We start from the raw sequence: 57,671 nt of genomic DNA, 5'->3' as shown, positions 1-57,671 counted from the left end.
CAGCTGCCGCGCGGTGGCCAGCACCCGATCGGCCTCGGCATCGGCCTCGGCGGACCGGGGGACGGGGCCCGCTTCGCTGTCCATCGTCTTCCTCCGCCCCGAAGGGGGCGCGGGGAACTGCGCGACCAGCCCTCACGCACCCGCACCCGGACTCGAACCCTTCGGCTCTTCAGCTCTTCATCGTGAAATGCAACGTGTCCTTCAGATAGGGGATCACCAGCCACGGCTTCGGCTGTGCCATCAGCGCCAGCAGCACGATGGCCAGCCCCAGCACCCCGTACGTGACGATGTCGGTGAACCGCGACCGGACCGCCAGCATCCCGACGCTCGGCAGTATCCAGCGCAGCACCGCCCCGGCGAGCAGCGCCGCCCCGATCAGCAGCGCGCCGACCCGGAACTGGTCCAGCGAGGTCAGCAGCAGCCCGACCCCGACGGCCGCCAGCACCACCAGCAGCGGCCACTGCCGGGCCGGCGCCGGCAGGTCCCCCGACGCGGCCCTGCCGCCCCCCTCGGGGCGTGCCGTGTCCCGGGTGAACAGCGGGAAGCGCCGGGTGGTCCGGCGTCCCGCACCCTGCTCGTGACTGCGGTCAGCCGACACTGCGCTCCGCCGCCTCGACCACGTTGACGAGCAGCTGCGCCCTGGTCATCGGCCCGACACCACCGGGGTTCGGGGAGATCCAGCCGGCCACCTCGGCGACCCCGGGGTGCACGTCGCCGACGATCTTGCCTTCGGCGTTGCGGGAGACACCGACGTCGAGGACGGCGGCGCCCGGCTTGATGTCCTCGGGACGGATCAGGTGCGGGGAGCCGGCGGCGGCGACGACGATGTCGGCGCGCTTGAGGTGGGCGGAGAGGTCACGGGTGCCGGTGTGGCACTGCGTGACCGTCGCGTTCTCGCTGCGCCGGGTGAGCAGCAGCGGCATCGGGCGCCCGATGGTCACGCCACGGCCGACGACCACGACCTCGGCGCCCTTGATCTCGACACCGTGGCGGCGCAGCAGGGTGAGCACTCCGTTGGGGGTGCAGGGCAGCGGCGCCGGCTCGCCGAGCACCAGCCGGCCGAGGTTCATGGGGTGCAGTCCGTCCGCGTCCTTGTGCGGGTCCATCAGCTCCAGGATGCGGTTCTCGTCGATGCCCTTGGGCAGCGGGAGCTGGACGATGTAACCGGTACAGGCGGGGTCGTCGTTGAGCTCGCGGACTACTGCCTCGATCTCCTCCTGGGTCGCGGTGGCCGGGAGTTCGCGCTGGATGGAGGCGATGCCGACCTGTGCGCAGTCGCGGTGCTTGCCGGCGACGTACTTCTGGCTGCCGGGGTCGTCCCCGACGAGGATCGTGCCGAGGCCGGGCGTGACGCCCTTCTCCTTCAGCACCGCCACGCGGGCGGTCAGATCGGACTTGATCGCGGCTGCGGTGGCCTTGCCATCGAGAATCTGGGCGGTCATGGCTCCATCCTCGCGGATGCCGGCCTCCCGGTTCCAGTCGGGTGTGCGGTCATGATCAATGATGTTGCACTTGCACAACACCTCGCTAATCGGACTGGACAACAACTCACCCGTCCTCAACGATGAGCGCGCAGTACCGCGGTCCGGTGGGGGGCAAAACCGCTCAGATCTTGACGTACCTCCGTCCTTGTCCGCGTCGTCCCCGCAGGTCAAACGGAGGAACCCGTCATGAGTTTCGGCTCGCCCAACAACCCCTACGGTCAGCCGCAGGACCCGCAGCAGGGTCAGCCCGGCTACGGCTACCCGCAGCAGCCCGGCTACCCGCAGGCCCCGCAGGGCGTGCCGCAGCAGGGCTACGGCTACCCCCAGCAGCCTGGCTACCCGCAGCAGGGCGGCTACGGCGGCTACCCACCCCAGCAGGGCTACGGCGCGACGCCGCCGTACGCGAACTGGGGCTGGCGTTTCCTGAGCAGGCTGATCGACTCGCTGCTGTACGGCATTCCGTACATCCTCGTGATCGTGGGCGCCGGCAACAAGACCCCCGCGCTGACGATCATCGGCTTCCTCGGCCTGATCGGCCTGTTCGTCTACCAGATCATCCTGGAGGGGCGTACCGGCCAGAGCCTGGGCAAGAAGGCGGTCGGCACCCGCACCCTCAAGGAGGACACCGGCCAGCCGATCGGCGCGGGCATGGCGTTCGTGCGCCAGCTGGCCCACATCCTGGACGGTCTGCCCTGCTACCTCGGCTACCTGTGGCCGGCGTGGGACTCCAAGCGCCAGACGTTCGCGGACAAGGTCTGCGGCACGATCGTGATCCGCAGCAGCTGAGCGGTCGTACCGGTACTCCAAGGGCCGTGTCCCCGCGCGGGGACACGGCCCTGGTGTGCGCTCCGAGTGCCGGGCTACCGGTGACTCAGTGGAAGAAGTGCCGCGTGCCGGTGAAGTACATCGTGACACCCGCCTTCTTCGCGGCCTCCACGACGAGTTCGTCACGCATCGAACCGCCCGGCTGGGCCACCGCCCTGATGCCGGCCGCGGTGAGGATCTCCAGACCGTCGGGGAAGGGGAAGAAGGCGTCGGACGCGGCGTAGGAGCCGCGCGCCCGCTCCTGACCCGCCCGCTCGACGGCGAGCTTCGCGGAGTCGACGCGGTTGACCTGGCCCATGCCGACGCCGACCGAGGCACCGTCCTTGGCGAGCAGGATGGCGTTGGACTTCACGGCCCGGCAGGCCTTCCAGGCGAAGGCGAGGTCGGCCAGCTCCGCCGCGCTCAGCGCCTCGCCGGTCGCGAGGGTCCAGTTGGCCGGGTCGTCGCCGTCGGCCTGGAGGCGGTCGGTGACCTGGAGCAGCACACCGCCGTCGACGGGCTTGACCTCGACCGGGTTGGCCGGGGCGCCCGGCGCCTTCAGGACGCGGATGTTCTTCTTCCTGGCGAGGGCTTCGAGCGCCCCCTCCTCGTAGTCGGGCGCGACGATGACCTCGGTGAAGATCTCGGCGACCTGCTCCGCCAGCTCCTTGCTCACCGGCCGGTTGACGGCGATGACCCCGCCGAACGCCGACAGCGGGTCACAGGCGTGCGCCTTGCGGTGCGCCTCGGCGACGTCCGAGCCGATCGCGATGCCACAGGGGTTGGCGTGCTTGATGATCGCGACGCACGGCTCGTCGTGGTCGTACGCGGCACGGCGCGCGGCGTCCGTGTCCGTGTAGTTGTTGTACGACATCTCCTTGCCGTGCAGCTGCTCTGCCTTGGCCAGGCCGCCGCCGGAGGCGTCGACGTAGAGGGCGGCCGGCTGGTGCGGGTTCTCGCCGTAGCGCAGGGTGTTCTCGCGCTCCCAGGTGGCACCGAGGAAGTCGGGGAACCGCGACTCGTCCACGGGCGCGTACTCGGAGGCGAACCAGCTCGCGACCGCCACGTCGTAGGACGCCGTGTGCTGGAAGGCCTCGGCGGCGAGCCGCTTGCGGGTCGCGAGGTCGAAGCCGCCGTCGGAGACGGCCTTGAGCACGTCGGCGTACCGCGCGGGGCTGGTGACGATCGCGACCGAGGGGTGGTTCTTGGCGGCGGCGCGCACCATCGACGGGCCGCCGATGTCGATCTGCTCGACGCACTCGTCGGGCGTGGCACCGGAGGCGACGGTCTCGCGGAACGGATAGAGGTTGCTGACCACGAGGTCGAACGGCTCGACGCCGAGGTCCGCCAGCTGCTGCCGGTGGTCCTCAAGGCGCAGGTCGGCGAGGATGCCGGCGTGGATCTTGGGGTGCAGGGTCTTGACCCGGCCGTCCAGGCACTCCGGGAAGCCGGTCAGCTCCTCGACCTTGGTGACGGGGACGCCGGCGGCGGCGATCCGGGAGGCGGTGGAGCCGGTGGAGACGAGCGCGACACCGGCCTCGTGCAGTCCGCGGGCGAGCTCTTCGAGCCCGGTCTTGTCGTAGACGCTGACGAGCGCGCGCCGGATGGGCCGCTTGTTGCTCTCGGCGGTGGCGGTCACTGGATAACTACCTTTCGTCCCTCAATGCGATAGCCGTTGCGGGCGATCCGCCCCACGACCTCGACGAGCAGCCTTCGCTCGACGTCCTTGATGCGCTCGTGCAGAGCGCTCTCGTCGTCCTCGTCCCGGACCTCCACCACGCCCTGAGCGATGATCGGCCCGGTGTCGACGCCGTCGTCGACGAAGTGGACGGTGCAGCCGGTGACCCGGGCGCCGTACGCGAGCGCGTCCCGTACACCGTGGGCCCCGGGGAAACTGGGCAGCAGGGCGGGGTGCGTGTTGACGGTCCGCCCCCCGAACCGCGCCAGGAACTCCTTGCCGACGATCTTCATGAACCCGGCCGAGACGACGAGGTCGGGCGCGTGGGCGGCCACGGCGTCGGCCAGCGCCCGGTCCCACTCCTCCCGGGTCCCGAAGTCCTTCACCCTGGTCACGAAGGTCGGGATGCCGGCCCGCTCGGCACGTGCGAGCCCCTCGACGCCGGCACGGTCGGCACCTACGGCGACGACCTCGGCGCCATAGGCCTCGGCGCCGTTCTCGGCGATCGCGTCGAGGAGCGCCTGGAGGTTGGTGCCGGATCCGGAGACCAGCACGACGAGGCGCTTGGCCACGGGCTTGGCGGCCACGGTGGGGCCCTTTCTCGGGGAAGCGTCGGTACGGCGGCCGGCCTCGTACGCGCTTTGTACATTCGTACGAGTGCGTCGCGCCCCGGGATACGGGGAAGTCTACGAAGCGGCCGACCGTCAGCAACGATACCGGCACACCGGGCGGCCCCCACGGGACGGGGGCGTGGCCGGAAGGTAGCGTCTGGGAGGTACCGAGACGGGAACGCGTCCGGGGTACGGCGCGTTCACCGGGTAGGCAGTCGTTTCCGCTGCCACGCCGATCATCCGCAGCCATCCGTCGTATCCAGCCGATCCATCAGCTCCGTTCTGTTCAGCTTGATCTAGGGGAAGACGCTCATTTGATGCCGGACCGCAGCCTGGGACTTCGCATGCTCCCCCCGCAGTCGGTACAGGGAGGGACGCGCGCTGCCGTGCTGCTGCGGGAGCGCCCGGCCTCGCCGCCGGACGCGCCCTCGGACCGGCCCGAGGGCGACCAGCAGGACGACAACCCCTTCGCCCCGCCGCCGGAGGGCACGCCGGACACGCCCTGGCGGCCGCGCCGGCCGACCGGTGACGAGGACCGCGGGGCGCCCTGGGGCAGCCAGTGGAGCGACCGCCAGCCCGGCCGGCAGGCCGGCGGCTTCGGCGAGCGTCCGGGCGACGGCGGTCCGGGCGACGGGGGTCAGGGCGGACCCGGCGGCCCCGGCGGTCCCGGCATGCGCTGGGACCCGACCGACCCGGCCCAGCGGCGGGCGCGGTACGCCCTGCTGTGCGGCATGTGGGCCTTCCTCTTCGCGCTCTTCAGCTGGCCGTACGTGGCGCTGCTGCTCGGCGCCCTGGCCGTCTACTGGGGCGTCAGCGCGCTCCGCGCCAAGCCCCGCACCCCCGAGGAGGCCGCCACCGGCCGCCCCCAGACCACGGCGGCGATCAGCGGCCTGGTCACCGCCTCCCTGGCGCTGGCCCTGGTGGCCGCCAACTTCACGGCGCAGATGGTCTACCGCGACTACTACACCTGTGTCACCGACGCCCTCACCAACGAGGCCCAGCAGTCCTGCGACCACCTGCTGCCGAAGGAGCTGCGAGGGGTCCTCGGGAGCGGGAACAGCTGACGGGACGGGCCGCCGGGTCAGGGACCGTCGGTGTCCTCGGCCGCCGGTTCGGACAGCTTCCGCAGCGTCCGCCGGGCCCGGCGCGCCACCTCGTCCTCCCAGGGGTCGGGGCCGGACAGCCGGTCGCCGGGCAGCACGTCGTGCGGCTCGGCCGGCAGCGCCTCGTAGCGCTCGGAGGTGTCACCCTCGCCCTGGTCCGGCAGCAGCCCGGTGACCAGGTACGAGGCGGGGGCGGCCGACAGGGAGGCGGGGGCCGGGGCGCCGGCAGGGGCGGACCGCGGACGGCTTCCCTGCGCGTCACCCCTCTCCCTCTCCGACGCGGGGCCCTCCCCCGGGTTTCCGCTCGCGAATCCCAGCCAGGCGGCGAGTGAGGCGGCGTCCGCGCTCCGCCACCTCCGCAGCCCCAGGGCTCCCGGTACGGCCACCGCGAGGAGCCAGCCGCAGGTCGCCGTGCCGGTCTGCCACCAGACCGGGCCGAAGCGGGAGAGCGCGCCCACGCCCAGCGGGCCGCCGGTCAGCTCGGCCAGCGCCGCGAGCAGCAGGGCGCACAGCAGCGCCGCCCGGGTGGCCACCCCGGCCGTGCGTCCGGCCGGCCAGTGCCGCTCGGCCGCCCGCGCCGACACGAACCACGCCACGGTCGCACCGGCCGCCACCGGCACCGTCCCGGCCAGCCAGTTCAACGGGGTTCCGGGACCGTGCTGCGGTACCGCCGCCAGCAGCGGGAAGGGCGGGAGCAGCGGTGCCGGATCCGAGGCCAGGGGGTTCACGAGATGCCCGGCGCCGAGCGCGAAGCCGGGGCCCAGGGCGTACGACGCCGACCACACCGCCGCGTTCGGGATCAGCGAGACGCAGAGCAGCAGGACCGCGCACCGGCCCGACCAGCCCTCCGTCAGCTGGAGGAACGACGCCCGTGCCGTGTCGCCGTGTGCCACCAGGGAGACCGCGAGCAGCAGCGTGCCGCCCCCGAAGAACACCGCCGTACCGGCCAGCGAGGCGCGGACGGCCGTGGCCCACCGCACGCGGGTGTCGCGCCCGAGCAGCAGCCGCCGTACCGCTCCCGGCAGCATCCGCACCAGGTTCGGCAGCGGTTCACGCGGACGGCCGTACGCCGCCCACACGCCCGCGCCCGCCGCGGCCGTCGCGAGCAGCGGCAGACACACCGCCACCGATACCCACCGGGGCCGCAGTTCGCCGCCGGACGCGTAGAGCGCGGCGCAGCCGCCGACCGCGAGGTAACCGGCGACCACTCCGGTCCAGGCGGTACGGGCGCGGACCGGCGGCGGCGCGTCGGCGGCGCCGTCGGCGCCGTGCGGCGCGTCCACCGCGTCCCGTGCGCCCCGGTACACCAGCAGCGCCGGCGGTACGAACAGCAGCAACGGCGTCACCCCGACCGGGGCCGGCAGCCCGGACAGCGTGTCGGTGCGGACCAGTTCGACACCGTGGGCGAGCAGCCACAACGCCGCCGCGACGTGCACCGCGCCGCCCGGACCGCTGTCGGGGTACGGCGAGCTGACCCAGAGCCCGATCGCCAGGACGGCGAACGAGCCCAGCCCGAGCCCGGCCGCGAGCGCACCGGCCGCCAGGCTCGCGGCCAGTCCCGGGGAACGGTCGCGCACCCGGTCGAGCAGTGGCGCCAACGACGGGCCGCGGGACGACAGCGACGGGCGGCGGGACAGCAACGACTGGCGGCGGGCGGTCTTCCGAATCACGACCGCCATGCTCCCAACGACACGCGCTTTCCCGTCGTAACCGACGAACAGCCGAAGTGTCGCTCAATATATGTTTATGTGTTTTTTCATAGGAAGGTGCGCCCGATGACGCAGAGCCCTGCCCGTACGGACGAGGCCGGACCGTCCCCCGCCCTGACGCCCGCTCAGGCCTTCGACGCGCTCTACGCGTTCTGCGCCCCGGCCCTGGTACGGCAGACCTACCTGCTCACCGGCCGCCGGGAGCTGGCGCAGGACTCCGTCGAGCGGGCCTTCCAACTCGCCTGGCAGAACTGGCCACAGGTGGCCCGTGACCGGGATCCGGCCGGCTGGGTCCGGGCGGTCGCGCACGAGTGCGCGCTCTCCCCGTGGCACCGCTTCCGGCTGCGCTACCGCCACCCCGAGCCGCCGCCCGCCGACGCGGCCGACCGCGCCCTCCTGGAGGCGCTGCTGAAGCTGCCGACGACGTACCGCCGCACGCTCCTGCTGTACGACGGGGTCGGCCTCGACCTGCCGGAGACCGCGGCGGAGACGGAGGCCAGCACGCCGGCGGCGGCCAACCGGCTGACCCGGGCGCGGCGGCTGGTCGCCGGCCGGGTGCCGGAGCTCGCCGACCCCGCCGCGCTGCACCGGCGGCTCGCCGAACTGGCCTCGACGGAGCGGCTGCGGGCGTCCCAGCCGCCCGCCGTGCGGACGTACGCCGAGCGGCAGACACGCTTCTGGACCCGGTCCGCACTCGCCTTCACGGCGACGATCATCGCGGCGACGACCCTCACGCTGCGGACGGCGCCGACGCACTACGAGGCGCCGATCGGCCCGGCCCAGGCGATCAGCGGGGTACCGGCGGAGGTGGGGCTGGGGCCGTTGTCGGCGGGTGAGCGGGCGTTGCAGGCGAAGCTGCGGAGCTCTGCCGAGAGCGGGCCGGAGAGGATGGTGCCGGTGGCGAGATAGCCGTCGTTCGGGTGCGGGTGGGTGGGGGTTGCTCGCGCAGTTCCCCGCGCCCCTTACGGGGCGCTGTCCCGACCGTTTCTCATCAGCCGCGCCGGCGCGGGTGAGCGAGACGCCGGTAGGCCCGCCCCACCCCGGGGACGGGCCTACCGGCGTACCTCTATGGCGTTGTTCAGCCGGCCAGGATCTCGCGGGCCAGCTTCGCCGTCTCGGTCGGGGTCTTGCCGACCTTGACGCCCGCGGCCTCCAGGGCCTCCTTCTTCGCCTGGGCGGTGCCCGACGAACCGGAGACGATGGCGCCGGCGTGGCCCATGGTCTTGCCCTCGGGCGCGGTGAAGCCCGCGACGTAACCGACGACCGGCTTGGTCACGTTCTTCGCGATGAAGTCCGCGGCCCGCTCCTCGGCGTCGCCGCCGATCTCACCGATCATCACGATCAGGTCGGTGTCGGGGTCGGCCTCGAACGCGGCGAGCGCGTCGATGTGCGTGGTGCCGATGATCGGGTCGCCACCGATGCCGACGGCGGTCGAGAAGCCGATGTCACGCAGCTCGTACATCATCTGGTACGTCAGCGTGCCGGACTTCGAGACCAGGCCGATACGGCCCGGCTTGGTGATGTCGCCCGGGATGATGCCCACGTTGGACTGGCCGACGGTGATGATGCCGGGGCAGTTCGGGCCGATGATCCGGGTCTTGTTGCCCTTCTTGCCGGCGTACGCCCAGAACGACGCCGAGTCGTGCACGGCGATGCCCTCGGTGATCACGACGGCCAGCGGGATCTCGGCGTCGATGGCCTCGACGACCGCGTCCTTGGTGAACTTCTCCGGCACGAAGATGACGGAGACGTTGGCGCCGGTGGCCTCGATGGCCTCCTTGACGGTGCCGAAGACCGGTACCTCGGTGCCGTCGAAGTCGACCTTCTGACCGGCCTTGCGCGGGTTCACGCCGCCCACGACGTTGGTGCCGTCGCTCAGCATGAGCTTGGTGTGCTTCATGCCAGTGGCGCCGGTCATGCCCTGGACGATGACCTTGCTGTCCTTGTTGAGCCAGATAGCCATGGTGTGTTTGTCCTCGTCCTGTGTGCTTACTTGGCGGCGTTTGCCAGCTCGGCGGCCTTGTCGGCCGCACCGTCCATGGTGTCGACGCGCTGCACCAGCGGGTGGTTCGCGTCGGTGAGGATCTTGCGGCCCAGCTCGGCGTTGTTGCCGTCGAGGCGGACGACGAGCGGCTTGGAGACGTCCTCGCCGCGGTCCTCCAGGAGCTTCAGGGCCTGCACGATGCCGTTGGCGACCTCGTCGCAGGCGGTGATGCCACCGAAGACGTTGACGAAGACCGACTTGACGTCGGGGTCGCCCAGGATGATCTCCAGGCCGTTGGCCATGACCTGGGCGGAGGCGCCACCGCCGATGTCGAGGAAGTTGGCGGGCTTCACGCCACCGTGGTTCTCACCGGCGTACGCGACGACGTCCAGGGTGCTCATGACGAGACCCGCGCCGTTGCCGATGATGCCGACCTCGCCGTCGAGCTTGACGTAGTTGAGGTTCTTCTCCTTGGCGGCGGCCTCCAGCGGGTTGGCCGCGGCCTTGTCGTGGAGCTCCGCCCAGTCCGCGTGGCGGAACTCGGCGTTGTCGTCCAGCGACACCTTGCCGTCCAGGGCGATGACGTCACCGGAGGCGACCTTCGCCAGCGGGTTCACCTCGACGAGGAGGGCGTCCTCCTTGATGAAGGTGTCCCACAGCGTGACGAGGACGTCGGCGACCTTGTCGGCGACCTCGGCCGGGAACTTCGCCGCGGCGACGATCTCCTTGGCCTTGGCCAGGTCCACACCGTCGATCGCGTCGATCGGCGTCTGGGCGACGGCGTCCGGACGGGTGGCCGCGACCTCCTCGATCTCCATGCCGCCCTCGACGGACGCGATGGAGAGGAAGGTGCGGTTGGCACGGTCGAGGAGGAAGGAGACGTAGTACTCCTCGAGGATCTCCGGGGCGGTCTCGGCGATCATCACCTTGTGGACCGTGTGGCCCTTGATGTCCATGCCGAGGATGTCCGTCGCCCGGGCGACGGCCTCGTCCGCGGAGGCGGCCAGCTTGACGCCACCGGCCTTGCCGCGGCCACCGACCTTCACCTGCGCCTTGACGACCGACTTGCCGCCCAGCCGCTCGGTGATCGCGCGCGCCGCCTCAGGCGTGTCGATGACTTCACCGGCCAGCACCGGTACATCGTGCTTGGCGAAGAGGTCCCTCGCCTGGTACTCGAACAGGTCCACGCGCTTCCGTCCCTATCAGTGATCTCGCGGTTCGTTGGATGCGTGGGCGTGCCGCGAAGGGCAACGTGACGTCCGCATGAGTCACAAGGGGGGCGCACACGGTGTCCGAGGGCGCGGCATGTCCGTCTCGCAGATTATCGCCGCTCACGGGGGCTCCCTAAATCGAGGGTCACACCTGAGCGGTGATACCTGTCACATGATGCCGGGTATCCCCGGTTCCGGTGGCACGGCGTGCCGCCTTCCGTGTGATGTGCGAGGCCTCACCGGGCTGGGGTTGGCCCGGTGAGGCCTCAGGCCCCGAGGATTTCGGGTCCTCGGGGCGGGCGGCCGCACCCCGTCCCATGGGGGAGGGCCGGCCCGAACCGTGGGCTTCCGGCCGGACGGACCGACGGCGTTCGGCCGCCCGCGCCGGGCCACCCACGGAGTCACGGAGAGCCGGTCACCCGCGGCTACGCCTCACGGCCGGCCTCCGGGGCCATGGGGGTGACGGCCGACGGGAACGGGAGGTGGCCGGGGACGGTGTCCGCGAGCATGTGCGCCGCGCGGTTCTGGAGGGCCTGGGCATGGTCCCGGGCGGTGGCCTGTGCCCTGGCCGTGGCCGTCGCGGCGCGGGCCGCACGGGCGCCCTGGATGGCCTGGGCGCCGCGGATCCGGGCCGCACGGCCCGATCCGGCGGGCGGTTCCTCGGCGCCGGCCGCTGCGGGCCTGCCGAACGCCCACGCCCAGCTCCCGCCGGCGGCTGTGACCAGGGAACGGCCGATGTACTCGTTCATATGTGCGTCAGTCCTTCGGGGCTCCGGCGCGTTCACCACGCGACCGCGGAGCCGGGAGAGCTTCCGGTGAGGCCGGAAGCACGGCTGGGGACATCGCCGCCCGGAGCGCCCGGCAGGGGAACCGAGGCGTGTTCACGGAGTCCGGATGGGGGATCCGCGGGGGTCCGGACGGGCGGGCAGACCTGTTCCGCCCCCGCGCGACAGGTCTGTGGCGGGGAAGGTGGTCGCCGGTCCTAGCCGGGGAAGACGGGGACGTCCCGGTACCTGTCCCTGGTACCGGCCGCGTCGAGGCGCGCGGCGGTGCCGGGCGCGAGACCGAGCGGCGCCCGGTCGGTGAAGGTCACGACGTGCGCGTCGGCGTGCCGGGAGGCCGTGCCGTCGACCGCCGCCTTGCCCAGCGCGCCGTCCGGGTCCCCGGGCGGCGCGTGGTGCGCGGGAGCGTCGACGGCGCGCACCGCACGGTGGCCGCCGGCCTGCGCCGCCCCGCCGGGCCTGACGGGTACGGCGGTGATCCGCGGCCCGTACGACACGGCGGTGGTCGCCGCCGCCTCGGTCTCGGTACGGGACCTCTCGCGTCCGGCGTCGTGCGTGACCGGCGTCCCGGCGTGCGTGGGCCGGGGTGCCGGCTTCGGCGTCACCGGGGCCGGTGCCGGGGCCGACCCGGCCGGCGGCTCGGAGACGACGGGAAGTTCCGGCACCTGCACCACGACCACGGGCAGGTGCGTCACCTGCCGCACCGCCCCGGTCACGGTGGCGGTCACCGTCTCGGCCACGGACCGGACGACTTCGTGGACGCTGTCCACCACCGGTGCCACCGTCACGAGAGGCACCTCCGGCACCTCCGGCACTTCCGGCACCCCAGGCACCCGACGGGGCGTCAGCACGTCCCGCGGCGGCAGCTGCTGGGTCACCACCGACACCGGTGACGGAGTCGGAGGCGCGCCCTCGGCCGCCTGTGCCCGTTGCCCGCAGAGGAGTCCGAGGGCGAGCAGTCCGCCGACCAGCAGCGCCAGTTGCAGCGCGCGCCGGCCCGGCACCGTACGCGACACGCGCACGGCGGCACCGGGCAGAACTGCTGGCGAGGTCAAGACGGGGAGGACCCTCCCGTGCGGCGGAACAGGGCAGACGTGGCCCGACGGCGTGAAGGCCGGTGAAAGACCAGTGGAGACTTCGATCCTTGCACGGGACTCCCGAGGTTGCGCAAGTCCCCCGATACCGATGGGCACTCATGTCCGTTTTGACGGCCCGCGCCGGTCCTCACCGAGTCGACAAGTCACCCCCCGGACGCGGCATCACACGGTGTCCGGCACCGGAATCGGCCGCTTCTCGATCGCCGCCGCCATCACCTCGGGGAAGAGGTCGGGTGTGCAGGCGAACGCCGGTGCCCCGAGCGCCGCGAGCGCCGCCGCGTGTTCCCGGTCGTACGCCGGCGCCCCCTCGTCCGACAGCGCGAGCAGCGCCACGAACTGCACCCCCGACGCCTTCATCGCCGCGACCCGTTTCAGCATCTCGTTCCGGATCCCGCCCTCGTAGAGGTCGCTGATGAGGACGACGACGGTCTCCGCCGGCCGGGTGATCTGCGACTGGCAGTACGCCAGCGCCCGGTTGATGTCCGTACCGCCGCCGAGCTGGGTGCCGAACAGGACGTCCACCGGGTCGTCGAGCTGGTCGGTGAGGTCGACCACCGCGGTGTCGAAGACGACGAGCCGGGTGTCGATCGACCGCATGGACGCCAGCACCGCCCCGAACACCGACGCGTACACAACCGACGCGGCCATCGACCCGGACTGGTCGATGCAGAGCACCACTTCCTTCTTCACCGACCGCGACGCCCGCCCGTACCCGATCAGCCGCTCCGGCACGATCGTCCGGTACTCGGGCAGGTAGTGCTTGAGATTGGCCGAGATCGTGCGGTTCCAGTCGATGTCGTGGTGGCGCGGCCGGCTGATGCGGGCGCTGCGGTCGAGCGCGCCGGTGAGGGTGGCCCGGGTACGGGTGGCCAGCCGCTTCTCCAGGTCCTCGACGACCTTGCGGACGACCGCCCGTGCCGTCTCCTTCGTCGTCTCCGGCATCGCCTTGTTGAGCGAGAGCAGGGTGCCGACCAGGTGTACGTCCGCCTCCACCGCCTCCAGCATCTCCGGTTCGAGCAGCAGCGAGGCCAGCCCCAGCCGGTCGATGGCGTCCCGCTGCATGACCTGGACGACGGAGGACGGGAAGTACGTCCGGATGTCCCCGAGCCAGCGCGCCACCGACGGCGCCGACGCCCCGAGCCCCGCCGAACGCTCCCGCCCCGACTGCGGTTTGTCCCCTTTGCCGTACAGCGCGGTCAGCGTCCCGTCCATCGCCGCGTCCCGCCCGGACAGCGCGCACCCGGTCCCGTCGGCGGCCTCGCCCCCGAGCACCAGCCGCCAGCGCCGCAGCCGCTCCTGCCCCGGATCACCGGCTCCGGTGCCGCTTTCCACCGCATCCACCGCATCCGCCGCGTCCGCCGCGTCCATGGTCATCTCCCCGCCCCCACAAGGTCGTTCTCCGGTTCCTCCGCATCGGGTGCGTCGAGGCCGAGCAGCAGGCGCAGCACCGGCAGTACGGCGTCGGCACGCTCGGCGTCCGCCTCGGCGCCGAATCCGGGTGTCCCGCCCGCCTGCCCCGCTCCCCCGTGGAGCCGCTCCCCCGGGCCGCGACGCACCAGCTCGCCGATCGTCCGGCGCACCCCCGGCTCGTACACCGAGAACGTCCGCCGCAGCAGCGGCAGCACGTCCGTGAACGCCTCCACCGGCACCCCGGTCAGCCATGCGTCAACTAGGCCGAGCAGCCGCTCGTCGTGCACCAGCAGCATCCCGCCCCCGCCGCTCCCGCCGACGAACCCCTCGATCCAGGCGGCCGCGTCCGCCGGCGGGGTCCCTGGCGAGAGCACCAGCCCCATCAGCCGCGCCGCCTCCTCCGCCGCCAGCTCGCCCTCGTCCAGCAGAATCCGCACGGCCCGCCCCCGCAGCACCCCGGGCACGGTCTCCCGCCCCGACAACGTGCGCAGCACGGCCCGCCAGCGAAGCCGAAGATCCCGACGACCGCCCCCGGCGACCATCCCGGCCCGGTCCCCGGCCGCGGCAGGGTCCTCGGCCCCGGTCCGGTCCTCGGCCCCGGCACGGGCCTCCGCCGCGGCACGGTCCTCGGCCCCGGCACGGGCCTCCGCCGCGGCAGGGTTCGCTGCGCTGGCGCGGTCCTTCGCCGCGGTCCTGGTTTCCGTCCCGCCTCCGGTCTCCGCGAGCAGTCCGACCGCCGTGTGCACCGCGTCCACATGGCCGCGCATCTCCTCGGCCGCGTCCGGGTCGAGGGCGGCGCAGGCCGGCGGGAGGCCGACGAAGACCCGCTCGGCGAGGCCCGCGGCGACCTCGGCGAGCGCCTCGGTGCCGGTGCCCCGGACGTCGCCGTAGCGCAGGGAGCGGACCAGGGCCGGCAGGGCCTGGGCGAGTCGGCCGACGTCCGTGTCCAGCGCGGCCCGGTCGGCGAGCACCCGCATCACCACCGGCAGCGCGTCCGGCAGCCCGGCGAGCAGGCAGTGCTCGGCGAGCCCGGTGACCTCGGCGAGGGCGCTCGCGTGCAGCGCGTCGCCTTCTGCCCTGGCCGTCGCGGCGCCCTCTACGGTGGTCCCCCACACCCCGGCCTCGGCCACCCGCACCGACAGCTCCGGCTCCCAGCGCAGCCGCCAGGTCTCCCGGAACGTGCCCGTGCTCCCCCGCGACCGCACCGGCTCGCCCCAGCCGACACCGAGCAGCCGCAGCCGGTGCAGCAGCCTGCTGCGCCCGGCGTCGGTCTCCTTGCGCAGGTCGAGCTCCAGTTCCCGCTCCAGCGCCTCCGGCTTGAGCCTGAGCCTGCGCTGCTCCCGGCCCAGGTCCCGCTGCAACGGCACCGCGGGCGCCGCCTCCGGCACCTCCCCCAGCACGTCCCCGACCACCAGCCGGTCGTGCACCAGCGCCAGCGGCACGTCCGAGCCCTCGCACAGCACCGCCCGCACCGCGTCGGTCGTCTCCCCGAGACCGGGCAGCGGGCGGCCGCGCATCACCGCGAGCGTCTCGGCCAGCCGTACCGCCTCGATGACATGGGCCGAGGAGACGATCCGGTCCTCCTCGCGGAGCAGTCCGGCGACCTTGGTGAGCCACCGCTCGACCGGGCGGTCCGGGGCCCGGAACAGGTGGCCGTACCAGCCCGGCGAGTCGATGCCCGCGCCGTAGCCGCTCGCCCGGGCCAGCCGGCGGTTGGTCCACGGCACCCAGGTCATGTCCGTCCTGACCTTGGGCAGCCCCTTCAGCAGGTCCCTGTCGGCCGCGACGGTGCTCCTCGCGCGCAGCGCCGGCACGTGCCACGCGCCGCACACCACCGCGACCTGCTCCCCGAACTCCCGCTGGGCGGAGCGTAGTCGGAGACGCATGTACGCCTCCCGCACGGGATCCCGGTCACGGCCACCGGCGCCGTACGTCTCCCGCAGCGCCCCCATCGCCTCCGCCACCGCGGCGAACGGCGCGAACGCGTCCCGCTCGCCGGGGCCGCCGCGGTGCTCGACGACGTCCTCCCACCAGCGCTCGGCATCGTCGTAACCGGCAGCGGCGGCGAGGGCGGCGAGCGGGTCCACACGCAGTTGCCGCCCGGCATCGGCAGCCGCCCCGTCGGTGTCAGCGCCGCCGGCATCCGCCCCGTCGGTGTCTGCCGCCTCGCCGTCGGCCTCCGGAGTCGCGGTCGCGGTTCCCTCTTCCCTCCCCCAGGCCAGCGTGTGCGTGGCCGGCAGGTCGATGAAGCGGGCCGGGACCCGGTGCTCCAGCGCCCAGCGGATGGCCACCCACTCGGGGCTGAAGTCGGCCAGCGGCCAGAACGCCGAGCGGCCGGGCTCGTCCACGGCGTGCGCGAGGAGCGCGACCGGTGGCCGCATCTCCGGGTCGGCGGCCAACGGGATCAGCGTGTCGGCCTCGGGCGGTCCCTCGATCAGCACCGCCCGCGGCCGTGCGGCGTCCAGCGCGGCCCGCACCGCCCGCGCCGAGCCGGGCCCGTGGTGCCGTACCCCCAGCAGCAGCGGCCCGGGACCGGGCGACCGCCGCCACGCCGTGTCGTCGCTCATACGCTCACCTCACGGCAGGCACGGTAGAAGTCCTTCCAGCCGTCCCGCTCGCGGACCACCGTCTCCAGGTACTCCTGCCAGATGACCCGGTCGGCGGCCGGGTCGCGGACGACGGCCCCGAGGATGCCGGCCGCGATGTCGCCGGCCCGCAGCACGCCGTCCCCGAAGTGGGCGGCCAGGGCCAGACCGTTGGTGACCACGGAGATCGCCTCGGCGGTGGAGAGCGTGCCGCTCGGCGACTTGAGCTTGGTGCGGCCGTCGGCGGTGACGCCGTCGCGCAGCTCGCGGAAGACGGTGACCACCCGGCGGATCTCCGCGATGCCGTCGGGCACGGCGGGCAGGTCCAGGGAGCGGCCGATCTGGTCGACGCGGCGCGCGACGATGTCCACCTCGGCGTCCGGGCTCTCCGGCAGCGGCAGCACCACGGTGTTGAAGCGGCGGCGCAGCGCGCTGGAGAGGTCGTTGACGCCCCGGTCGCGGTCGTTGGCGGTGGCGATCAGGTTGAAGCCCCGGACCGCCTGCACCTCCTGGCCCAGCTCGGGAATGGGCAGGGTCTTCTCGGACAGGATCGTGATCAGGGTGTCCTGCACGTCGGCGGGGATCCGGGTCAGCTCCTCCACTCTCGCCGTCATCCCGTCCGCCATGGCCCGCATGACCGGGCTGGGCACCAGGGCGTCCCGGCTCGGGCCGTGCGCCAGCAGCTGCGCGTAGTTCCAGCCGTAGCGGATCGCCTCCTCCGGGGTGCCGGCCGTGCCCTGCACGAGCAGCGTCGAGTCGCCGCTGACGGCGGCCGCCAGGTGCTCGGAGACCCAGGTCTTGGCGGTGCCGGGCACGCCGAGCAGGAGCAGGGCGCGGTCGGTGGCGAGGGTGGTGACGGCGACCTCGACGATGCGGCGCGGGCCGACGTACTTCGGCGAGATCACCGTGCCGTCCGGCAGTGTGCCGCCGAGCAGATAGGTGGCCACCGCCCACGGCGACAGCTTCCAGCGGGCCGGGCGGGGCCGGTCGTCCTGCGCGGCCAGCGCGGCCAGCTCGGCGGCGAAGGCGTGCTCGGCGTGCGGCCGCAACGCGCCCTCGGTCGTCGTCGGGTCGGTCGTCTCCACGGACACAGTCATGGCTGAGGCCCCCTCCAGCTCGGCCGGTTCGGATCTGGTGTCCACCGTGCACCACGCCACTGACAATCGCTCTGACCTGCACAGACGCGCCCGCTGGGGCGATTGTCAGTGGCGGGATCTACCTTCGATGACATGACTCAGCAGGGGGTGCGCTGGAGTGCGGACCAGGTGCTGGCCTTGGCGCCTGACGCCGCGTCACGCAAAGCGGGAAGCAGACTCGGAGCGGCGGGACCGTGGTCCGGGACCGGGAGTTGCGAGGAGGGGACGGTATGGGGGCTGTGCAAGGGCAGCGGCAGCAAGCCGTACCAGACGATCGTGGACATCGCCGACCCGGCGGGTCCCGCCTACAAGTGCAGTTGCCCGAGCCGGAAGTTCCCCTGCAAGCACGCCCTCGGACTGCTGCTGCTCTGGGCGGGTGAGGAGGACTCGGTGCCGGCGGCGCGGCAGCCGCCGGACTGGGCCGAGCAGTGGATCGCGGGCAGACGCAGGCGCGCGGAGGACAAACGGTCGGCGGACGGCGGGAGTTCCCCGGCCGCCGCCGATCCCGAGGCGGCCCGGCGCCGGGCGGAGAAGCGGGCCGAGCGGATCACGGCGGGCGCCACCGAGTTGGAGCAGCGCCTGTCCGACCTGCTGCGCGGCGGCCTGGCCACGGCCGAGCAGGCGGGGTACGGGCTGTGGGAGGAGACCGCGGCCCGCATGGTGGACGCCCAGGCCCCCGGACTGGCGGGCCGGGTGCGGGAGTTGGGGGCAATACCGGGCTCCGGTCCGGGCTGGCCGGTGCGGCTCCTGGAGGAGTGCGCGCTGCTTCACCTCCTCGACCAGGGCTGGCTGCACCGTGACCGGCTCCCGGCGGGCCTCGCGGCCACGGTCCGCTCCCGTGTCGGCCTGCCCGCCCCCGCGGACGGCCCGCCGGTGCGTGACCGCTGGCTGGTCCTCGCCCAGTACGACACGGCGGACGCGAAGCTGACGACCCGCCGGATCTGGCTGCACGGCGCCGACTCGGGCCGTACCGCACTGCTGCTCTCCTACGGCGCGGCCGGCCGCGCCCCCGAGCTGGCGCTGCCGGTCGGCCTCGCCCTGGAGGCGGAGCTGTCCGCCTATCCGGGCGCGGGCCGGCACCGGGCGACGCTGGGCGACCGGTTCGCGGCCCCCGTGCCCCTGTCGATACGGCCACCGGGCGTGCCGACGGCACAGGCCGTGGCCCGGTACGGGGAGGCGCTGCGCGACGATCCGTGGCTGGAGTCGGTGCCGGTGACACTGGACCGGGTCGTGCCCGTCCCGGACGGCGACTCCTGGCAGCTGGCGGACGCGGAGGGCGAGTCGGCGCTGCCCCTGGCTCCCGCCGCCCGTTCCGGGCCGGGTCTGTGGCGGCTGGTCGCGCTCTCGGGCGGCGCCCCGGTCACGGTCTTCGGCGAGTGCGGCCACCGCGGCTTCACCCCGCTGACGGCCTGGCCGGAGAAGGCGGGCGAGGCGGTACCGCTGTGCTGACGCGAGGCGGTACCGCTGTGCTGACCCGCCCGGCCCCCGATCCGCGTCGCACTCCGACCAACCCAGGGCCGGCGCAGCCACCCACCGGCACGCAGCGCAACCACCGCCCGCAAGCGACAGCCGCGTCCGGGGCGGCACAACCACCGTCCGGGGCGGCACAGCCACCATTCGGGGCGGCACAACAACCGTTCCGGGCAGGGCAGCCACCATTCGGGGCGGCACAGCCACCGTTCCAGGCGGCGCAGCCACCGTTCCAGGCGGCGCAGCCGCCGTTCGAGGGGCGCGGGGAACTGCGCGACCAGCCCCGACGCACCCGCACCCGGCCACCCACCGCTCACCGCTCACCGACCACCGCCCACCGCCCACCGCTGGCACCCGAACCGACCCGACACCGCCGCCCCGTACCCAACCGACTCGCCAGACTCACCGCACTCGCGGAAAGGGAACCCCGTGACCGCTTGGGAAGATCTCGTCACCACGGCGCTGCTGGGCACGGACCGGCGCCCGCCGACGACCGGCGGACCGCGCCGCGAGGCTCCCGCGGCCCTGCTGGACGAGGCGGCCGTGGCGACCGTACGACGACGGGCCGGGCTGCGTCCGGCCCGCGCCGCGCGCCGCCCCGAGCCGGCCCCCGCCGATCCGCGCCCCGCGCTGCCGGCCAGCGCGGCACACCGGCTGGCGATGCTGCTCTCCGACCGCCCGGGGACCGCTCCCGGCGGCCGCCGGGGCAGCTCGCCCGACCTGATGGAGCTGCTGCCGCAGTGGCTCGCCGCGGCCAACGCACGCGGGTTCGCCGCACCCCCGCAGAGCCTGCCCGCGCTGCTGGACGCGGCCCGGGGCCGTACCGACCTGCGGCCCGCCGCACTGGCCTTCGCCGGACCGCGCGCCCTGTGGCTGGCCCGGCTCAACCAGGACTGGCGGTTCGCCCTGCGCGCGGCCCCGGGCGGCGGCACGACCCTGCCCGGCCCCGAGGACGCCGAGGGGACAAGGCAGTTGTGGCAGGAGGGGCTGTTCGCCGAGCGGGTCGCGCTGCTGGCCGCCCTGCGGGCCCGTGCGCCCGAGGCTGCGCGCGAGCTGCTGGCCGGGACCTGGGCGACGGAGCGGGCCGAGGACCGGCTGATGTTCCTCGACTCGCTGCGCACGGGCCTGGCCGCCGGGGACGAGCCGTTCCTGGAACAGGCGCTGTCGGACCGGAGCCGCAACGTGCGGACGACGGCGGCGGAGCTGCTGTCCGCGCTGCCCGGCTCGGCGCTCGCCGGGCGGATGGCGGTGCGGGCCGGGGTGTGCGTGGCGGTCGACCGCACCGGGGACGGGCCGGTGGTCGCGGTGGAGGCCCCGCCGGAGTGCGACCCGGGGATGGAGCGCGACGGCGTCGTGGCCAAACCGCCGGCCGGGCGCGGCGAACGGTCGTGGTGGCTGGCGCAGTTGGTGGAGGCGGCCCCGCTCACCACCTGGCCGGCCCGGCTCGGTGGCCGTACCCCCGGGGAGATCGTGGCACTGCCGGTGGCGGACGGCTGGCAGGGCGAGCTGCACGCGGCCTGGTGCCGGGCCGCCGTACGGCAGCGGGACGCCGAGTGGGCGAGAGCGCTGCTCGGGGTCCCGGCGGCACCGGAGGCGGGCGGTCCGGGCGCGGTGTCCCTGGCCGAGCGGGCCAAGCTGCTGGGGACGCTGGAGGGCGCGGAGCGGGCCGACTGGGTGGCCGGTTTCATCGGGGCGCACGGTCTGTCGGAGGCGTTCCAGCTGCTCGGCATGTGCGCCGTACCGTGGTCCGGACCGCTCGGCCGGTCCGTGGTGGACGCCCTCAACATCGCGCGGGACGCGGGCAGTTACCCGTGGAGCTTCAGCGGGGTGATGGGCCTGGCCGAACGCTGCCTGGACCCCGCGGAGGCCGGCCGCCTGGACGCGCTCCTCGCCGTCCCGGACGAGCGCGAGGACGCGTCACCGGGAGCCGGCGGCTACTGGGCGGAAGCCTTCCAACGCCTGGTGACCACCCTGAGACTCCGGGCGGCCATGCTCGCGGAACTCGACACACCCGCCCCGTAAGGGGCGCGGGGAACTGCGCGACAAGCCACGACGGCGCCGCAGCCGACGACACACGCCCCGCCCCCCAAAAAAAGTCGGCCCCCCGCGAACGCGGCCTACGCCTCCGTCGGCTGCCGGACGTTCTCCCGGACCCACTCCACGATCGACACCGTCGTCGCCCCCGGCGTGAAGATCGCGGCGACGCCCTTCTCCTTGAGGGGAGCGATGTCGTCCTCGGGGATGATGCCGCCGCCGAAGACGAGGATGTCCTCGGCGTCACGCTGCTTGAGGAGGTCGATGACCGCGGCGAACAGGGTGTTGTGGGCGCCGGAGAGGATGGAGAGGCCGATGGCGTCGGCGTCCTCCTGGACGGCCGTGTCGACGATCTGTTCCGGCGTCTGGTGGAGCCCGGTGTAGATGACCTCCATGCCCGCGTCGCGCAGTGCCCGCGCGATGACCTTGGCACCGCGGTCGTGGCCGTCGAGCCCCGGTTTGGCCACCACCACACGGATCGGACCGGCTGCCACACCCATCACTGCCTCCATGACCATGGAACGAACACGCCAACATCCATCCGTACCGAGAAGTACCCCACATTCGACGCGTTCCGCCACCCGTCTCAAGTGAACGAACGTTATCTCCAGCATCCCGCAACCGGCAGTTTCGCGGAGGTTACAGAGGGGGAAATCACACACAGCGGGACACGTCAGGGAGCCGCAGCGTGGTCCGCGGGGCAGTACGGGCCCACGACGCGGCATGTCGCCGCATCCCGCCACCCCCGCCGCCTCCGCCCGGCCTCCCCACGAGGGCACACGGGGGACGGAGCCGTCCTCGGCGTGCCGACAGGAGGTCGGCCGATGAAGGTCACCGAGGCACTGGACCCTTTTCTCCCGTTCTGCCGCCGCCTCCTGCCCAGCAGACTCGCCGGTCTGTCGCTGGCCCTCCTGAAGTCGACGGCCCTGGAGGCCGCGATCCTCGCCGGACACCTGCTGCTCTACCCGACCGGCCTCACCCCGGAGCGCCGCCCGGCGGGGCCGCCCGCGCCGTCCGCGGAGCCCGACGACGGCCCGGCCCGGCTGCCGGTCCGGGCGGCCCCGCCGGTGGTGCTGCTGCACGGCTTCATCGACAACCGCTCGGTCTTCGTGCTGCTGCGCCGTTCCCTCGCCCAGCACGGCGGCCAGCGCGTCGAGTCGCTCAACTACTCGCCGCTGACCTGCGACATCCGTACCGCGGCCGAGTTGCTCGGCCGGCATCTGGAGGAGATCTGCGAGCGCACCGGCAGCGGCCGGGTCGACATCGTCGGGCACAGCCTGGGCGGACTGATCGCGCGCTACTACGTCCAGTGCCTCGGCGGTGACCTGCGCGTCCGCACCCTGGTGACGCTCGGCACCCCGCACTCCGGGACCCGGGTGGCGCCGCTCGCGGACGCGCATCCGATCGTGCGGCAGATGCGTCCCGGTTCGGAGGTGATCGAGGAGCTGGCCCGGCCCGCGCCCGGCTGCCGCACCCGGTTCGTGAGCTTCTGGAGCGACCTGGACTCGGTGATGGAGCCGGTGGAGACGGCCCGTATCGACCACCCGGACCTCCTGGCGACGAACGTGCGGGTGACCGGGATCGGCCACCTCGCCCTGCCCGTCCACCCGGCGATCGCGACCGGCATACGACAGGCCCTCGACGAGACCCACCCGGAGGAGCGGATCACGGGCGGCCTGACGGTGGCCTGACGGAGGCCTGACGGAGGTCCGGCGGAGGTCCGACGGAGGCCACTTCCTCGAACAATCATCGAACACAAGGCCAAACTCGCGCCCGTCGTCCCCCGAAACACGGCCGAATGCCCGTTTCCCGAAACAGCGAAACCTGTTGAAGATTGTCGCGCCCGTATACCGCCGGGTACAGTCGCCGCACTGCTCTGGCAGCCCCTGTTGTCGAGGCGAAAGAGAAGTTGGTGAACGACCGTCACCCGTCGGGGACCATGACCACCCCGGCTCCGGCTTCCGACGCCGATCCGGCGCACTACGCGTCGTACGGCACCCAGGAAGCCCAGTACGGCGACTTCACCACGTACGGCGACCACACCGCCGCCGATGCCTCGTTCCACAGCGATCCGCTCTTCGGCAGCCTCCCGGACCAGGGCCAGACCTCCGGCGCCTACGACGCCACGCAGTGGCAGACGGCCGGCGGCCAGACCCTGAACTACGACCCGTACGCGGCCCAGCACCACGCCGTCTACGACTCCGGCGCCTACGACAGCACCGCGTGGACCGTCCCGGCGCCGGCGCAGGAGACGGTCGCCGACACCAGCGGCCACTGGGACGCGAGCGCCTGGCTCCAGCCCGACCAGTCGGGCCCGGCGGGTGCGACCCAGCAGTGGGAGTGGGGCACCCAGGCGTTCGACAGCGGCGTGTACGACGCCACGCAGTGGAACTCCGACGGCACCCCGGCCCAGACCGCCGAACCCGGACACGAGCCTCCCTACGGGGAGTTCGAGGAGACCGGCGAGTTCCGGGAGTTCGAGGAGTCCACGGAGAGCTTCCCGGACGACGGGGAATTGGCGTCCACCGGTGAACTCCCTGAAGTAACGCCACTGCTGGACGACCAGGAAGAGATCGCCCCGGTCACGCCGTCGGCGACGACCCGCGCCGGATCCCGCGCCGGGGCGCGTTCCCGCCGCCGTACGCCTCCCAAGCGGTCCGCGCTGCTGACCGTCGCCGTGCCCTCCGTGTGCGTGATGGGGGTCGCCGGGATCGCGGCCGCCTCCGTCAACAGCCTGACCGACGACGGCAAGGACACCACGGCCTCCGCCTCGGACGCGCAGTCGGTGAAACCGTCCGCCGCCAACAGCAAGCTGGACGCCCAGCTCAGGACGCTCTCGGCGGGTGCCGACGACTTCGCCGACCGGGCCAGCCGGACGCAGGAGCGGATCGACCTCAAGGCCCAGCAGGAGTCCGAGAAGAAGAAGGCGGCGGCGGAGGCGGCCCGCAAGGAGCGGCTGCGTCCCAAGTACGTCCTTCCGGTCACCCAGAAGGGGCTCAGCGCCTACTTCGGCCAGGCCGGCGTGAACTGGATGTCCGTCCACACGGGCATCGACTTCCCCGTCTCCTACGGGACGACGGTCATGGCCGCGACCGACGGCGTCGTCTCCACCAAGTGGAACAGCGCCTACGGCAACATGATGATCGTGACGGCGAAGGACGGCACGGAGACGTGGTACTGCCACCTCTCGTCGTACCGCGTCGCCGCCGGTACGACGGTCAAGGCCGGCGATCCGATCGCGTACTCCGGGAACTCCGGGAACTCGACAGGACCGCACCTGCACTTCGAGGTGCGGCCGGCCGGAGGCGCCGCCATAGACCCGCTGCCGTGGCTGCGCAGCCACGGGCTCGACCCGACCTGACCCGGCCGGTACCTGCGGGCCCCGCCGCGGCGGGGCCCGGTGGTACTACAGCTTCTCCACCGGCGCGTAGCGCAGCAGCAGCCGCTTCGGCTTGGTGTCGCCGAAGTCGATCGTCGCCTCCGCGTTCGCCCCCGTGCCCTTCACCGCGACGACCGTGCCGAGGCCGAACTGGTCGTGGGTGACGCGGTCGCCGACGGCCACCGAGACCACCGGCTTCTCCGCGCTCCGCCGGGTGGCGAAGCCGGACGCACCCGACGCCGAGGAGCGCGAGCGGGTCGAGGAGAGCGAGGCCGCCACGCCCGCCGCGGGCCCCGCGGAGACCGGCGCCATCGCCCCGGTCCGCTTCCACTCCAGATAGGCGCCCGGGATCTCCTCCAGGAAGCGCGAGGCCGGGTTGTACGACGGCTGGCCCCAGGCACTGCGCATCGAGGACCGGGTGAGGTACAGCCGCTCCCGTGCGCGCGTGATGCCGACGTAGGCGAGGCGCCGCTCCTCCTCCAGTTCCTTGGTCTGGCCGAGGGCGCGCATGTGCGGGAAGACGCCGTCCTCCATGCCGGTCAGGAACACCACCGGGAACTCGAGGCCCTTGGCGGTGTGCAGGGTCATCAGGGTGATGACGCCGTCGCCGTTCTCGTCGTCGTCGGGGATCTGGTCGGAGTCGGCGACCAGGGCCACCCGCTCCAGGAAGGCGGCGAGCCCGGCCGGCTCCTCGCCCTCGCCCGACTCCTGCTCGAACTCCAGCGCCACGGAGGCGAGTTCCTGGAGGTTCTCGATGCGGGTCTCGTCCTGCGGGTCCGTCGAGTTCTGCAACTCGGCCAGGTATCCGGTGCGTTCGTAGATCGCCTCCAGGACGGTGGCAGGCCCGGCGCCGGACTCCACTACCGTACGGAGGTCCTCCATCAGCGTGTTGAACCGCTTGACCGCGTTCGTCGACCGCGCGGCCATGCCGTACGCCTCGTCGACGCGCTTGAGCGCCTGCGGGAAGCTGATCTTCTCGCGCTGCGAGAGGGCGTCGATCATCGCCTCCGCGCGGTCGCCGATCCCGCGCTTGGGGACGTTGAGGATGCGCCGGAGCGGGACGGAGTCCTCCGGGTTGGCCAGCACCCGCAGGTAGGCCAGGACGTCCCGGACCTCCTTGCGCTCGTAGAAGCGGACGCCGCCGACCACCTTGTAGGGCAGGCCGACGCGGATGAAGATCTCCTCGAAGACACGGGACTGGGCGTTGGTGCGGTAGAAGACGGCGACATCGCCCGCCTTCGCCTCGCCCGCGTCCGTGAGCCGGTCTATCTCCTCGGCGACGAACTGCGCCTCGTCGTGCTCGGTGTCGGCGACGTAGCCGGTGATCTGCGCGCCCGCGCCCGCGTTGGTCCACAGGTTCTTCGGGCGGCGGGACTCGTTGCGCTCGATGACCGCGTTGGCGGCGGAGAGGATCGTCTGAGTGGAGCGGTAGTTCTGCTCCAGCAGGATCGTCGTCGCGTTCGGGTAGTCCTCCTCGAACTGGAGGATGTTGCGGATCGTCGCGCCGCGGAAGGCGTAGATCGACTGGTCGGCGTCGCCGACGACACAGAGCTCGGCGGGGGGCAGGTCGGGCTCGCCGGTGCCGACGAGCTCGCGCACCAGCGCGTACTGGGCGTGGTTGGTGTCCTGGTACTCGTCGACCAGGACGTGCCGGAAGCGGCGGCGGTAGTGCTCGGCGACGTCCGGGAAGGCGCGCAGCAGGTTGACCGTCGTCATGATCAGGTCGTCGAAGTCGAGGGCGTTCGCCTCGCGCAGCCGTGACTGGTACATGGCGTAGGCCTGGGCGAGGGTCTTCTCGAAGCCGTCGGTGGCCTGGGCCGCGAAGTCCTCCTCGTCGATCAGCTCGTTCTTCAGGTTGCTGACCTTGGCGCTGAAGGACTTCGGCGGGTAGCGCTTGGGGTCGAGGTCCAGGTCGCGGCAGACCAGGGCCATCAGGCGCTTGGAGTCGGCCGCGTCGTAGATCGAGAAGGAGGAGGTGAAGCCGAGCTTCTTGCTCTCCCGGCGCAGGATCCGCACGCACGCGCTGTGGAAGGTCATCACCCACATCGCGTTCGCGCGCGGGCCGACGAGGTGCTCGACCCGCTCCTTCATCTCGCCCGCGGCCTTGTTGGTGAAGGTGATCGCGAGGATCTGGCCCGGGTGCACCTGGCGGGCGCCGAGCAGGTGGGCGATGCGGTGGGTGAGCACGCGCGTCTTGCCGGAGCCGGCGCCGGCCACGATGAGCAGCGGGGAGCCGGCGTGCACGACGGCCGCCCGCTGGTTGTCGTTCAGCCCGTCCAGGAGCGCGGCCGGATCCAGGGCCGGGCGGGCGGCGCCGTCGCGGTAGTAGGCGTCCCGGTCCGGGGGCAGGTCGAACTTCCCGCCGAACAGATCGTCCGGAACCGGCTCCGGAGCGTGCTCGTCCTCGGGCGGTGGCGGGGGTTCCTCGTCATGGCCGCGGGGGGCCTGGAGGCTCGCCAGGAAGCTGTCGTCAAAGAGGCTGCTCATCGCTCTCCGAGTCTAGGGCGCCCCACCGACAACCGGCCGCCACCCCGAAAACTCGCCCGGGTGACCGACCGCTTCCACTCCGTCACGGCAGGTCGACGCGCACCACCGGGCCGCACGCGCCCACCACGAGCCACCGGCACCCATCGACACAAACAACCCGTTCCCTACCGAATAACCCCGCCAGAACGAGCGCTCACAACAAGGTCACGAAAATGTATCGGGCATATCGCACATCAACCTTCACAGAGGCCACACGAGTTGGTTAGCGTGCCGGACAGGCCGTACGACCCCCACCGGCGAACATCGCCGGGCCGCACGGCCTCCGCCGAGTCCGGGGCGCCGCAGCGCATCCGGAGCCGGGGACCCACACCGATCCCGGGGTGAATCGGTCCCGACTCCCCTCCGGGGAGCGGACCGTAGGGCAACCCTTCCGAACCACCCGCCCGAACCCGACAGCTAACTCGGTAGGCGGAACGTGGAAGGAGTCGCCTCCGTTGGCGTCGCACCGCAAGTCCCGGCCGTCAGGAACGCGCGCGGCGGGCATACGCACCCCCGCGCTGGCCACCGCCGCCCTCACCTCCATGGCCCTGTTCTCCCAGACGGCCGAGGCCGCGCCTCCCGAGGACGGCAAGCCGAGCCTGGAGGAGGTCGAGAAGAAGGTCGACGCCCTCTACCGGCAGGCCGAGTCGGCGACCGAGAAGTACAACGCGGCCAAGGAGCGGACCGGCAAGCAGCGCAAGCAGGTCGACACCCTGCTCGACGACGTCGCCCGGCGCACGGACCGGCTGAACACGGCGCGTGCGGAACTGGGTTCGTTCGCCGCGGCCCAGTACCGGACCGGGGCCGCCGCCCCCGACACGGCGACCTTCCTGCTCGCGGACAGTCCCCAGGACTACTTCGACCAGACACAGCTGATGAGCCGGCTGACCTCGCGCCAGAAGGGCGCGGTCGACGACTACGTCACGCAGCAGTCCGCGACCATGGAGAAGCGCCAGGAGGCCGCCCGGAGCCTGGAGACGCTCACCGAGACGCAGGACGACCTCAAGACCGCCAAGACCACCGTCCAGACGAAGCTGGCCTCCGCGCGGGAGCTGCTGTCGCAGCTGACGGCCGCCGAGAAGGCCCGGCTGGCGGCGATCGAGAAGCGACAGGAGGAGGCGGCCGCCCGCAAGGCGGCGGAGCTGGCGAAGCAGCAGGCCGCGGCAGCGGACCAGGAGACGTCGTCGTCCTCGGCGTCGACCGGTTCCGCCTCCGGCTCGGCCTATGCCACGAAGGCCGCCAAGGCGATCGCCTTCGCCCGCGCGCAGATCGGCAAGCCGTACGTCTGGGGCGCCACCGGCCCCGGCTCCTACGACTGCTCCGGGCTCTCCCAGGCCGCCTGGAAGGCCGCGGGCGTCTCCCTGCCACGCACCACCTACGACCAGGTGAACGCGGGCACCGCCGTCCCCCTCGCCGACGCCCGGCCCGGCGACCTGGTCTTCTTCTACGACGACGTCAGCCACGTCGGCATCTACATCGGCGACGGCATGATGATCCACGCCCCGAAGCCCGGCGCATACGTCCGGGAGGAGTCCATCTACTACGGAGGCGAGTCCATCATCCACAGCGTGGTCCGCCCGGCCTGATCCACCAGGACGCCCACCACCCCTGACGCCCCGCGGCGCCCCGAGTCGGCTCACCTCGCCCCGAGTCGGCTCACCTCGGCCCGTGTCGGCCCGCGGCCCACCGCGCGTGTTCGCGTCCCTGTCGCGCGACCGCGCGGTTTTCGGGTCGCACGCGCGCGTGCCCCGTCCGTGCCGCGGCCGGCCCTCCCTGGCGGGGGCGGACGCCGTGTCCCGGGTGGCGCCGGCGGCGGCCGGCGCGGTGGCGAAAGCCCGTGCCGGCCTCAGGAAGGGCGGCCGAGGATCACGTCCACAGGACGGCGATGAAGATGTTCACCACCGTGAGCAGGCCCACCAGGCCGAATGCGCCCTTCTCCACCTTCTCGTCGTCCCGCTTCACATAGACGAGCCCGAGGATCACGATCAGCAGGGCGAGCTTCAGGCCGATCTTGACGGTGTTGACGTGGTGGCCGTCGGCCTCGTTGAGACCGACCAGGATCACGCCGGTCGCGAGCATGGTGAAAGCGCCGTGCAGCATCCCGGGGACGAACCGGGCCGTGCCCTGGCCCATCGCCTTCATCTGGGTGAGGAAGCCGCCGAGGAGCGCGGCGATGCCGATGATGTGCAGGCCGACGAAGAGATGGATGAGTACGTCCATGGCCCCGGAGCCTAATCAGGGCCGTCCGGGGCGCCGGTCACCGGCCCCTCCCTTCACGCCCGGCGCACCGCATATATGCACCCCATAGCACCCCGTGCCCCCCGCCAGCCCCGGAACCGTCCCTTCGGTCATCCCGCCCCGGGAAGCCGACGGCTCCGGACCGGAATCCCGTTCACATACCGTCGGGTAACGATCCGGTCACGCCAATTCCGTGCATCGCGTTACCCGGCCGACACACCCGGGCCTAGCGTCCTCCCCCAGGTGACCGACTCCCCACCGCCGTCCAGGCCAAGGGCGGCAGTCGGACACCACCGCCGAGAATGTCCGGCGGCGGCCCGTTCCCCCTGTGCGGGCCGCCGCCGGACGCGCAATCCGCGCTCTCCCGCGGTCGTACGAAAGGACGGGACAGTCCAGGTGGCAGCGCACCGCAAGCCCCGACAGCGCTCGCTCAGCGGCAACACGGCCCGCACGGCCGCCACCCTCGCCCTGGCGGGCGCGGCCACCGCGACGGCTTTCGAAGGAACCGGAATCGCCGAGCCGCAACTGACACCGGCGCAGGTGAAGGCCAAGGTGGACCAGCTGTACCAGGAGGCCGAGACGGCCACCCAGAAGTACGACGGAGCGAGGGACAGGGCCGACACGGCCCAGCGGCGGCTCAGGTCGCTGCAGGACGAGACGGCCCGCGCCCAGGCGAAGTTCAACTCCGCCCGGGACGCGCTCGGTTCGATAGCGGCCGCGCAGTACCGCGACGGCGGCATCGACCCGGCCTGGCAGCTGGCGCTGTCCAGCGACCCCGACCGGTACCTGGACGACGCGGCGTTCGCCGAACGGGCCGGCGACCGGCAGGCCGGTGCGGTGGCGCGGGTGCGCGGGCAGCTGCGGGAGATCGAGCAGTTGCGCGGCGCGGCGCATCTGGAACTGACCTCGCTGCGGTCCCGGCAGGCCGAGCTGAAGCAGCAGAAGGCCGCCGTCACCGGCAAGCTCGGCGAGGCCCGGCGGCTGCTGTCACAGCTCTCGCCGGGGCAGCGGGCGGCGGTGACGGCGGACGACGGCACCGGACGTGCCTCGCGTTCCGCGCCGGACGCCCGCGTCCCGCTGGCCGCCGGCAGCGTCGCCGCCCCTGACTCCCGCGCCGCGGCCGCCGTCGCGTACGCCTACTCGAAGCTCGGCAGCCCCTACGTCTGGGGCGCGACCGGTCCCGACGCCTTCGACTGCTCGGGCCTCGCCCAGGCCGCCTACCGCTCCGCAGGCGTCTCCATCCCCCGCACCACCTACGCCCAGATCAACGCCGGGCAGCGCGTGTCCCGCTCCGAACTGCAACCCGGCGACCTGGTGTTCTTCTACTCGGGCATCAGTCACGTCGGCATCTACATCGGCAACGGACAGATGATCCACGCGCCCAACCCGTCGGCCCCGGTACGGATCGCCCCGATCGACGAGATGCCGTTCGCGGGGGCCACGCGGGTCGTGTGAGTCCCGGGCCCGGCTCAGACCAGGCGGCGCGCCGTCGCCCAGCGGGTCAGCTCGTGCCGGTTCGACAGCTGCAGCTTCCGCAGGACCGCCGACACATGGGACTCGACCGTCTTGACGGAGATGAACAGCTGCTTGGCGATCTCCTTGTAGGCGTAGCCGCGGGCGATCAGGCGCAGCACCTCCCGCTCGCGCTGGGTGAGTCGGTCGAGGTCCTCGTCGACCGGCGGGGCGTCGGTGGAGGCGAAGGCGTCCAGGACGAACCCCGCGAGCCGTGGGGAGAAGACGGCGTCGCCCTCCTGGACCCGGAAGACCGAGTCGACGAGGTCGGTGCCGGTGATCGTCTTGGTGACGTAGCCGCGGGCACCGCCCCGGATCACGCCGATCACGTCCTCGGCCGCGTCCGACACGGACAGCGCGAGGAAGCGCACCGGCCGCTCGGCGTCCGCCATCAACGGGGCGCACCGGCGCAGTACTTCGACCCCGCCGCCGCCCGGCAGGTGCACATCGAGGAGGACCACCTCGGGCCGGGTCGCGGTGATCACCGAGACCGCCTGGTCGACGTCGGCGGCCTCGCCGACCACCTCGACGCCGGTCTGCTCGGTCTGGCCGATCTCGGCCTGGACGCCGGTCCGGAACATCCGGTGGTCGTCGACGAGGACCACACGCACCCGACGGCCGGCCGTCCCCGCGCTCTCCGTCGTGCCGTTCGCCTCGGTCGCGTCGCTCATGACGTCTTCTCCGCCCTCTCCATCTCCAGCTCGACCTCCGTGCCGCCGCCCGGCACGGACCGCAGCCGTGCCGTGCCGCCGTGACGCTCCATGCGGCCGATGACCGATTCTCTGACACCCATCCGGTCGGCGGGTATCGAGTCGAGGTCGAAGCCGGGACCGCGGTCGCGGACGGACACGAAGACCGTCCTGCCCTCGACTTCGGCGTAGACCTGGACGGCGCCGCCCTCGCCACCGTACTTGGCCGCGTTGACCATCGCCTCGCGCGCGGCCTGCATCTGCGCGCCCGTCCGCTCGTCGAGCGGGCAGTCCCCGACCACCACGACCTCGATGGGGACGCCGTGCTTGTCCTCCACCTCCGCCGCGTTGCGCCGGACCGCCTCGGCGAGGGTGCTGGGCTCGTCGGCCTCGTCCTTGCCGGTGCCCTCGGGCTTGTAGAGCCAGGTGCGCAGGTCGCGCTCCTGGGCACGGGCCAGGCGGCGCACCTCGCCCGCGTTCTCCGCGTTGCGCTGGATCAGGGTGAGGGTGTGCAGCACGGAGTCGTGGACATGGGCGGCGACCTCGGCGCGCTCCTGGGCACGGATGCGCATCAGCCGCTCCTCGGAGAGGTCCTGGGTCATCCGCACCAGATACGGGCCGGCGAGCAGCGTGATGCCGACGAGCACGGCGAGAGCCGCCTGGAGCACCGCGCCGATGTGCGCGGCGGAGCCCTTCATGACGAAGACGCCCGAGACGCCCGCGGTGACGAGCAGGACACCGACACCCGCGCGCAGCAGGGTGAGCGTACGGCGTCGGCTGCCGACCTCGACCCAGCGGGCCCGGCGGGCGTTGTCCGCCTGGCGCCAGACGAGGGCGACACCGGCGGCGACCAGGACCGCGGGAAGGAGGTAGGCCTTGGCACCGCTGGTCAGGTTGACGCTGCCCACGAACACCATGGACACGACGACCATGAGGAGCAGGGCGACGATCTGGCCCCTGTCCGGTTTGCGGGCGACGAGTCTGCGGCGGCCGTCCGCCGAGGTCTCGGTGGCGACCAGGGACGGTGGCTTCTGGCCCCCGACCCCGCCGACGCCGAGGGGGACGAAGAACCAGAACGCGGCGTACAGCAGGGCGCCGAGGCCGTTGGCCGTGAACAGACCGACGAAGACGAGCCGCACCCAGACGACGGGCAGGCCGAGATGCCCGGCGAGGCCTCGCGCCACTCCGCCGAGCCAGCGGCCGTCGCTGCTGCGGTAGAGCTTGCGCGGCGGCCATGGGTCGTCGAGGGGCACTGCTGCGGCTTCCGGCATGCCATCGATGTTCACACGCCCGCAGGCGCGGAGCATCAGGGTGGACCCCCGAGACTCCCCTGATCTTCGGTTTTCCCCTGGCGGCGGGGCGGCGCGGCGCCGTTCGAACGCTTCCCGGTCCGGTCTCGGGGCCGATCTCAGGGTTCGGCCAGGGTCATCCCGACTGCCGTCGCGGCGGCGCGGCCGTCACCATTGACTCATGACAGATCACGAGCACGCCGCGACGGGTCCGGGACCCGGCTCCGGCCCGCGGCCCGCTGCGGGCACCGGGCCGTCGGATGCCGCGCCCGCCGCGACGGGGACGTCCGCCGCGGGGGCCGACGCCGGCGCGGAAGCCGTCGACGCGGCCTCCCCCCGGTTCCGGCGCGACCGCCGGCACAAGGTGATCGCGGGCGTGTGCGCGGGGCTCGGGCGCCACACCGACCTGGACCCGGTGATCTTCCGCATCACCTTGGCCGTGCTGGCCGCGACCGGCGGCATCGGCCTGCTCTTCTACGGCTTCGCCTGGCTCTTCGTGCCGTACGAGGACGACGAGGAGAACGAGGTCCGCAAGCTGCTGACCGGCCGGGTCGACGGGCAGGCCCTGGCGGCCGTGCTGTTCGCGCTGGTCGGCTGCGGAGTGCTGCTGACGATGCTCAGGAACGGCCAGGTGCTGGCGTTCGCCGTCGTCCTCTCCGTGCTGCTGGCCGGCGCCGGGTACTGGTCGCGGCGCCGCGGCGCCCCCGACCCCGACCCGCTGTCCGCGCAGGCCGTCGCCGACGCCCCGCCGGAGGCCCAGGCGCCGCCGATCCCGATCTCCTACCCCTCGTGGTGGCGCGACCCGATCGTCAAGGACGGCACGCATGTCGGAGGCACCGGCTATCTGTGGGGCCCGGCCGACGTGCGCGGCCGCAACACCCCGGGGCTCGACGTCCGGCTGAGCACCCCGTGGGTCCACGGCCAGAACGCAGGCGCCCGGCAGAGCGCGCCGCCGAAGCCGCGCGGACCGCACTGGATCGGCGGCTGGATCTTCCTGCTCGCCCTGGTGGCGGGCGCCCTGGGCACAGGTCTGACGTGGAACACCCACCCGCTGGGCACGAGCCTCCAGAGCGGCCTGGCCGCCGCGCTGATCGTGTTCGGCGTGGGTACGGCGGTCAGCTCGTTCCTGGGCCGCACGGGAGCCGGCTCGCTGTTCCTGGCGCTCGTCACGGCGGCACTGCTCGCGGGTGCGTCGGCCCTGCCGTCCGACATCGGCACCCACTGGACGCGGGCGTCCTGGACCCCGGCCACGGCGGCGGAGGTGCCGGCCGCGTACAAGCTCGGGACGGGAGTGGCCACGCTGGACCTGACGCACATACGCATCGCCAAGGGACAGACGGTGTCGACGTCGGCCGAGGTGGCCGCGGGACAGCTGAAGATCGTCGTACCGGCGGACACGACCGTGCGGATGAGTATCGACGTGGGGTTGGGCGACATCCGGTTGCCCGGTGAGGACAAGAAGGACGTGGACGTGGAGCCGGGCAAGCGCAGGGACGTGACGCTGCCGCCGACGAGCGGTGCGAAGAACGCGGGGATGCTCTCGCTGGTTCTCCAGGTCGGCGCGGGACAGGTGGAGGTGACCCGTGCTGCGGCATGAGTTCCAGCCCGGACGGCTGGTGGTGGGCGTCTTCCTGACGGCGGCGGGGGTCGCCTACGCCGGTGACGCGGGCGGCTGGTGGAAGACCGAGTGGTTCGCGGTCATCCCCGTGATGGTGGCCGGTCTCTTCCTGGCCGGGGTGACCGCGGCCCTGGCCAGGGCGATACGCAGGCGTCGAGGCGCGCCGGAGGGCCGGGGCCGGTAGCGGAGCCGGGGGGTGCTCAGAGGCCCAGCGAGGCCCGTGCGGAGCGGTGTCGGCGTCGGGCGTGGAGGATCGCGTCCAGGGAGAGGTAGGGGGCGCCGGCGAGGACCAGGGGCAGCCAGGCCATCAGGTAGGCGAGGTCGTTGCCGTAGTAGTACGGGGAGTTGGCCCAGCTCACGGTCAGCCAGAGGCTGAGCGAGATCAGCGCGCCGCCGAGCGCGGCCAGCCGGGCGAGCAGGCCGAAGAGGGTGCCGAGGCCGACGGCGAGTTCGCCGATGGCGATCGCGGTGCCGAAGCCGACGGGGTTCTTCAGGGCCAGGTCGACCAGGGCCGGGATCGCGGCGGAGTCACGGACCGCGCGCATGGTGTCGCCGATGGACCCGGATCCGCCGGACTTCAGGAAGGCGCTGTCGGTCAGTTTGTCCAGGCCGGCGTAGATGAAGGTGACGCCCAGGAAGATCCGCAGAGGGAGGAGGGCGTATCGGGTGGCGGTGTCCCGCAGTCCGCGGTCGCCGTCGAGATACGGGGTGTGCGTGTCCGAACGAATGCTGTGAGTCATCGCCAGTAACCGCCTCTCGCCGCTGTACCCATGCCCCTCAACAGACCATACGTACGACAACCGCGACCCGCTCAACCCTCTCCCGGACGTTTTTCCGAATTTCGGCCGGAGGTGGCCGCCCGGGAAGGAGGAGAAAGGGGGGCGAGAAGGGCCGGATGCGGGCTCGGCCGGTTCCGGGGCGGGAGGCCCGAAGAGGTGACGGGGGCGGACGGAGACGGGGCCCGTCCGGTCGGTCCGTCGCCTCGGCTCAGTCCGTCACCTCGACCACGCACCGGTTGGTCGCCACCCCGGCCGCCGTGACCACCTGGACCTCGACGCTGCCGGGCTCCACGTCGGCCGGGACCGGGACCGTGAGGACCTGGTCCGTGGGGTTGCTGAAGCCGCCGGTGACGGGCACCAGGGGGACGTGGACGTTGACGGGGCCGATCCGGACGACCATGCGGGAGAGCCGGTCGGCGGTCTGGGCGCCGGGCGGTACGAAGCCGGTGCCGCGGATCTCGATGTCGTCGCCGGTGCGGATCGGGGCGTCCAGGTCACCGGCCTCGCGCGCGCGGACGACGGAGAGGATCACCGGTCGGCCGCCCTCGGCGTACTTGCCGGCCAGGTAGGTCGCGGCGGAGATCAGGACCACCGTCGCGAGGCCCCAGGGCAGGTCCGGGAGCTGGTCGGGGCGGCGGGCGAGGCGTACGGCGGCGAAGACCAGGGCGACGGCGCTGATGACGACGTACTGGATGTCGGCGAAGGTGCCGCGGCCGGCGTCGTCGGTGAGCAGGTCGGCGGCGCGGGGACGGTGGGCGCGCACCTTCTGGAGGCGCTGCCCGGCGATGCGCAGTCCGACCACCCGGCGCACCAGGACGGCGATGCCGCAGACCACGGCGAGGACGGTCACCGCGCCCGCGCCGCGCGCGAGGTCGAGACCGGAGATGAGGGCGTCACGTTCGGCGGGTGAGGAGGCCGCGGCCAGCCGGCCGGCCAGGACCAGGACGGCGTAGGCGATGAGGAGGACCCAGGAGGCGGCGACGGTGCGGGAGGTGGACATCCGGTTGTCCTCGCCGATGACGGGGGCGAGCACCCCGCCGCGTGCGCGGTGGAACCAGGAGGCGGCGGTGAGGGCGAGGGCCACGACCAGGGCGGCGAGCAGTCCGGCGGTGCGGGCACTGGTCCAGCCCGCGCCGATGGCGGTGAGGGACTGGGCGAGGAGCATGATCACGACGGCTGCCCAGACGGTGCACGCGGTGCGCAGCCAGAGGCGGGCGAGCCAGGCCTCGCCCTCGGCCCGGCCGCGTTCGGCGACCTCCTCGGCGGACTGGGTGAGTTCCTCGGAGACCCACTGGCGGGAGGCGGAGGCCGAGTGGGCCACCGCCGCGGGCAGCCCCTGTCCGGCCGCGAACCCGTCGCGTTTGAGGAGGAACTCGGCGACCGCACGCCGGTGTCCCTCACGTGCGCCGTGCGGGCAGTCCCCGCACGCGCAACCGCCTCCGTGGACGCCCGAACCGGCGCCCTGCCTCGCCTCCTGCACCGCCACGCCCGACGCCCGCCTTCCCCACGCCCGGGGCACGACGCGCAGGGCCCTCCCCGGGCCCGGACGGCGTCGCGCAACTCCCTTGTGTCGAGTGCGAATTGTGCCCTACGCCACGCCGTTCGCGTTCAGTGGGCCGGTCACGACGGGTGAAGGTACGACGGACGTGTTGACCCGGCTGCCAGAATTTCCCCATGGCCGAGATCATCCAGCGGGACGGGACCTGGGCCTTCGACGGCAGCACGGTCCGGATCACGCCTGGACGCCACCGTTCCGTACCTCTGTTCCGGCAGACCTACGGGGAGATCGCGGTCCCCCTGGAGGCGGTGTCGGGGGTGGTGTACGAACCGGAGCGCAGGCGGGGCCGGCTGAGGATGCGGCTGCGCGAGGGCGCGGATCCGCTGCTGCAGGCGACGGGCGGGCGGCTGCCGGAGGCGGCGGACCCGTATCGGCTGGTGGTGGACGGGGACCGGTCCGGGGTGGCCGAGTACCTGGTGGCGGAGATCCGGCGGTCGCTGCTGCTGGAGCAGGTCCCGACGGAACCGACGAAGGCGTATCTGCTGCCGGGGCCGCCGGTGCCGGTGTCGGTGCGGTCCTCGGACGGCACGGTGTCGTTCGACGGTACGCAGGTGCGCGTCGACTGGGCCGACACCTCCGACCGGGTCAAGCGGGCCACCGGGCCCCGGATCATCGGCGTCGGCGATCTGGTGCAGGTGGAGTGGCTGCCCAACTCCGGCCACGAGGACGGGTTCCTGCGGTTCGTGACCCGGGAGACGGTGTTCTCCAAGCTGCCGGCCGAGCGCGACCCGTACGCCCTCGACCTGTGGGGCAGTGTCCGCCGCGACCTGCTGACGGCGTTGGTCGCGGCGGCGGTCACGGCGCGGCTGCCGCATCCGTCGGCCCGGCCGGGCACGGAGCGCCCCGACCGGGACCGGCCGCCGGTGACCGTGCCGCGCCAGGCTGCGGACCGGCACGACGTCCTGCTGCGCAGGCTGCGGGAGCTGGGCGAGCTGCACCGGGACGGGGTGCTCACGGACGAGGAGTTCGCGCTGACGAAGGCTGCCGTGCTGCGGAGCTTCTGAGCGCCCCGTGAGGGGCGCGGAGACCTGCGCGACCGGCCACGACGGCGCCGCGGACGTCAGATCACGGCGTTTCCAGACGGAGCGCCTAGCCGAGCAGGTCCGGTTCGCTGCGGCTGATGACCTGCCACAGGGGCTGGTAGTTGATCCAGGCCACCAGGTCGCCGCCGAGCTGTTCCCGGGTGGCGACGGCGAGTTTGTGGTCGATGAGCAGCGGCCGGCCGGCCGCCTTCGCGGTCAGCTGGACCTGCGCGGACTTCTCCATCGACAGGAACCACCAGGCGGCCGCGTCCACCGAGTCGCCGACGGTCAGCAGCCCGTGGTTGCGCAGCACCAGCGCCTTGCGGGAGCCGAGGGCGGTGGCGATCCGGCGGCCCTCCTCGGCGTCGACGGCGACGCCGGTGTAGGCGTCGTAGAGGGCGTGGTCCTCGTAGAAGGCGCAGCTCTCCTGGCTGATCGGGTCGAGCAGGTCGCCGAGTGCGGACAGGGCGCGGCCGTGCACGGAGTGGCAGTGGGCGACGGCGACGACGTCCGGGCGGGCCGCGTGCACCTGGACGTGCACGGTGAAGGCGGCCTGGTTGACGTGGTAGCGGCCCTCGATCACCTGGCCGTCCTGGTTGGCCAGGACGAGGTCGCTGACGGTGACGTGCTGGAACGGCATGCCGAACGGGTTGACCCAGAAGCAGTTCGAGTACTCGGGGTCGCGGGCGGTGATGTGGCCGGACACGCCGTCCTCCAGTCCGGCCCGGCCGAAGATCCGCAGCGCACCGGCGAGCCGCTCCTTGCGATGCCTGCGCTCGTCGTCCAGCGAGTCGTACATCGGCGGCATCGCGAACTGGAGCTGATCGGTGGGCAGCGGCATGGGCGGGGTCGGGGTCGGCCCGTGCATAGGTCCTCCAGCACTGGGTTTGTGTTACGGCCGGAAGTTACCGCCGGTCAGCGCAGGAAAACAGAGCTGTTCTGTAAAGATGACGCGCGCGAACACATCACGACAGAAGAAGTCGGAAATCGACAGCCGAGTGCCCCCTGCGACACACGTCGAAAAGGTGGCACCGCCGGAGCCGTGCCACCTCTTCTCTGGGCCTACTCCCACTCGATGGTGCCCGGCGGCTTGGAGGTGACGTCGAGGACGACCCGGTTGACGTCACGGACCTCGTTGGTGATCCGGGTGGAGATCTTCGCGAGGACCTCGTAGGGCAGCCGGGACCAGTCGGCCGTCATCGCGTCCTCGGAGGAGACCGGGCGCAGCACGATCGGGTGCCCGTAGGTGCGGCCGTCGCCCTGGACGCCGACGCTGCGGACGTCCGCGAGCAGGACCACCGGGCACTGCCAGATGGAGCGATCGAGGCCGGCCGCGGTGAGCTCCTCGCGGGCGATGGCGTCGGCGTCGCGGAGGAGGTCGAGACGCTCCTTCGTCACCTCGCCGACGATCCGGATACCCAGGCCCGGACCGGGGAACGGCTGGCGCTGGACGATCTCCTCCGGCAGGCCCAGTTCCTGGCCGACCATCCGGACCTCGTCCTTGAACAGCTTGCGGAGCGGCTCGATCAGCTGGAACTCGAGGTCTTCCGGCAGGCCGCCGACGTTGTGGTGCGACTTGATGTTCGCGGTGCCGGTGCCGCCGCCGGACTCCACGACGTCCGGGTACAGGGTGCCCTGGACCAGGAACTCCACGGCCGGGCCGGCGTCGGCGATGATCTCGGCCTGGGCCTGCTCGAACACGCGGATGAACTCGCGGCCGATGATCTTCCGCTTCTGCTCCGGGTCGGAGACGCCGGCCAGCGCGTCGAGGAAGCGGGCCTCGGCGTCGACCACGACCAGCTTGACGCCGGTCGCGGCCACGAAGTCCTTCTCGACCTGCTCGGTCTCGCCCTTGCGCATCAGACCGTGGTCGACGTACACGCAGGTCAGCTGGTCGCCGATGGCGCGGGCGACGAGGGCCGCGGCCACCGCGGAGTCGACGCCGCCGGACAGACCGCAGATCGCGCGCCTGTCGCCGACCTGCTCACGGATGGCCGCGACCTGCTCGTCGATGACGTTGCCGGTCGTCCAGGACGGGGTGAGGCCCGCGCCGCGGTAGAGGAAGTGCTCCAGGACCTGCTGGCCGTGCGTGGAGTGCATGACCTCGGGGTGGTACTGGACGCCGTAGAGCTTCTTCTCGTCGTTCTCGAAGGCGGCGACCGGGACGACGTCCGTGGACGCGCTGACGGTGAAGCCCTCGGGGGCGGCGGAACAGGCGTCGCCGTGCGACATCCACACGTGCTGCTCGACGGGGGTGCCCTCGAAGAGGGTGGAGGCCGCCTTGGAGACATGCAGGTCGGTACGGCCGTACTCGCGGGAGCCGGTGTTGTCGACGGTGCCGCCGAGGACCTGCGCCATCAGCTGGAAGCCGTAGCACATGCCGAAGACGGGGACGCCGGCCTCGAAGAGCTCGCGGTCCAGGCGGGGGGCGCCCTCCTCGTACACGGACGAGGGGCCGCCGGAGAGGATGATCGCCGCCGGGTTCTTCGCGAGCATCTCGGCGACCGGCATGGTGCTGGGCACGATCTCGCTGTAGACCCGGGCCTCGCGGACGCGGCGGGCGATGAGCTGGGCGTACTGCGCGCCGAAGTCGACGACCAGGACGGTGTCGGGAGCGGCGGCAGCGGGAGTCGCTGATGACACGGGGTGCCTTCCGGCGGTCGGGCGGGGGTCTGTGTCACCGATTCTAACGGGGCGGCCGTCGGACACCTCCCCGTACGCCGAGGGCTCCGCCCCCGAACCCCCGTTCCGCCGCCCACCCACCACCCGACTCGACAGACCGAAAGCGACCGCCCCGCCCGACTCCGCAGACCCGAATCCAACCGCCCCACCCCGCTCGGCAGACCGAAAGGGGAGCGTCTCGACCGGCTTGGTTCGGTGTGGGGGTTCTGTGGCATACTCGGCGCCATGCTCACCCAGGCGACCTTCCTCTTTACCTATGGCAACCGGCCCACCGGCTGCCATGGTCGTGCTGCTTGAGCTACTGACAAGCGACTTCCCCAGGCGCCCCGGGCCGACAAGGTCCGGGGCGCCTGGTGTTTCTCCGGATCCTGTCGCCTCGGGGCACCGCACCCCTTCCGACGAGGAGCCCCCATGAACGCGATCGACGTGACCGGTGCCCGTACCCCCGAGGCCGCCGAGGTGATCAGCGGTGCGCGGGAGCGCATCGACGCGCTCGACGACCGGATCATCGGTCTGATCCAGGAACGGATCGCCGTCTCCGCCGTCGTCCAGGAGGCCCGGATCACCTCCGGCGGCCGCCGGGTGAACCTCTCCCGGGAGATGGAGATCCTCGGCCACTACAGCGCGGCGCTCGGCAAGCCCGGCACCGCCCTCGCCATGACGCTCCTGGAGCTGTGCCGGGGTCGCATCTGAGTCGGGCGGATCTGAGTTCGGGGCCCTTCTCACCCGTACGGCGCGTGACCGGGCCGCGAACCGCTTCGTTGGTGGGGTGTCCGTGCCAGCCAGGGGCGGGCCCGAAAGAACCACGCGTGGCTCACTGGGGCGATGAGGCGTACGGAACGTGCCGTGCGCCGTGGGACCTCGCTCCCAGTCAAGTGACCGGACGGCAGGGGACAGCAGCCCGGTCACCCAAGAGACGGCCGGCTCCGGGGACGCCCGGGGCCGACCGGCGGAAAATTGCAAAAATGCACAAGGGCTGGGTCAAACGGTTGCGGAGGCCGCGGACATCCAGCACGATGCGTAGAAGGCCCGCAAAGCCTTCGGAGTTCCCAAGTCCCAGTTCAGGCAACGGTATTGCCGTGTGCCGACCGTCCGCCAATGGTCGAGACCTGCCGTACGCCCCGAGCGCGCCGGGGCGCCGACCGGGGCTCGGACGGTGGCACAGGGCGCAGAGACCAGCGGCGCAACCCCCCGGCGCCGCTTCCAGGCACCGACGCTGCCCTGACGTCGGTGCTGACGAAAGAAGGGCCCCGCGGCTCCGTCCCGCGGGGCCCTTCGCCTGTCCACGAAGACCCCGGTCCGCGGAGATCTAGGTACGGCTCACCGTGCCGCAGGCCTTCTCCTTGCCGATGTCGCGGCTGCGGTCGTACGGGTCGACGGACGGGCCGCTCGGGGCGGAGCCGCCGGCCGGGGCCTGGGACGGGAACTGCGGGTGCAGATAGCCGTCGACGCTGTCACAGGACGAGTTGCCGGCGTCCTCGTCGAAGCGGAGGAGGGTCAGCCGGCCGGGGGTGACCCGGTACCGCACGGGGTCGGGGAGTTCGGCCTCGATGACGCGCCGCACGATCGTGCGGGTGACCTCGGTGGAGCCGTCGGCGCGGACGACCGGGTAGACGAAGGTGTAGTCGGCGTGCACGGCCACGCCCTCGAACTTGCCCTTCGCGAAGGTGATCCGGCCGCGCACCTTGATGACCTTCCCGGCCGGCCTCACCTCCTTCGGGTCGAAGCGGCTGAAGAGGAACAGCGGGTCATGGGCCTTGCTCGGGCTGCGCAGCGAGGTCCTGAGGTCGTCGAGCACGTCGGGCTGCCTGGGGTCGAGCACCGAGAGGGCGGCCCCGGGGCGGCCGCCGGCCACCACCTCGGGATTCAGGTTGGCGTCGACCAGCAGCTTCCTGGTCTGCTGGAGGGCCAGTTCGACGCGGCCCTTCGGGATCGCGCCGAGCGCGGTGGCCTGCGGCAGCACGATGCCGGCCGCGCCGTCGGCCCAGCGCAGCGCCGGGGAACCGGCGAACGGGTGGGCGAGCGTGGGGGTGTCGGCGGCGGCCGCGGAGGGCGGGGCGGTCGGCGCGGTGGTCTCGTCGGGCAGCGGCGTGGTGGCGGTGTCCGTGCCGGCGGTCGAGCCGAAGGGATCGCCGGGGATCAGGGAGGGCCGCATCGCCACCACGGCCACGGCGACGGCCAGCGGAACACCGATGACCGCCCATGCCCTGCGGCGGCGGGCGGCCCGTCCGTTCATCTCCTGCCAGGCGGGCCCGGTCCGCCACCCCTCGGGCTCGCCCTTGCGCTCCCTGAGCCGCCCGGTCACCTCACGGGCCCGGGCGGACGGCTCCTTGGGGGCGGACCTGCGGATGTCCCGGTCGCTGTCGCGGAGGAACTGTTCCCACACCTCGTCGGATATGGAGGAGGACGGCTCGTCCCCCGACGATTCTTCGGACCGTCTGTCAGACATGACACTCTCTCGCTCGGCCGTTCGACGGGGCGAGAATAGCCTTGGAATCAGCTGTGTCCATGCCACCCGCCGGAATGGGCTTCGCGCGACGACACCCCCAAGATCGAGTGACCCACATCACATAAAGATGGTGTGAATGTACAGGCAACCATTCACAGGACTTGCCGGTCACATCACCGGAACCAGCGGTGACATCCATCCACCGCAGCTGATGCACGGGGGTCCGCATGAAGCTTCGCCGGGTCATGGCCGCGGCGGCCGTCACGGCCGTCGTCGCGCCGGTCGCCCTGCTGTCCGCGCCGGCCGCGTTCGCGGACGGGTCGCCGTCGGCGTCCGCATCCGAGAGCGCGCAGAGCGAGATACCGAGCGACACGTCATCGGCCTCGCCGTCCGACTCGGCCTCGCCGAGCGACGGCGCGTCGGCGTCCGCCTCCGGCGAGCCGTCCGAGTCGGCCGAGCCGAGCGAGGACCCGTCCGACCCGGACGTGCCGTACTGCGAGGATCTCGACGAGGACTTCGGCGACGCCAAGGTGTCCGCCGACATCAAGGGCCTGCCCGGCAAGATCGTCGCGGGCGACGGCTTCCACGGCTTCGAGCTGGTCGTGACGAACGAGTCCAGGACGGACGTCCAGGGCGTCGCCTTCTACGCCGAGATCGAGAACTACGAGCTGGACGAGTCGAAGTACCTCAGCCCGTACGTCGACCTGGAGTTCAAGAACCCCGACACCGGCTCCTGGGACCGGATCGGCAGCGACGACTGGGCCGGCGACTACTTCTTCTACGTGCCGAAGCTGAAGTCGGGTGCCAGCAGGTCGGTCGACCTGCGGGTCTCCCTCGACGCCAGGGCGCCCGCCGGTGACGCCTACTCCTTCGGCTCCGGCGCCTACCTCGACAAGGTCGACGGCCAGGACTGCATCGCCGAGGGCTGGGCCCAGTACGACTTCACGGTCCTCGACGCGGGCTCGGCCAACCCGGACCCGGGTACGGCCACGCCGGGCGGCGACGGCGGCAAGGACTCAGTGAAGAAGCCGCAGGGCAACGTCTCCGACCTGCCGACCGGCAACCTCGCCGACACCGGCTCCAGCTCGGCGCTCCCGGTCATCGGCCTGGTCGGCGGGGCCGCCGTCGTGGTCGGCGCCGGTGCGGTGGTCCTGGTACGGCGGCGGAAGGCGGGCCCGGGCACGGACGCCTGAGCCGCACAGAGCAAGGTCGCGCGAACCGTCGTAGGGCGGCGGTCGCGCACCGATCGAAGAGGGACCTGGGCTCGGAGGGGGGCACAGGTCCCTCTTCGGTGCCCGGCCGCGTGCGGCTACTTCCTGGGCGGTACGGCCGGGATCCCGAGGAACGGCAGCCGCAGCGCGCCGAAGGCCTCGGCCGGGACCGCCGGGCGGAGCGGCTCGACCGGCCGGAGGCGCTCGTACGGCTCGCCCTGCCGCGGCCGCGGGTCCGCCTCGCCCTTGTTGGGCCAGTACGACATCGCGCGCTCGGCCTGGGCCGTGATGGTGAGGGACGGGTTCACACCCAGGTTCGCGGAGACCGCGGCGCCGTCCACGACCGAGATGCCCGGGTGGCCGTAGAGCCGGTGGTACGGGTCGATGACTCCGGTCTCGCGCGAGTCGCCGATCGGGCAGCCGCCCAGGAAGTGGGCGGTGAGCGGGGTGCCCATCAGCTCGCCGACATTGCTGCCGGCGAAGCCGTTGATCTCGGCGGCGAGCACGGTGGCCGCCTCCGAGGCGGCCCTGATCTGCTTGGGATTGGGGGCACCGTGGCCCTGCCGGGCGGTGAGCAGGCCCTTGCCGACGCCGTCCGGTTTCAGGTACGTCGTCAGGGAGTTGTCCAGCGACTGCATCACCAGGCCGATGATGGTCCGCTCCGACCAGCGCCGGTTGGAGAGCGAGCGCAGTACCAGCAGGGGGTGGCGGGCCGCGTTCGCCAGCCAGCCGAGGACGCGGGAGGAGCCTTCCGCGTACGGCACCTGGAGGATGGACAGGCTGCCCATCGCGTTGGAGCCCTTGCCGTAGCGGACCGGCTCGATGTGCGTGTTCTCGTCCGGGTGGACGGAGGACGTGATCGCGACGCCCCGGGTGAAGTCCGCCCTCGGGGTGCCGTGCGCCCTGCGGTAGCGCCGGTCGTCGGTCTGGGCGCCGACCAGGGCCTCGGAGTTGGTACGGGTGAGGTCGCCCAGGCGGTCGGAGAGGTACGGGAGCTGTCCGCCCGCCTTCATGCGGTGCAGGAGGGTCTGGGTGCCGTACGTGCCGGCCGCGATGACGACCCGGCGGGCCTTGAAGGTCCGGCCCTTCGCTGTCTTCCGGTCGTCGGTGGGGAGGGTCGCGATCGCGTAGCCGCCCTGGGAGTCGTCGGTGACGGACACGACCGTCGTCATGGGGTGCACCTCAGCGCCGGCCTGCTCGGCGAGGTGGAGGTAGTTCTCGTTGAGGGTGTTCTTCGCGCCGTGCCGGCAGCCGGTCATGCACTCGCCGCACTCGGTGCAGGCGTTGCGGGCGGGGCCCGCGCCGCCGAAGTAGGGGTCGGCGGCCTGGTCGCCGGGGGCCGCCTTCGCCTCGCCGTCGGCGTCCTTGCCGTCGCCGAAGAAGACGCCGACCGGGGCGAGGTGGAAGGTGTCGCCGACGCCCAGCTTCTGCGCCGCCGCCTTCAGATGGACGTCGGACGGGGTCATCGTCGGGTTGAGCCGTACGCCGAGCATGCGCTGCGCCTGGTCGTAGTACGGCTTCAGCTCCTCCTGCCAGTCCGTGATGTCACGCCACTGGGGGTCCTCGAAGAAGGGCTTCGGCGGGATGTAGAGGGTGTTGGCGTAGTTGAGCGAACCGCCGCCCACCCCGGCCCCGGCGAGGACCATGACGTTGCCGAGGAGGTGGATGCGCTGGATGCCGTAGCAGCCGAGCCTGGGTGCCCAGAGGTAGTTCTTGATGTCCCAGGAGTTCTTGGGGAGGGAGTCGCGGGTGAAGCGGCGGCCGGCCTCCAGGACGCCGACCTTGTAGCCCTTTTCTGTGAGGCGCAGGGCGGTCACGGAGCCGCCGAAGCCGGAGCCGACGACCAGGACGTCGTAGTCATAGGTGTCCTGAGACAACGTGCCATCTCCCCTTTGAGTGTGCACTGCGGGTTGTCGGTGGCTGGTCGCGCAGTTCCCCGCGCCCCTGAGTGAGTCAGCGCAGCCTCAGTGCCTTCATCACCCGGAGACTGGTACTCATGAAGGCCGCGTACTTCTCGTCGTCCATGCCCAGTGAGGGGGCCATGGGCAGCAGCCGCTGCTGGGCGACGGTCTGGGCCTCGGTGTACTTGAGGATGCCCTCCGAGCCGTGCCGGCGGCCCAGGCCCGAGTCCTTCATGCCGCCCATCGGGGACTGGACGCTGCCGTAGGCGGGGGCATAGCCCTCGTTGACGTTGACCGTGCCGGTGCGCAGGCGGGCGGCGACGGCGCGGCCACGGCTGCCGTTCTTCGTCCAGACGGACGAGTTGAGGCCGTACGGCGTGCCGTTGGCGTGCTCGACGGCCTCGTCCTCCGTCTTGAAGCGGTAGATGGAGACGACCGGGCCGAAGGTCTCCTCCGTGCAGACGGCCATCGCGTCCTCGACGCCGTCGAGGATGGTGGGCTCGTAGAAGTACGGGCCGATGTCCGGGCGGGCGGTGCCGCCGGCGACGAGGGTCGCGCCCTTCTCGACGGCCTCCTCGACATGCCGGGTGACGGTCTCCAGCTGCCGTTCGCCGACCAGGGACCCCATGTCGGCGCCGTAGGCGAGGGACCTGCCGAGGCGCATGGCCTTGGTGCGGGCCGCGAAGCGCTCGACGAAGGCGTCGGCGATCGACTCGTGGACGTACAGCCGCTCGATGGAGATGCAGAGCTGGCCGGCCGAGGAGAAGCAGGCGCGGACCGCGCCGGCGGCCGCCTTCTCGATGTCGGCGTCGTCGAGGACCAGCATGGCGTTCTTGCCGCCGAGTTCGAGGGAGACGCCGATCAGGCGGGCGGCGGCGCCCTGCGCGACCTGGCGGCCCGTGCGGGTGGAGCCGGTGAAGGAGACGTAGTCGGCGTGCCGGACGACCTCGGGGCCGACGACCGGGCCCTCGCCGAGCACCACCTGGAGGACGTCGGCGGGCAGGCCCGCCTCGATGAGGATGTCCCGGGCCCACAGGGCGGTCAGGCAGGTCTCGGTGTCCGGCTTCATGACGACCGCGTTGCCCGCCACGAAGGCGGGGAGCGCGTCGCCGACGGAGAGTTCGAGCGGGTAGTTCCAGGGGGCGATCTGGCCGACCACGCCCCGCGGGTGGCGCAGTTCGGTCACGCGCGTGAGGGTGGGCATCGCGCCCGCGTGCCGCTTGGGGCGCAGGTAGGCGGGGGCCTTGCGGCCGTAGTGCCGGGCGGCGACCGCGACGGCCTGCACCTCTTCGTGGGCGTGCAGGCGGGCCTTGCCGGTCTCCAGCTGGATGAGGTCGAGGACCTCGGCCTGGCGGGCCAGGATCAGGTCGTGGAAGCGGAGCAGGACGGCGGCGCGCTGCCGTACCGGCACCTTCGCCCACACGGCCTGGGCGGCGCGGGCCGCGTCATAGGCCTTGGCCACGTCCTCGGGCGTGGACTCGGGCAGGTCGGCCAGCTTCTCGCCGGTGAAGGGCGTGTGGTTGGCCGTCCGTCCGGAGCCGACGACGCCCTTGGTGAGCTGGGCGACCAGCTCGGGCGTGACCACGTCGGCCGCGGTTCGGGCCCCTGCGGGGGCGGGGGCGAGCGGGTTCGTGCCGGTGGGGGCCGGTGCGTGGGCCGGGGCCTGCGAGTCCGTCATGAGCCGCAGGGTATTCGGGACCGGGGCCTTTGGGTACCCGTGGGTAACTCGGTTTCACGGACCGCACACACACTGCCAGTGATCACTGGCAGAGAATGTGCTGATCAGGGGGTTGGACGGGGACGATCGGCGCCGGTCAGCCGCGTTCCGGTTTTTTGGCGAGGAGCAGGCCGAGGGCGGCGAAGGGGGTGAGGCGGCGGGGTTCGGGGTCCGGTGCGGCCGGGGTGCGGACCGGGGCCGGGTCCGGGACCGGAACCTGAACCGCCGGGGGTTCGGTCACCCACGCCGGCAGGCTCACCCCGGCGACCTCGGCGAGCACCTCGGCGGCTTCCGGGGCCGTCGGGCGGGCCTCCGGTTCGGAGGCGAGGAGTTCTTCGAGGAGCGGGCCGAGCGGACCCTCGTCGCCGTCGGCGGCGGCCCGGAGCAACGCGCCCAGCGACCACAGGTCGGAGGCGGGCCCGGCGCCGTGCCCCGCACTGCACTCGGGCGCCGCGAAGTCGCCGTCGCCCTGTCCCTGCGGCCCGGCCCCGATACCGAAGTCGGTGACGACGACGCGTTCCCCGCCGGCCGCCAGGAGGACGTTGGAGGGCTTGAGGTCACGGTGCACGATGCCGACGCCGTGGGCGGCGTGCAGCGCGCCGAGGACGGCGAGCCCGATGCGGGCGGCCTCGGGGGCCGGCAGCGGCCCGCGGGCGGCGAGGGCCGCGTGCAGCGCCTCCCCCTCCACCAGCTCCATGACGACCCAGGGAAGTTCGTCCTCGACACAGACGTCGTGGATGGCGACGGCGGCCGGGTGGTCGACGCGGGCGGCGGCGCGGGCCTCGTGCAGCAGGCGGTGTGCGGCGCGCCGGCGTTCCTCGTCGTCCGGCTCGCCGGCCAGGCGCGGCTCCTTGACGGCGACCTGCCGCCCGTCCTGTTCGTCGCGGGCGCGCCACACGGTCCCGGTCGGCCCGGAGCCGATGCGGTCGGTGAGCCGGTAGCGCCCGCCGATCAGGCGTCCCTCGACCGGCTGTTCGCCGTCTTCACTCATACCCCATGAGTACCTTGCGCCCCACACCCTTGTCGAAGCGGCGCGGTCAGCGCTGTGCGGGGCACGCGCCCCTCCCTGTGGAAGGGGCGCGTGGACCTCAGATGTCGATGCCGCCGATGGAGAGTTGGGCGAGCTGGGTCGCGTTCAGGACGCCCGCATAGGTGTGCACCTCGTCGATCGCGCCGGCCAGGTGGTCCGTCCCGCCGTCCGGGGTGAGGGTGCGGCCGGCCTGGAGGGCGCCGGTGGGCGTCCAGGTGTTCTCACCGGCGACGCCCGCCGTGGCGGCGGGGTAGCTGCCCGATCCCACGTAGAGCCGGAGTTCGTCGGCCTTCTCGTCGTAGACCAGCGCGAGGTACTCGTCACTGGACGCGGCCCAGTCGGCGGGCGCGCTGACCGTGGTGGTCGGCGCGTCGGCCCGGTCCTCGTGGGCCACCACGGCCTCCCAGGTCTGCGAGGCGGCCACATAGCGCAGGGTGAACAGGCTGGTGTGGGCGCCGGGCTGGGACAGCACGGTCATGTCGTGGTCGGCGGTGGCCGGGTCGACGCGGGCGTGCGCGGTGACCGAGAAGCCGGCGTCGGTCGGGGTGACCGCGGTCGGGGTGCTCGCGTAGTCGCCGTCACCGTCGAGGAGGAGGTCGCCGGTTCCCCACAGGGGGTAGGTGGCCGGGGTGCAGTCGGGGTTCCAGGCGCAGTCGTCGCTGTCGGTGTGGATCGTCGCGTCCCCGGCGAGGGTGAGCGGCTCGCCGCCCGCGTAGGCGGGGCTGCTGCCGTCGGTGGCGGTCTCCAGGTCCCAGTAGCCGAGGCGCTGCGCCGACCGCTGGGCCGCCTCACCGGCCTCCTTGGCGACCAGGACCCGGTCCCAGACGTTCACGTCGGTGAGCAGCCCGCGCCAGTGCCCGCCGTTCCCGTCGGCGCCGAGCCGCAGGGCCCCGGTGCCGGCGGCCGCCCGGACGTTCTCCGCCGTGCCGACCGACGTGCCGTTCACGTACAGCCGTACGGTCTGCTGCTCGGCGTCGTACACCCCGGCGAGGTGGGCCCACTCGCCCGGTTCGGGGGCGCCGCCGGTGACCTGGGCGGTGCCGCCGTCCCGGGTGGGCACGGTGAGGGACCAGACCGGGGCCCCGGAGGCGGGGTCGGTCACCGCCGCGAGGGCGAGCCCGGAGGACCGGCTGACGGCGGTGGCGCCGCTGGTGAGCGTGTCGGGCCGTACCCATGCGTCGAGGGAGAAGGTGTCGCTCGTGTCGAGGGCCGTGTCGAGGCTCAGGTATCCCTCGTCGGTCCCGTCGAGGGCGGCGGCGGAGGCCAGCCGGGTCCCGGACGGGCCGGACGCGTCGAGGGTCGCACCGGTGCCGGCGACCGCGCCCGACGGCTGCTCCGGGTCCCAGTGGGTGACCGCGGGCCGCCCCTCCCGGACCGCGACGTCGTAGGTGGTGCGGGCGCTGAGGCGGCCCGCCGCGTCGAGGGCCTGGACCTGCAGATAGGTGACCCCCTCGCGCTCCGGCATCCAGCGCAGCGAGACCGCGCCGCCGGGCTCCGCCGGGACGAGGGTCTTCGTCGCGGCACCGAGCCAGTTGTAGCGGTACGACACGACGTCGTCCGAGGCCGAGTCGATCACGAAGGTCCCGTACCGCCCCACCCCGTCGTGCCAGTCGCCGTCGTCCGGGTACTCGGCCGAGGAGACGACCGGCGCCAGTGGCGCGTCGCCGTCGTCCGCCGCGACCGCGGTGGGAGCCATGACGCCCATGGTGCCGATGGCGCCCGCGACGAGCGCCGCGAGGACACCAGGCACCGCGGCCCGCCCGAGAACGTACTGTCCCGCCCTGCTCAAGGTCTCTCCCCCAAGTCCGTCCCATGTCCGGGTCAATACCGGATCACCATCGGGTCAAGAGGAGGATGTCCGCAACTCACCTGCCTGGCAACGCATTTGAATCTCGCGGGCCTGCCGTTCCCGCTCAGCCCGCCGTGAACGTGTCGATCGCGACGTCGAAGTACTCCCGGGCCTCGCGCACCTTCCCGACCGGCGCCGACACCCACACGTCGTACATCCGCCCGCCCTGCTCCCAGCACAGGTCGTAGGTGTGCCGGGGGCCCTCCGTCGCGCTGAAGCCCTTCCAGCTGAACTCCCAGAAGGCGGCCGGGTGTCCGGCGTGCGTGGTGTCGCTGACCAGGCCGTCGTGGTAGCCGGGGTTGGTGCTCGGCCCCTCGGCCGCCGCCCGCCGCATCACCGCGCCCGGTCCGCCGGTCTGCGGGTCGGAGACCTTGATGCCGAGCCGGAAGGTCTGCCCCGGCGACAGGTAGAAGACCCGCTGGCCCTCCGGGTCGCGGGTGAAGTCCTCCGGTACGGCCAGCGAGAAGCCGGCCGGGTCCTGCGCGAGGCGGTAACCGGAGGGCGCGGTGTGGGAGTCGGCGGCCGGGGAGGTACCCGGGGAAGAGGAGGAGGCAGAGGAGGAGGCAGAGGCGGGGGACGAGGGCTTCGCGGTCGAGGGCGTGGGCACCGTGTGCGACGCGGAGACGGCCGTCGTGCTCCCGGGGCCCGGCGCGCCGTCCCCTCCCCCACCCCCGTTGAACAGGAGCGTCGCCGCCGACACGCCGGCCCCGGCCATCGCCGCGACCAGCAGTGCGGCGACCAGCACACCGCGCGGGGAGTACCGGGCCGGTCCGGCCGGGTCCGCCACCGGCGGGCGCGGCACGTCCCGCTGGGTCGGCGTGTACGGCGCGGCGCCGACGCTCTCCGTCGTGGTGACGACCGCGACCGCCCCGGTCTCCAGGAACCCGCGGAGCATCCGCTCGGCCTCCTCCGCGTCCAGCCGCCGCTCGGGATCCCGCTCCAGCAGCCCGCGTACGACGGGCAGCAGCGGCTCCGCCTGGGCGGGTGGCCGGATCTCGTCGGAGACCACGGCGTGCAGGATCCCGCCGAGCGAGTCGCGCCGGAACGGCGACTCGCCGCTGAGCGCCGCGCACAGCAGTACTCCCAGCGACCACAGGTCGGACGCGGGACCGGCCCGGGTGCCGGACATCCGCTCCGGCGCGGTGTACTCGGGCGAGCCGACGAAGGAACCGGTCTCGGTGAGCGTGGTGGCGCCCGCGACCTGGGCGATACCGAAGTCGGTGAGGACGACACGCCCGGTCGCCGCCTCGACGAGCACGTTCGCCGGCTTGATGTCCCGGTGCAGCACCCCGGCCCGGTGCGCGGTCGCCAACGCGCTCAGCAGGGCGATCCCGATCCGCGCGGCCTCGCCGACGTCCACGGGCCCGTTCCGGGAGATCCGGTCGGCGAGCGAACCGCCGTCGATCAACTCCATCACGATGTACGGGCGTCCGCCGTCCTCCACCACGTCGTGCACGACGATGATGTGCGGGTGGTGGAGTTGCGCGACGGCCTGCGCCTCACGCAGCGTGCGGTCGCGGCGCAGCCGGGCGTCGTCCTCCGGCAGCGAGTCGTCGACGGTGAGTTCCTTGACGGCGACCTGCCGTCCCAGCAACTGGTCGGTCGCGCGCCATACGACGCCCATCCCGCCCCGCCCGAGCCGCGCTTCCAGGCGATAACGCCCCGCGACCAGACGTACGGCTTCCCCGTCGGTCCCCATGGCCCCATGATGCCGCACCGGACGCGAACCTTCCGGACGGTGACAAGCCAAGACGCCGCACGGGCGTCACCCGTAGGTGCCCGGGTCCCACCCCTGCAGCAGCCACTGGAACTGCTTACTGGTCGTAGCCCAGTCCTTCTCCGGCGAGGCTATGTAGATCGCGTACTCGGCCCCCGACCGCGAGTCGTACGTCTCCTCGATCGCGTGCTGCGGCCCGGACGCATACGGCCAGTCCTTGGCCAGCCCCGTCCAGGTGAACTCCCACACCGACCCGTTCTGGTCCCGGTACAGGTTCTGCTTCATGCTCACGCGGTGGTAGTCGACCAGCGTCAGCTGCTTCTCCAGGTCCTTCTGGTGCGCGAGCCCGTCGGGGAAGTCGGGCGAGCTGTCGACGGCGATACGGACCAGGTGCTTGCCGCCGTCGGGCGAGTAGTCGATCTGCTCCAGGCCGGAGGAGTTCTTCTTGATGGACACCGAGCGCTCCCAGCCCGGGGGCAGGTACACCGTGAAGCCCGCGGAGTCGTCGTAGCGCTGCCAGCTCGCGGGAATCGTGCCGCCCGGGGCCGTGGTCGCGCTCGGCGAGGCAGAGCCGGACGTGGCCGGCGAGACCGGGCCGCTGTTGTCGTCCTGCTGCCCGGAGTTCCACTTCTGCAGGGCGACGGCCGCGCCACCGCCGAGCAGCGCGGCCACGGCGACGACGAGCGCGAGCGTGCGCAGCCGGCGCCGCTTGGGCTGGACGGCGACGGGGGCGGACGGCGCGGCGACGGCCGTCGGCGACATCGTGGAGCCTTCCGGGGGGCGCTGCCCGCCGTACGAACTCCCGTACGCCTCGCCGTGCGAACCGCCGTACGCCTCACCGTGCGAACCGCCGTACGGGCGCTCCTGCGAGCTCCCGGAGTCCAGCCAGGTCCCATCGGCGTGCGACTGTGTCGGCACGTACTTCTGCGCCCCGCTCGGCCGTCGCCCCTCCGCCGCCTCGGCGAGCATCTGTTCGAGTTCGTCGGGACCGGGCCGCTCCGCCGGTTCCTTGCGCAGCAGTCCGGTGATGACCGGTCCCAGCGGGCCCGCGTTGAGCGGCTCGCCGGCCTCCTCCTCGACGACCGCCTGCATGGTGGTCAGCGGTGAGGTGCGGCGGAACGGCGAGCGCCCCTCCACCGCCGTGTACAGCGTGGCGCCCAGCGCCCACAGGTCGGAGGAGGGACCGGGATCGTGCCCGCGCACGCGCTCCGGCGCGAGATAGTCGACGGATCCCACGACCTCACCGGTACGGGTGATGGTCGTGTCGCCCTCGATCTGCGCGATGCCGAAGTCGGTGAGCAGGACCCGGCCGTCCCGGCCGAGCAGCACGTTGCCCGGCTTGACATCGCGGTGCAGCACACCGGCGCCGTGCGCGGCGCGCAGCGCGCGCAGCACCCACAGCCCGATCCGCGCGGCCTCCCGCGGCTCGATGCGCCCCTGCTCCTTGACCGCGTCCGCCAGCGAGTGGCCCTCGACCAGCTCCATGACGATCCACGGGCGGCCGTCGTGTTCGAGTACGTCGTGGACCGTGACGACGGCGGAGTGGTTGATGCGCGCCGCGGCCCGCGCCTCGGCCCGGGTGCGGGCCAGCAGGACGGACTGCTCGCTCTCGGAGACGTAGAGCGCGGCCGTCAGCTCCTTGATGGCGACCGCCCGGTGCAGCACCTCGTCATGGGCGCGCCACACCCGGCCCATGCCGCCGCTGCCGATGGTGTCGGCGATCCGGTAGCGGCCCGCGATGAGCAGGCCCTGCATCTGATTCACGTTGCCCCGCAATGCTCTTGTCAGGGTCAGACTAAGGACCGGCCCACGGTCAGGGAACAAGGGGGGTCCCACGGAGACAGCACTGTGACGGTTCTCGTCTCCCCCGCGGGATGTGAACGAAATCCCCCCACCGGAACGGGAACCAGCACGACCGGGACCGCGTGGGCCGCCGCTCAGCCCGTGTACTCGTACGTCGACGACGCCTGCTCGTACAGCGTGGTGACCTCGTCCCGGTCGGCCTCCGGGCCGCGCACCTGCACGATGTGGTACCTGCCGTCGATCAGGAAGACCATGTTGCGCACGAACAGGTCGCCCGCCTGGCTGTCCGTCCAGGTGAACTGCCCCTCGGCGGACACCTGCTGACCCACCGTGATGGTTCGCAGCCCGCCGGCGGTGGCCCAGCTGGAGTCCCGGTACGGCTGCAACTCCGGTTCCTTGTCCCGCTGGTAGACCATCGGGTCGCTGCCGTAGGTCGCCGCGCTGTCCCGTCCGGCCACGACGATCAGCTCGAACTTCCCGTGCGAGTAGACCACCTGGCCGCTGCCGTTCTTCGGGGTGCGGCTCCAGCCCTTGGCGACGGCGATCCGGAAGCCGTTCGGGTCGTCGCGCAGGGTGAACCCGCCGCCGACGGGGGCGCCGCCCGTCGAACCCGCGGTGGTCTGGGTCTCGGTGGACGGAGTCGAGGTGGGCGTCGGCGTAGGTGTCGGCGTGGGCGTCGCGCTCCGGCTCGGTGCGGTGCTCGCCTGGCCGGCCGCGCCCGTCCGGTCGCCGGCCGCCGCGCCGTCGTCCGCGCTGCCCTTCTTCGGCAGGAACAGCATGGCGTACGCGACCGCCGCGGCCAGCAGGAGCAGGACCAGCAGGAGCAGCGTACGGCCCAGCCGGCGCGGGGACCCGGTCTCCTGCCGGGCCCGCTTGTGCCGACCGTGCGTCGCCGGGAGCCCGGCCCGGCGCCTGCGCACCAGCTCACCGCGGCGCCGGATGATCGGCAGCCGCTTCGGGTCGGTGGGCGGGGCGGCGACGAGATGCGTACCGGCGTCCGGCTCGGGCGCGGACCGCACCAGCGAGCGCAGCCAGCCGCGCAGCTCCTCGAAGTCCAGCCGCTCGATGGGGTCCTGACGCAGCAGCGACTCCACGACCGGCCTGAGCGACCCGCACTCCTCCGCGAAGGCGGGCGGCTCCGAGCACACCAGCTGCACCAGCTCGGCCGTCGACTCCTCCGGATACGGCGCGTGCCCCTGGACCGCCCGGAACAGCAGCGCGCCGAGCGCCCACAGGTCGGTGGCCGGGCCGATGGGCGCCGCCAGCTGCCAGTTCTCGTGCACGGGGACGGCCTGTTCCGGCGCCCAGCGCTCGGTCACCGGCCCCACCACGGTCATCCGCACCTGCCGCGCCCGTTCGGCGGCCAGCGCGGTGGCGGGTCCGCGCCGCCCGGGTACGACGGCGGCGGCCTCGCCCCAGCGGGCGGCGGGGCCGGCCCCCTGTGCGGGCACGACGACGTGCGGCTGTCCCTGGACGCCGTGGAGTTCGGCTCCGGCCCGCGGGGCGGTCGCGCCGGTACCGGGCAGCGGCGGGGCCGCGCCGGGTGCGGCGGCCGGGAGCGCGGTGCGTTCCTGGCCGGGGGCCATCGCCGGGGGTGTGCCGGGGCGGGGGCGGGGTGCGGCGCCGTGCCAGGGCGACGGCGCGCCGGCCACCCCGTACGGGTCTGCTATCTGGCCGGGCGGCACGCCACCGGCGGCCCGCCGCTCCCCGCCCGGCGCCGGCGCCTGCCCGTTGGCGTACGGCTGCTGCCCCGCGCCGTTCGCGTACGGCTGCTGCGACTGCTGCGACGCCCCGTTGGCGTGCGGCGGTTGGGCCTGTCCGTTCGCGTACGGCTGCTGCTCCGCCCCGTTCGCGTACGGCTGCTGCGACGCCCCGCTGCCGTGCGGCGGTTGGGCCGCGCCGCTGGCGTGTCCCGGGCCGTACGGTTGCTGTGGCGCGGTGTCGCCGTCGGACGGCGGCCGGGCGCCGGGCAGCGCGGCCCGTCCGTTCTGCTGTGCCTCCTGGACCCGGGCGGCGGCCCTGGCTCCCGCCCGGTACGCGGCGATGGCCCCGGCCCGGGCGGCCCGGACGTCCGGGCCCGTCTCCAGCGCCCGCCGCTCCACCGCACCCGTACCGGAACCGGAACCTCCCGGACCGGAGCCGCCGGGACCGGAGCCGCCCTGGCCCTCGTCCGGACCGGCGCCCGGCAGCCCTCCGGCCGCCCGTGCCTGGATCGCGGCGCGCCGAGCGGCCTCGGGGTCGCTCTCCGGCGCGCCGGGCGCCCGCTGCGCGCCGCCCGTACCACCGGCCGCGCCACCGATGCTCCCGATGCCCCCGCCGCCGACGGCACCCGAACCGGCGGAACCGCGCGAAACACCCGAACCGGGTGAACCGGGCTGGCTACGAAAGGAGTTGTGGGGCGACGCGCCGGGCGGGGTGCCGGGCGCGGCGGAACCTTCCGTCTCCCCGGGCCGCCGGCCGCCGGCCGCCGCGCCGCTCCCGTCGCTCTCGCCCTCCTGCACCGGCACCGGGTCGTACCCGCACAGCGCCTCCTCCGCCGCCCCGACCGCAAGGCCGGTCAGCATCACCCGGCCGTCGTCGCAGACCAGGACCGTGCGGGCGGTGATGTTGCGGTGCACCCAGCCGTGGGCGTGCAGCACCCGGAGCGCCATCAGCACGTCGGAGGCGACCTCCGCCGCCCGGTACGGGCTCAGCGACTGCTCGGCGAGGACCGCCGCCAACGACCGCGCCGCGACCGACTCGCTGACGATCCACAGCGAACCGCCCTCGGCGAACACGTCGAATACCTGGTCGAGCCGGGGATGGTCGGGTATCCGGGCCGCGGCCTGGGCGGCCTCCACGGCGCGACGCACCACCGGATCGCTGGGCCGACGGGTCGCGGCCCGCGCCGTCGGCGGTCGGCGCGCGCCACGGTCACGCGCCGTGAAACCTTCCGGCAACCCCTCGGCGTCCAGCACCTCCGCCTCGACGACCTCCGGCAACGGCACCTGCCGGACGAACACCTCCTGCCCGCTGTAGGTGTCGAAGGCCCGCGTCTCGGTGTGTTCGTACTCGTCGGAGGGGGGCAACGGCAGGCGGTAGCGGTCGGCGAGCACCCGACCCGCGTAGTCGTCCACGTTGCCTCCCCCGGCCGCCCGGTTGGTCAAATCCGCTCGTTTCGCGGCCCGTTCTGTATGCATACCTGCATGCCTACGGTCCGCAACCACTCACGATACGTGCCGGAGGCAATTCGTATTGTGGGGATGCGAATTTGTCACTTGGGCTCGAAGGACGCCGTCAGCGTCTTCCAGGTGTCCTTGCGCAGCTCACTGCTCCAGTCGTCGGCCGTCGCGGTGTACATCAGCGCGTAGCCCTGCTGGGGGCTGACGACGAACCCCCGGTCGATGGTCCGGTACTCGGTGCCGCCGTCCACGTAGGTGAACTCCCAGTCGGCCGTGTTCCAGCCGCGGTAGCTCACCGCGGCTATCCGGACCTTGTGGTACTGGGAGCGCACCATGTAACGCTCCTGGTTCTTCCAGTCCGCCACCGGGTCGTCCTTGGGCGTGCTCGTCCAGGCGACCAGCAGCTTCTGCCCGTCGGGCCCGGTGAACCGGTCCCCGGCGGA

The 57,671-nt window shown here is 72.9% G+C and carries 45 protein-coding genes and 1 riboswitch (2 of these 46 cut by a window edge); of the genes, 14 read left to right on the top strand and 31 right to left on the bottom strand.

Annotation, left to right across the window (positions count from 1 at the left end; all coding sequences use genetic code 11):
• The 3 genes from IEZ11_RS28385 to IEZ11_RS28375 form a co-directional block, all read right to left on the bottom strand.
• Nucleotides 1-84 carry the 5' end (the start) of a helix-turn-helix transcriptional regulator gene (locus IEZ11_RS28385; protein WP_189265746.1) on the bottom strand. Its footprint begins 612 nt before the window's first position, so only the first 84 of its 696 coding nucleotides appear in the window; it begins with the start codon at nucleotides 82-84; its stop codon lies beyond the left edge, outside the window.
• An 85-nt stretch (nucleotides 85-169) separates the two neighbouring features.
• Nucleotides 170-598 (bottom strand): DUF3017 domain-containing protein, encoded by a 429-nt coding sequence (locus IEZ11_RS28380; RefSeq protein ID WP_189265745.1) that lies wholly within the window; start codon nucleotides 596-598, stop codon nucleotides 170-172.
• Nucleotides 588-1,442: a bifunctional methylenetetrahydrofolate dehydrogenase/methenyltetrahydrofolate cyclohydrolase gene (locus IEZ11_RS28375; RefSeq protein WP_189265744.1), complete on the bottom strand. Its 855-nt coding sequence runs from the start codon at nucleotides 1,440-1,442 to the stop codon at nucleotides 588-590. Before IEZ11_RS28375 ends, IEZ11_RS28380 begins: the two co-directional genes overlap by 11 nt.
• A gap of 228 nt (nucleotides 1,443-1,670) precedes the next feature.
• Here IEZ11_RS28375 and IEZ11_RS28370 point away from each other — a divergent pair, with 228 nt between their 5' ends.
• Nucleotides 1,671-2,270, top strand: a complete 600-nt coding sequence (locus IEZ11_RS28370) for an RDD family protein (protein ID WP_189265743.1) — start codon at nucleotides 1,671-1,673, stop codon at nucleotides 2,268-2,270.
• A gap of 85 nt (nucleotides 2,271-2,355) precedes the next feature.
• Here the strand turns inward: IEZ11_RS28370 and purH are convergent, their stop codons facing one another.
• Nucleotides 2,356-3,927 carry a bifunctional phosphoribosylaminoimidazolecarboxamide formyltransferase/IMP cyclohydrolase gene (gene purH / locus IEZ11_RS28365; RefSeq protein WP_189265742.1) on the bottom strand — a complete coding sequence of 524 codons (1,572 nt, stop codon included), beginning with the start codon at nucleotides 3,925-3,927 and terminating at the stop codon, nucleotides 2,356-2,358.
• Complete coding sequence (purN, locus tag IEZ11_RS28360; RefSeq protein WP_189265741.1) at nucleotides 3,924-4,553, bottom strand: phosphoribosylglycinamide formyltransferase; 630 nt, start codon at nucleotides 4,551-4,553, stop codon at nucleotides 3,924-3,926. The genes purH and purN overlap by 4 nt, the downstream gene beginning before the upstream one ends.
• A 341-nt stretch (nucleotides 4,554-4,894) precedes the next feature.
• Between purN and IEZ11_RS28355 the strand changes: the two genes are divergently transcribed.
• Nucleotides 4,895-5,641 carry a hypothetical protein gene (locus IEZ11_RS28355; RefSeq protein ID WP_189265740.1) on the top strand — a complete coding sequence of 249 codons (747 nt, stop codon included), beginning with the start codon at nucleotides 4,895-4,897 and terminating at the stop codon, nucleotides 5,639-5,641.
• A 17-nt stretch (nucleotides 5,642-5,658) separates the two neighbouring features.
• Here IEZ11_RS28355 and IEZ11_RS28350 read toward each other — a convergent pair whose 3' ends face one another.
• Complete coding sequence (locus IEZ11_RS28350; RefSeq protein WP_444544939.1) at nucleotides 5,659-7,116, bottom strand: cell division protein PerM; 1,458 nt, start codon at nucleotides 7,114-7,116, stop codon at nucleotides 5,659-5,661.
• Here IEZ11_RS28350 and IEZ11_RS28345 point away from each other — a divergent pair.
• Nucleotides 7,111-8,298 carry an RNA polymerase sigma factor gene (locus IEZ11_RS28345; RefSeq protein ID WP_444544940.1) on the top strand — a complete coding sequence of 396 codons (1,188 nt, stop codon included), beginning with the start codon at nucleotides 7,111-7,113 and terminating at the stop codon, nucleotides 8,296-8,298. The two genes, IEZ11_RS28350 and IEZ11_RS28345, sit on opposite strands and share 6 nt — an antisense overlap.
• Before the next feature lie 169 nt (nucleotides 8,299-8,467).
• Here the strand turns inward: IEZ11_RS28345 and sucD are convergent, their stop codons facing one another.
• From sucD to IEZ11_RS28310, 7 genes are all read right to left on the bottom strand, one after another.
• The gene (sucD, locus tag IEZ11_RS28340) at nucleotides 8,468-9,352 is read right to left on the bottom strand and encodes a succinate--CoA ligase subunit alpha (protein WP_189265737.1); all 885 of its coding nucleotides are present in this window, start codon (nucleotides 9,350-9,352) and stop codon (nucleotides 8,468-8,470) included.
• Between the two features lie 26 nt (nucleotides 9,353-9,378).
• Nucleotides 9,379-10,560 (bottom strand): ADP-forming succinate--CoA ligase subunit beta, encoded by a 1,182-nt coding sequence (gene sucC, locus IEZ11_RS28335; RefSeq protein WP_189265736.1) that lies wholly within the window; start codon nucleotides 10,558-10,560, stop codon nucleotides 9,379-9,381.
• A 449-nt stretch (nucleotides 10,561-11,009) separates the two neighbouring features.
• Nucleotides 11,010-11,333, bottom strand: a complete 324-nt coding sequence (locus IEZ11_RS28330; RefSeq protein ID WP_189265735.1) for a hypothetical protein — start codon at nucleotides 11,331-11,333, stop codon at nucleotides 11,010-11,012.
• A gap of 233 nt (nucleotides 11,334-11,566) precedes the next feature.
• Nucleotides 11,567-12,388 (bottom strand): hypothetical protein, encoded by an 822-nt coding sequence (locus tag IEZ11_RS28325; RefSeq protein ID WP_189265734.1) that lies wholly within the window; start codon nucleotides 12,386-12,388, stop codon nucleotides 11,567-11,569.
• Nucleotides 12,389-12,625: 237 nt separating this feature from the next.
• A complete protein-coding gene (locus IEZ11_RS28320; protein ID WP_189265733.1) occupies nucleotides 12,626-13,831 on the bottom strand; it encodes a VWA domain-containing protein in 1,206 nt (401 codons plus the stop codon).
• Nucleotides 13,832-13,833: 2 nt separating this feature from the next.
• The gene (locus IEZ11_RS28315) at nucleotides 13,834-16,440 is read right to left on the bottom strand and encodes a DUF5682 family protein (RefSeq protein WP_189265732.1); all 2,607 of its coding nucleotides are present in this window, start codon (nucleotides 16,438-16,440) and stop codon (nucleotides 13,834-13,836) included.
• Nucleotides 16,437-17,555: an ATP-binding protein gene (locus IEZ11_RS28310; RefSeq protein WP_189265731.1), complete on the bottom strand. Its 1,119-nt coding sequence runs from the start codon at nucleotides 17,553-17,555 to the stop codon at nucleotides 16,437-16,439. Before IEZ11_RS28310 ends, IEZ11_RS28315 begins: the two co-directional genes overlap by 4 nt.
• 132 nt (nucleotides 17,556-17,687) lie before the next feature.
• On the opposite strand from IEZ11_RS28310, the gene IEZ11_RS28305 reads away from it, so the two are divergent.
• Together IEZ11_RS28305 and IEZ11_RS28300 are read left to right on the top strand one after the other, a co-directional pair.
• Nucleotides 17,688-19,043, top strand: a complete 1,356-nt coding sequence (locus tag IEZ11_RS28305; RefSeq protein ID WP_189265730.1) for an SWIM zinc finger family protein — start codon at nucleotides 17,688-17,690, stop codon at nucleotides 19,041-19,043.
• A 450-nt stretch (nucleotides 19,044-19,493) separates the two neighbouring features.
• Nucleotides 19,494-21,086 (top strand): DUF5691 domain-containing protein, encoded by a 1,593-nt coding sequence (locus tag IEZ11_RS28300; protein ID WP_189265729.1) that lies wholly within the window; start codon nucleotides 19,494-19,496, stop codon nucleotides 21,084-21,086.
• A 95-nt stretch (nucleotides 21,087-21,181) separates the two neighbouring features.
• Here IEZ11_RS28300 and icmB read toward each other — a convergent pair whose 3' ends face one another.
• Nucleotides 21,182-21,598, bottom strand: a complete 417-nt coding sequence (gene icmB, locus IEZ11_RS28295; protein ID WP_189265728.1) for a coenzyme B12-dependent isobutyryl CoA mutase small subunit — start codon at nucleotides 21,596-21,598, stop codon at nucleotides 21,182-21,184.
• A gap of 324 nt (nucleotides 21,599-21,922) precedes the next feature.
• Between icmB and IEZ11_RS28290 the strand changes: the two genes are divergently transcribed.
• Together IEZ11_RS28290 and IEZ11_RS28285 are read left to right on the top strand one after the other, a co-directional pair.
• A complete protein-coding gene (locus IEZ11_RS28290; RefSeq protein ID WP_189265727.1) occupies nucleotides 21,923-22,789 on the top strand; it encodes an esterase/lipase family protein in 867 nt (288 codons plus the stop codon).
• Between the two features lie 221 nt (nucleotides 22,790-23,010).
• Nucleotides 23,011-24,459: a M23 family metallopeptidase gene (locus IEZ11_RS28285; RefSeq protein WP_189265726.1), complete on the top strand. Its 1,449-nt coding sequence runs from the start codon at nucleotides 23,011-23,013 to the stop codon at nucleotides 24,457-24,459.
• Nucleotides 24,460-24,504: 45 nt separating this feature from the next.
• On the opposite strand, the gene pcrA is transcribed toward IEZ11_RS28285, so the two are convergent.
• The gene (pcrA, locus tag IEZ11_RS28280; RefSeq protein ID WP_189265725.1) at nucleotides 24,505-26,964 is read right to left on the bottom strand and encodes a DNA helicase PcrA; all 2,460 of its coding nucleotides are present in this window, start codon (nucleotides 26,962-26,964) and stop codon (nucleotides 24,505-24,507) included.
• Nucleotides 26,965-27,291: 327 nt separating this feature from the next.
• Nucleotides 27,292-27,450, top strand: a riboswitch (cyclic di-AMP (ydaO/yuaA leader).
• Between the two features lie 8 nt (nucleotides 27,451-27,458).
• Here pcrA and IEZ11_RS28275 point away from each other — a divergent pair.
• On the top strand, nucleotides 27,459-28,589 hold the full coding sequence (locus IEZ11_RS28275) for a C40 family peptidase (protein WP_189265724.1): 1,131 nt from the start codon (nucleotides 27,459-27,461) through the stop codon (nucleotides 28,587-28,589).
• A 280-nt stretch (nucleotides 28,590-28,869) separates the two neighbouring features.
• Here the strand turns inward: IEZ11_RS28275 and IEZ11_RS28270 are convergent, their stop codons facing one another.
• Nucleotides 28,870-29,223, bottom strand: coding sequence for a hypothetical protein (locus IEZ11_RS28270; RefSeq protein ID WP_189265723.1), 354 nt, complete (start codon nucleotides 29,221-29,223; stop codon nucleotides 28,870-28,872).
• 414 nt (nucleotides 29,224-29,637) lie between these two features.
• On the opposite strand from IEZ11_RS28270, the gene IEZ11_RS28265 reads away from it, so the two are divergent.
• Nucleotides 29,638-30,696 (top strand): C40 family peptidase, encoded by a 1,059-nt coding sequence (locus IEZ11_RS28265; RefSeq protein ID WP_189265722.1) that lies wholly within the window; start codon nucleotides 29,638-29,640, stop codon nucleotides 30,694-30,696.
• 14 nt (nucleotides 30,697-30,710) lie between these two features.
• Here the strand turns inward: IEZ11_RS28265 and IEZ11_RS28260 are convergent, their stop codons facing one another.
• On the bottom strand, nucleotides 30,711-31,424 hold the full coding sequence (locus IEZ11_RS28260; RefSeq protein WP_189265721.1) for a LuxR C-terminal-related transcriptional regulator: 714 nt from the start codon (nucleotides 31,422-31,424) through the stop codon (nucleotides 30,711-30,713).
• Nucleotides 31,421-32,713, bottom strand: a complete 1,293-nt coding sequence (locus IEZ11_RS28255) for an ATP-binding protein (protein ID WP_189265720.1) — start codon at nucleotides 32,711-32,713, stop codon at nucleotides 31,421-31,423. The genes IEZ11_RS28260 and IEZ11_RS28255 overlap by 4 nt, the downstream gene beginning before the upstream one ends.
• A 199-nt stretch (nucleotides 32,714-32,912) precedes the next feature.
• Between IEZ11_RS28255 and IEZ11_RS28250 the strand changes: the two genes are divergently transcribed.
• Together IEZ11_RS28250 and IEZ11_RS28245 are read left to right on the top strand one after the other, a co-directional pair.
• Nucleotides 32,913-34,328: a PspC domain-containing protein gene (locus tag IEZ11_RS28250; protein WP_189265719.1), complete on the top strand. Its 1,416-nt coding sequence runs from the start codon at nucleotides 32,913-32,915 to the stop codon at nucleotides 34,326-34,328.
• Nucleotides 34,315-34,533, top strand: a complete 219-nt coding sequence (locus IEZ11_RS28245) for a hypothetical protein (RefSeq protein WP_189265718.1) — start codon at nucleotides 34,315-34,317, stop codon at nucleotides 34,531-34,533. Before IEZ11_RS28250 ends, IEZ11_RS28245 begins: the two co-directional genes overlap by 14 nt.
• 16 nt (nucleotides 34,534-34,549) lie before the next feature.
• Here the strand turns inward: IEZ11_RS28245 and IEZ11_RS28240 are convergent, their stop codons facing one another.
• Together IEZ11_RS28240 and IEZ11_RS28235 are read right to left on the bottom strand one after the other, a co-directional pair.
• Entirely contained in the window at nucleotides 34,550-35,089 is a 540-nt protein-coding gene (locus tag IEZ11_RS28240) for a DoxX family protein (RefSeq protein ID WP_189265717.1), read from the bottom strand.
• 247 nt (nucleotides 35,090-35,336) lie between these two features.
• Nucleotides 35,337-36,614 carry a hypothetical protein gene (locus IEZ11_RS28235; protein WP_189265716.1) on the bottom strand — a complete coding sequence of 426 codons (1,278 nt, stop codon included), beginning with the start codon at nucleotides 36,612-36,614 and terminating at the stop codon, nucleotides 35,337-35,339.
• A gap of 188 nt (nucleotides 36,615-36,802) precedes the next feature.
• Here IEZ11_RS28235 and IEZ11_RS28230 point away from each other — a divergent pair, with 188 nt between their 5' ends.
• Nucleotides 36,803-37,690 (top strand): DUF4429 domain-containing protein, encoded by an 888-nt coding sequence (locus IEZ11_RS28230; RefSeq protein ID WP_189265715.1) that lies wholly within the window; start codon nucleotides 36,803-36,805, stop codon nucleotides 37,688-37,690.
• A gap of 85 nt (nucleotides 37,691-37,775) precedes the next feature.
• Here IEZ11_RS28230 and IEZ11_RS28225 read toward each other — a convergent pair whose 3' ends face one another.
• Complete coding sequence (locus IEZ11_RS28225) at nucleotides 37,776-38,576, bottom strand: class II aldolase/adducin family protein (protein ID WP_189265714.1); 801 nt, start codon at nucleotides 38,574-38,576, stop codon at nucleotides 37,776-37,778.
• A gap of 194 nt (nucleotides 38,577-38,770) precedes the next feature.
• Nucleotides 38,771-40,351: a glutamine-hydrolyzing GMP synthase gene (gene guaA, locus IEZ11_RS28220; protein WP_189265713.1), complete on the bottom strand. Its 1,581-nt coding sequence runs from the start codon at nucleotides 40,349-40,351 to the stop codon at nucleotides 38,771-38,773.
• 450 nt (nucleotides 40,352-40,801) lie between these two features.
• Here guaA and IEZ11_RS28215 point away from each other — a divergent pair, with 450 nt between their 5' ends.
• Nucleotides 40,802-41,083: a chorismate mutase gene (locus IEZ11_RS28215; RefSeq protein ID WP_189265712.1), complete on the top strand. Its 282-nt coding sequence runs from the start codon at nucleotides 40,802-40,804 to the stop codon at nucleotides 41,081-41,083.
• Nucleotides 41,084-41,699: 616 nt separating this feature from the next.
• On the opposite strand, the gene IEZ11_RS28210 is transcribed toward IEZ11_RS28215, so the two are convergent.
• Nucleotides 41,700-42,839, bottom strand: a complete 1,140-nt coding sequence (locus IEZ11_RS28210; RefSeq protein ID WP_189265711.1) for a hypothetical protein — start codon at nucleotides 42,837-42,839, stop codon at nucleotides 41,700-41,702.
• 227 nt (nucleotides 42,840-43,066) lie between these two features.
• Between IEZ11_RS28210 and IEZ11_RS28205 the strand changes: the two genes are divergently transcribed.
• Nucleotides 43,067-44,032, top strand: a complete 966-nt coding sequence (locus IEZ11_RS28205; protein WP_189265710.1) for an LAETG motif-containing sortase-dependent surface protein — start codon at nucleotides 43,067-43,069, stop codon at nucleotides 44,030-44,032.
• A 116-nt stretch (nucleotides 44,033-44,148) separates the two neighbouring features.
• Here the strand turns inward: IEZ11_RS28205 and IEZ11_RS28200 are convergent, their stop codons facing one another.
• From IEZ11_RS28200 to IEZ11_RS28165, 8 genes are all read right to left on the bottom strand, one after another.
• The gene (locus tag IEZ11_RS28200; RefSeq protein ID WP_189265709.1) at nucleotides 44,149-45,927 is read right to left on the bottom strand and encodes a GMC family oxidoreductase N-terminal domain-containing protein; all 1,779 of its coding nucleotides are present in this window, start codon (nucleotides 45,925-45,927) and stop codon (nucleotides 44,149-44,151) included.
• Between the two features lie 76 nt (nucleotides 45,928-46,003).
• Entirely contained in the window at nucleotides 46,004-47,629 is a 1,626-nt protein-coding gene (locus IEZ11_RS28195) for a succinic semialdehyde dehydrogenase (RefSeq protein ID WP_189265708.1), read from the bottom strand.
• Nucleotides 47,630-47,765: 136 nt separating this feature from the next.
• On the bottom strand, nucleotides 47,766-48,659 hold the full coding sequence (locus tag IEZ11_RS28190; protein ID WP_189265707.1) for a protein kinase domain-containing protein: 894 nt from the start codon (nucleotides 48,657-48,659) through the stop codon (nucleotides 47,766-47,768).
• Between the two features lie 97 nt (nucleotides 48,660-48,756).
• Entirely contained in the window at nucleotides 48,757-50,487 is a 1,731-nt protein-coding gene (locus IEZ11_RS28185; RefSeq protein WP_189265706.1) for a LamG domain-containing protein, read from the bottom strand.
• A 124-nt stretch (nucleotides 50,488-50,611) separates the two neighbouring features.
• Nucleotides 50,612-52,246, bottom strand: a complete 1,635-nt coding sequence (locus IEZ11_RS28180; RefSeq protein ID WP_189265705.1) for a serine/threonine-protein kinase — start codon at nucleotides 52,244-52,246, stop codon at nucleotides 50,612-50,614.
• Between the two features lie 66 nt (nucleotides 52,247-52,312).
• A complete protein-coding gene (locus IEZ11_RS28175) occupies nucleotides 52,313-54,019 on the bottom strand; it encodes a serine/threonine-protein kinase (RefSeq protein WP_189265704.1) in 1,707 nt (568 codons plus the stop codon).
• 182 nt (nucleotides 54,020-54,201) lie between these two features.
• Nucleotides 54,202-57,183: a serine/threonine kinase C-terminal domain-containing protein gene (locus tag IEZ11_RS28170; RefSeq protein ID WP_189265703.1), complete on the bottom strand. Its 2,982-nt coding sequence runs from the start codon at nucleotides 57,181-57,183 to the stop codon at nucleotides 54,202-54,204.
• A 137-nt stretch (nucleotides 57,184-57,320) separates the two neighbouring features.
• Nucleotides 57,321-57,671, bottom strand: the 3' end of a protein-coding gene (locus IEZ11_RS28165; RefSeq protein ID WP_189265702.1) for a serine/threonine-protein kinase. It continues 1,662 nt past the right edge of the window; the window shows 351 of its 2,013 coding nt (coding positions 1,663-2,013); the start codon falls outside the window, past its right edge; the stop codon is at nucleotides 57,321-57,323.

Source organism: Streptomyces fuscichromogenes, assembly GCF_014645815.1.
Lineage (GTDB): Bacteria > Actinomycetota > Actinomycetes > Streptomycetales > Streptomycetaceae > Streptomyces > Streptomyces fuscichromogenes.
Note: the sequence above shows the minus strand (reverse complement) of the source record. Positions and strands in the feature narration are given on the sequence as shown.

Excerpts from the sequence above, each read along its gene's own strand:
- IEZ11_RS28370 (WP_189265743.1), top strand. The coding sequence starts at position 1,671 with ATGAGTTTCGGCTCGCCCAACAACCCCTACGGTCAGCCGCAGGACCCG.
- IEZ11_RS28205 (WP_189265710.1), top strand. The coding sequence starts at position 43,067 with ATGAAGCTTCGCCGGGTCATGGCCGCGGCGGCCGTCACGGCCGTCGTC.
- IEZ11_RS28240 (WP_189265717.1), bottom strand. The coding sequence starts at position 35,089 with ATGACTCACAGCATTCGTTCGGACACGCACACCCCGTATCTCGACGGC.
- IEZ11_RS28270 (WP_189265723.1), bottom strand. The coding sequence starts at position 29,223 with ATGGACGTACTCATCCATCTCTTCGTCGGCCTGCACATCATCGGCATC.
- IEZ11_RS28180 (WP_189265705.1), bottom strand. The coding sequence starts at position 52,246 with ATGGGGACCGACGGGGAAGCCGTACGTCTGGTCGCGGGGCGTTATCGC.
- IEZ11_RS28190 (WP_189265707.1), bottom strand. The coding sequence starts at position 48,659 with ATGAGTGAAGACGGCGAACAGCCGGTCGAGGGACGCCTGATCGGCGGG.
- IEZ11_RS28310 (WP_189265731.1), bottom strand. The coding sequence starts at position 17,555 with ATGACTGTGTCCGTGGAGACGACCGACCCGACGACGACCGAGGGCGCG.
- IEZ11_RS28215 (WP_189265712.1), top strand. The coding sequence starts at position 40,802 with ATGAACGCGATCGACGTGACCGGTGCCCGTACCCCCGAGGCCGCCGAG.
- IEZ11_RS28225 (WP_189265714.1), bottom strand. The coding sequence starts at position 38,576 with ATGCACGGGCCGACCCCGACCCCGCCCATGCCGCTGCCCACCGATCAG.
- icmB (WP_189265728.1), bottom strand. The coding sequence starts at position 21,598 with ATGGGTGTGGCAGCCGGTCCGATCCGTGTGGTGGTGGCCAAACCGGGG.
- IEZ11_RS28305 (WP_189265730.1), top strand. The coding sequence starts at position 17,688 with ATGACTCAGCAGGGGGTGCGCTGGAGTGCGGACCAGGTGCTGGCCTTG.
- sucD (WP_189265737.1), bottom strand. The coding sequence starts at position 9,352 with ATGGCTATCTGGCTCAACAAGGACAGCAAGGTCATCGTCCAGGGCATG.
- IEZ11_RS28375 (WP_189265744.1), bottom strand. The coding sequence starts at position 1,442 with ATGACCGCCCAGATTCTCGATGGCAAGGCCACCGCAGCCGCGATCAAG.
- IEZ11_RS28330 (WP_189265735.1), bottom strand. The coding sequence starts at position 11,333 with ATGAACGAGTACATCGGCCGTTCCCTGGTCACAGCCGCCGGCGGGAGC.
- IEZ11_RS28230 (WP_189265715.1), top strand. The coding sequence starts at position 36,803 with ATGGCCGAGATCATCCAGCGGGACGGGACCTGGGCCTTCGACGGCAGC.
- IEZ11_RS28355 (WP_189265740.1), top strand. The coding sequence starts at position 4,895 with ATGCCGGACCGCAGCCTGGGACTTCGCATGCTCCCCCCGCAGTCGGTA.
- IEZ11_RS28290 (WP_189265727.1), top strand. The coding sequence starts at position 21,923 with ATGAAGGTCACCGAGGCACTGGACCCTTTTCTCCCGTTCTGCCGCCGC.
- IEZ11_RS28320 (WP_189265733.1), bottom strand. The coding sequence starts at position 13,831 with ATGGACGCGGCGGACGCGGCGGATGCGGTGGATGCGGTGGAAAGCGGC.
- IEZ11_RS28315 (WP_189265732.1), bottom strand. The coding sequence starts at position 16,440 with ATGAGCGACGACACGGCGTGGCGGCGGTCGCCCGGTCCCGGGCCGCTG.
- IEZ11_RS28255 (WP_189265720.1), bottom strand. The coding sequence starts at position 32,713 with ATGCCGGAAGCCGCAGCAGTGCCCCTCGACGACCCATGGCCGCCGCGC.
- IEZ11_RS28260 (WP_189265721.1), bottom strand. The coding sequence starts at position 31,424 with ATGAGCGACGCGACCGAGGCGAACGGCACGACGGAGAGCGCGGGGACG.
- IEZ11_RS28250 (WP_189265719.1), top strand. The coding sequence starts at position 32,913 with ATGACAGATCACGAGCACGCCGCGACGGGTCCGGGACCCGGCTCCGGC.
- IEZ11_RS28175 (WP_189265704.1), bottom strand. The coding sequence starts at position 54,019 with ATGCAGGGCCTGCTCATCGCGGGCCGCTACCGGATCGCCGACACCATC.
- pcrA (WP_189265725.1), bottom strand. The coding sequence starts at position 26,964 with ATGAGCAGCCTCTTTGACGACAGCTTCCTGGCGAGCCTCCAGGCCCCC.
- IEZ11_RS28210 (WP_189265711.1), bottom strand. The coding sequence starts at position 42,839 with ATGTCTGACAGACGGTCCGAAGAATCGTCGGGGGACGAGCCGTCCTCC.
- IEZ11_RS28195 (WP_189265708.1), bottom strand. The coding sequence starts at position 47,629 with ATGACGGACTCGCAGGCCCCGGCCCACGCACCGGCCCCCACCGGCACG.